The sequence below is a fragment of the Janthinobacterium sp. GW823-FHT06H09 genome (genome assembly GCF_058794735.1).
On record NZ_JBXAHC010000005.1, the window covers coordinates 225283 to 282353 of the forward strand.

The following is a 57071-nucleotide window of genomic DNA, read 5'->3' on the forward strand; positions in this document are numbered from 1 at the left end:
GGCAAACCGCGCACGCCCACCTGGCGCGCATGAAACAATCCGCCGGCCAGCGGTTCGCCCGCCAGCTGGGCCGGGGTCAAGCTTTCCTGCGCCGTGGTGACGAACAATTCATCGTAGTGCGGGCCGCCCAGGCTCACGCAGCTGGGCTGCGAGACGGGCAAGGCTATCGCCCGCTCGACGCTGCCGTCCGGCGCGAAGCGCAAGACCCTGCCGGCGCCCCACTGCGCGCTCCACAAGTGGTCATCCGCATCGATGGTGGCGCCGTCGGCGGCGCCCGGCCCCGGATCGAGCACGGCAAACACACGCACCCGGCTGGCGTCGCCGCCCAGGTAATCATCCCAGCGGTAGATCGCCTTCTTCATCGAATCGCAGAAATACATGGCCGTGCCATCGACGCTGAAGCAGATGCTGTTCGAGATGGCGATCTGCGGCAGCGGCAGCCGTTCCAGGCTCAAGTCCAGGTTGAGGCGGTAGAAGCTGGCGATCGCATCGCGGCACGGGCGTTCATCCAGCGTGCCGAAGACAAAGCGTCCCTGGCGGTCGCAGCGGCCATCGTTCAGACGCGTCATGGGCAGGTCGCCCTCCACCGTGTGCAAGGGTGTGACGGCCCCGCTGCGCGCGTCGAACCACGCCAGGCGCGAGGCCAGGCCCAGCAGCAGCACGTCGTCGCGGTCCGTCAGCGTGAAACAGGCCAGGCGCTCGGGCATGTCCCAGCGCTGGCGCTCCCCCGTGGCCAGCACCAGCGCATGCAGTTGGCAGCCTTCGATATTCGTCCAGAAAACGCGGCCGCTGCGTTCGCACCAGCGCACACCCTCGCCCAGGAAGTTCTGCGCATCGATCAGTAATTGGGCCTGTGTCCCCATCATTTTTTTTCCTTTAACTCTGTATAACGCATGATAAAACCGTCGCGAGCGGAAGTCAGTTGTGGCCGAGACGCGCAGCAGGTTTGATCGTGCGTTATCAATGTGACTCGCGCGGAACGGCCGAACCACGGCAGCCGACGAGGAAATCGAGGTCCGCGCCTTCGTCGGCCTGCGTCACGTGCTTGATGTACATGGACTGGTAGCCGCCCTTCATGACCGGTTCGGGGGCGCGCCATTCTGCGCGCCGGCGCGCCAGCTCGGCCTCGTCGACGTCGAGGTGCAAGCGCCGTCCCGCCACGTCCAGTTCGATCATGTCGCCGTCGCGCACCAGGGCCAGCGGCCCGCCCACGGCCGCTTCCGGCGCCACGTGCAGCACCACCGTGCCGTAGGCCGTGCCGCTCATGCGCGCGTCCGAGATGCGCACCATGTCGCGCACGCCCTGCTCCAGCAGTTTTTTCGGCAACCCCATATTGCCCACCTCGGCCATGCCAGGGTAGCCCTGCGGGCCGCAATTTTGCAGCACCATCACGCAGCTGGCATCGATGTCGAGCGCGGGATCGTCGACGCGCTTTTTGTAATGCTCGATGCTGTTGAAGACGACGGCGCGGCCACGGTGCTGCATCAGCTCGGGCGACGCGGCCGAGGGCTTGATGACGGCGCCGCGCGGGGCCAGGTTGCCCTGCAGGACGGCGATGCCGCCTTCGTCCTTGAATGGCTGCGCCAGCGGGGTGATCACTTCGGGATTGAAATTTTCCGCTTCGGCCACGTTGACGGCCATGGTCGCGCCCGTGACGGTGAGCGCCCCGCCATGCAATTTGCCCAGCAAGTCGCGGATGATCACGGGCAGGCCGCCCGCATAGTAAAAATCTTCCATCAGGTACTGGCCCGACGGCATCAGGTTGAGCAAACAGGGAATGTCGCGGCCCAGGCGGTCCCAGTCGCCCAGGCGCATGTCCACGCCGATACGCCCGGCAATGGCCAGCAGGTGGATCACGGCATTGGTCGAGCCGCCGATGGCGCCGTTGACCATGATGGCGTTTTCAAACGCGTCGCGCGTGAGGATCTGCGACAGTTTCAGGTCTTCATGCACCATGTCGACGATGCGCCGGCCCGTCAGCTGCGCCTGCAGCTTGCGGCGCGCATCGACGGCGGGAATGGCCGCGTTGCCGGGCAAGGTCACGCCCAGCGCCTCGACCATGCTGGCCATGGTCGATGCCGTGCCCATGGTCATGCAGTGGCCGGCGGAGCGCGACATGCACGATTCGGCCTGCTTGAATTCGTTTGAGGTCATGCGCCCGGCGCGCACGTCTTCGGAAAACTTCCACACGTCCGTGCCCGAGCCGATCGGCTTGCCCCGGTAGTTCCCGTTCAGCATGGGGCCGCCCGACAGCACGATGGTGGGCAAGTCCACGCTGGCCGCGCCCATCAGCAGGGCCGGGGTGGTCTTGTCGCAGCCCGTCAGCAGCACCACGCCGTCGATCGGGTTGGCGCGGATCGATTCCTCGACGTCCATGCTGGCCAGGTTACGGAACAGCATGGCCGTCGGGCGCAGATTCGTCTCGCCCAGCGACATGACGGGAAATTCGACGGGAAAGCCGCCCGCTTCGAGCACGCCGCGCTTGACCATCTCGGCCAGGTCGCGGAAATGGCCATTGCAGGGCGTTAGCTCGGACCAGGTATTGCAGATGCCGATGACGGGACGGCCATCGAAAGCATCGCCGGGATAGCCCTGGTTCTTCATCCAGCTGCGGTGAATAAAACTGTCCTTGTCGTCGCCGCCAAACCACGCTTGCGAACGCAAGGGACGCTTGTTCTTGTTGCTGCTCATACTGTCTCCTGCGGGGAAATCAAGCCGCGCGCGGCGGCGATCAGCAGCGCACCGTGACCGGCCAGATAGTCTTGCTGCTGGTCGTCGACGATGATGCGCTTGCCATAAAAAAATCCGTGTTCTTCGATCAGCAAGCCGAGCGCCTGGCGCAGCATGGGCTTGCCCGTAATGACGAGCGGCGTATCGGGCCGCATCTGGATGGCGGTGCTGTTGCGCAGCGCCAGCAGGTCGCCGCTGAGGACGGCGCCCATCAGGAAATTGGCCCGCTCATTGCATTCGATGGCGCTGAACTGGCCCAGGGTGCGCACGCTGAAACAGGCGCGCGCCAGCCCTGTTTTTTGCGCCGCGGCCGCGCCGGCCAGCAGCATTTTCGGCACCAGGGTCTGGGCAAAACCGCCATCGACCGATTGCTTGATCAGGGTGTGCTGCGTGATCGCCTGCAGCAATTCCCCGGCGATGGTGGTGCTGCAGCCGAGGATGCGGCGCTGCTCGTCCACGCTGATCAATTTGGTATGCGAGCCGGGCATGATCAGGGTCGCCGCGCCGCGCAACTGCAGGCGCTCGAGCAGCGCGACGACTTCCGTCTCTTCGCCGCGCATCATGTCCATCGCTTCGACGTTATGCAGGCCGACGGCGCCATGCTGGTTGCGCACGCCGGGAATCAGCCACAGGGGCTGCGCCAGCACGTCGGGCAAGTCCACCACCTGCATGCCTTGCGCCAGCTGGGCCAGGCCGGCGGGCGCCGGCAAATGCGGCACTTCCCGCACGCCCATGGGCGAACTGATCATGCCCGAAGCGAGCGCCAGGTCCACAGCCGACGGCGCGATGCCGGCGCTGGCCAGCACGCTGGCGATGGTGTCGCGCAGCGCCTGTTTCAGCGCGCCGTTATGGCCATCGATGGCGGTATTGCGCACGCCCGTTTCCAGCTGCGCCTGGGCGACGACAGCGCCGCCGCGCCACAGCAAGGTACGCGTATTGGTGGTGCCGGCATCGATAGTGAGTATGTTCATGGCAGGTTGGCAGCGTCGGTAAGGGCAAAAATAAATGAGGGAAAAACTACCCCATGGTAGAACTGCCCCGCATATCTGACCAATCACTTATTTGACATCATTGATACCGGTTCGGATATGTCAAACGCATCGATATCTTGCACGCCCAAACGGTAGGCGAGCTGGAACCGCCTCACCTGTCCCGGCTGCAATTGCACGCCCTGCGCCAGCAGGGAAAAACAGCGCGCATCGGAATACAGATGACAGCTGTCCTGGGTGCTGGAAAAACGCAGGACGCGGCCGGAAGCGGGGTCGGCAACCTGCGCCGCCTCGCGCAGCTGGCCGCTGCCCGTCCAGTAAAAGTCATGCCGGAATCCCGCCGATTGCGCCAGCGCGGGCCAGGCCAGGCGCGAAGCAAGCGGCGCCGGCTGGCGGAAGTCAAACGCGCTGCCCGCCACATCGAGCGGATCGCTGCAAGAGTGGCCGCCAGGCCAGTAGCGGTCCGCCGCCAGGCGCAGCACATGGTCGCCCACGGCGGCGCGGCCGCCCTGCAGATTGAAGCGGGGCGCGGCAAGCGCAAAACGGGAAACCGTATCGGCCGTGGCGGCGCAGTCGAGGTGCAGGCTGCCATCGTCGTCAAGCCGGTAGGCCAGGCGCACCGACAGGCCGTCGTGCGCCAGGTGCAGCAGCAAGCGGTCGTCGTCCGGCGGCGCGCACTGCCAGACCGTGGACGACCGACACGCAGGGGGCGCGGCGCCCAGCACGTCGGCCAGGCGGCCATAACGGTCGGGCGCCCACCAGGCCCGCACGCTGGCATCGTGCGCGTCGATGGCCACGCGCATGCCGCGCGCATTGCGCAGCAGATGCATCATGGCGCCTGCCCGGGGGCTGGCGGTGGCCGGCTGCGCTGCTGGAATTCGCGCGGCGTGCAGCCGAGTTCGCGCTTGAAGACGGCGTGCATGTACTGCACCGTGGTAAAGCCGCAACGCACGGCCACCTCGGCCACCTGTCCCGGACCGCGCGCCAGCAGGGTCTTGGCCGCATCGAGCTTGAAATGCAGGATCTCGTCGTGCACGCTGCGCCCCAGCTCGTGACGGAAGTGCGCTTCGAGCGAGGAGCGCGACACGCCCACGTAATCGGCCACCTGCTCCGTCTTGATGCCCTGGCAGGCGTACTGGCGGATGAAGTGGCGCGCCTGCATCACCTGCGGATGCTGGAAGGGCTGGTGGCGCGTGGACGCGAGCACGTTCAGGCCCGCCGGCGGCACGAGAATGCGCGTGCCGGACAGGCGCGCGCCGTTGAGCATCTGGTGCAGCAAATGCGCGGCCGTGCGGCCCATTTCCTCGGTGCCCTGGATCACAGAGCTCAAGGGAATGCGCGTGAGCATGCGCGCCAGCGGGTCGTTGTCGATGCCGATCAGGGCCACTTGCTCCGGCACGGCGATCCCCGCATGCATGCACGCTTGCAGCAGCTGGCGCGCGCGTGCGTCGCTCACGGCGATGATGCCGACGGGTTTTTCCAGACTGTTGAGCCAGGCGATCTGCTGCTCCACCGCCTCGTCCCAAGACGGCGCGCTGGTGGCCACGCCCCGGTACACGTCGGCGCGCATGTGGTCGCGCTCCATCAGGGCGCAAAATGCCGTTTCGCGTTCCTGCGCCCAGCGGTTGACATCGGCCTCGGGCAGGCTGAAACAGGCAAAGCGGCTCAGTCCCGCTTCCACCAGGTGTTCATAGGCCAGCTTGACGATCTTGAAATTGTCGGTCGCCACGTACGGGATGCCGGCCGGGTAATCGTCCTCGCGCGCATACGAGCCGCCCACGGCCACCACGGGCAGGCGGCTGTGCGCCAGCGCCGCGCAGACGGCGGGATCGTCGAAATCGGCGATGATGCCGTCTCCCTGCCAGCGCTCGATGCCGGGCAGGCGGCAACGGAAGTCCTCTTCCAGGAACAGGTCCCACGACACGCGCGTGGTGTTCAGGTAGGCGGCGATGCCCGCGATGATGTCGCGGTCGTAGATCTTATTCCCGTTAAACAGCAGCGCGATCCGGTGCGCGGTCGGCATCTTCATGGTGTCTCCTCCCGTGCCAGATCATTTCACGGCTATCTGCGTCCGGCTCGCGTGCTGACATCGACCCACACGGCGAGGGTGAGGATACTGCCTTTCACGATCATCTGCCAGTAGGTGTCCACGTCCAGCATGGACATGCCGTTATCGAGGCTGGCCATGACCAGCGCGCCGATCAGGGCGCCGTACACGGTGCCCGAGCCGCCGCGCATCGAGGTGCCGCCGATGAAGCAGGCGGCAATGGCGTCGAGTTCGCTGAAGGTGCCGGCGGACGGCGAACCGGCCGCCAGGCGGCCCGTGTTGATCAGACCGGCGAGCGCGCACATCAGGCCCATGATGCCGAAGATCCACAGCTTGACGGCTTTGACGTTGATGCCGGACAGGCGCGTCGCTTCCATATTGCTGCCGACGGCGTAGATGCGGCGGCCGAACACGGTCTGGCTGGTGATGTAGCTGAACAGCCCCAGCAAGGCCAGCAACAGCAGCACGGGCAGCGGAATGCCTTCATAGCCGTTCAGGGTCCGCACGAAGGCATACAGCACGGCGCCGATGACGGCCAGGCGCAGGCCGTCGGCCCAGGGCGCCGTCTGCGGCAAGCCATGCTGGGCGCGGCTGGCGCGCGCGCGCCACGTCAGGAAGGCGGCCAGCAGGAACAGGCCGATGCCCAGCACGATGCCGGGCACTGCGGGCAGGTAACCCTGTCCCAGGTAGACCATCGGCTCGGAGACGGGCGCGATCGTGATGCCGCCCGTGATGCCCAGCAGGATGCCGCGATACGCGAGCATGCCGCCCAGTCCCACGATGAAGGACGGGATGCCCCGGTACGCCGTCAGGTAGCCATTGAGCAGGCCGATCACCAGGCCGCAGCCCAGCACCGCCATCAGGTTCAGCGCCAGCGGCCAGTGCTGCGTGACGTCCAGCACGGCGGCGATGCCTCCCAGTAGCCCCAGCAGGGAGCCGATCGACAGGTCGATCTCGCCGGCGATAATCACCAGCACCATGCCGCAGGCGAGGATGCCGGTGACGGACATCTGGCGCAGCAGGTTCGACAGGTTGCGCGGCGTGAGGAAACTGCCCTCCGTCTTCCACGAAAAAAAGGCCCAGATCAGCGCCACGGCGATCAGGAGGGCCAGCATCTTGTATTGGGTGAACAGCTGTTTGATACTGTGCGGTTTCATGCTGCGGGTTCCTTGTTTGCGGTGTTGGCGGCGGGCGCCGGGCGCTGGTCCAGCGCCGCCGCCAGCACGGTTTCCTGGCTCAGGCCATCGTTGATAAAATCGCCGCGCAAGCGGCCTTCGCCCATCACCAGCACGCGGTCGGACACGCCCAGCACTTCGGCCAGCTCCGACGAGACCATGATGATGGCCACGCCCTGGTCGGCCAGCGCCAGCATCAATTTGTAGATTTCATATTTGGCGCCCACGTCGACGCCGCGCGTGGGCTCGTCGAGGATCAGCACGCGCGGGCGCGTCAGCAGCATCTTGGCCAGCACGGCCTTTTGCTGATTGCCGCCCGACAGGCTCGTGATGGACAGCGACGGGCTGGCCGCCTTCAGTTCCAGCTGCGCGATTTCGCCGCGCACGGCCGTCAATTCCGCCTCGCCATCGATGCGCGTGGCGCGCGAAAATTCCTCCAGCACGGCCAGGGTGATGTTCTGCCCCACGTCAAGGTCGGGCACGATGCCGTGATGCTTGCGGTCTTCCGGCACCATGGCCAGGCCCATGGCAATCGCCTTTTGCGGAGACGAAGTGTCGATGCGGCGGCCATCGAGCCACACTTCGGCCTGGCACGGCCCCTGGTAGGCGCCGAACAGGGCAGAGACGAGCTCCGTGCGCCCCGCCCCCACCAAGCCGGCGATGCCGAGGATCTCGCCCTTTCGCAGGGTGAACGACACATCGTCGACCCGCTTGCGCTGCGGGTTGTCGGCGTCGATGCAGCTTACGTGGCGCGCCTCGAACAGCACTTCGCCGATAGGTGCCGGCTGCGCACGCTGCGGATACAGCTGGCTCATTTCGCGGCCCACCATTTGCGCGATGATGCGCTCGACGTTCATCTGCGCCATCGGCGTGGTGGCGATATGCTTGCCGTCGCGGATGACGACGATGGTGTCGCAGATGGCCGCCACCTCATCGAGCTTGTGCGAAATATAGATGCAGGTGACGCCCTTGGCCTTCAGCGCGCGCAGGATATCGAGCAGCACGGCGATTTCCGACGCCGTCAGCGACGACGACGGCTCGTCGAGGATCAGCAATCGCGCATTCTTGTTGAGCGCCTTGGCGATTTCCACCAGCTGCTGGTGGCCGCCGCCGTAATTCATCACGGGTTGCGCTACGTTCAGTTCGGGAATTTTCAGTTCGCGCAGCAGCTCGTCGGCGCGCTTGTACATGGCCGCGTAATGCATGCGCCCGCCGGGCAGGGTCAGTTCGCGGCCCATGAAGATATTCTCGGCCACGGACAGCTGCGGCACCAGCATCAGTTCCTGGTGGATGATGATGATGCCCGCGTCTTCCGTGTCGCGGATCGATTGCGCGCGCAGGGGCTGGCCATCCCACAGGATCTCGCCATCCCAGGTGCCATGCGGGTACACACCGGACAGCACCTTCATCAGGGTCGACTTGCCGGCGCCATTCTCGCCGCACAAGCCGATGCACTCGCCGGCCCGCACCTGCAGGTCGATGCCGTCAAGCGCGCGGACACCGCCAAACTGTTTGACGATGCCTTTCATTTCAAGCAGATAGTCGGACATGCTCACTCTCGTTGCGGATACGGGGGAAATGTCGGATTACGCGGCGCCCATGGCGCCGCTAATCCGACCTACGGTCGATGCGGACGGCCGACACCACCACCGGCGTTTCCGGAGCCGGCGATTGTCGGATAACGGCCGATGCGGGCAATCGTAGGTCGGCTTAGCGCGCAGCGCGTAAGCCGACAGCAAGCGGGTAATCAATTACCCAGCTGCGCCTTGGTATAGAAACCGTCGTCGACGAGAATGTTCACGTTCGCCTTGGTCAAGGGCGTGGGTTTGAGCAGCACCGTGCTGACTTTTTTCAGGCCGTTGTCATAGCTGGAGTTGTAGGCGGGCTTTTCATTGCGCGCCAGTTGCACGGCCAGCTTGGCCGCTTCGGCGGCGATGGTTTTCAGGGGTTTGTAGACGGTCATCGATTGCGTGCCGGCGATGACGCGTTTGACCGCCGCCAGATCGGCGTCCTGGCCCGAGACCGGCACCTTGCCGGCCAGTTTTTGCGCGGCCAGGGCCTGGATGGCGCCGCCGGCCGTGCCGTCGTTCGAGGCGACGATGGCGTCGATCTTGTTGCCGTTGGCCGTCAGCGCGTTTTCCACGATGGACAGCGCTTCGGTGGCGCTCCAGTCCTTCACCCACTGCTGGCCGACGATCTTGATATCGCCCTTGTCGATGAACGGTTTGAGCACCTTCATCTGGCCTTCGCGCAGCATCTTGGCATTGTTGTCGGTGGGCGAGCCGCCCAGCAAATAGTAATTGCCCTTCGGCTGCAGCTTGGTCACGCCTTCGGCCTGCATCTCTCCCACTTTCTCGTTGTCGAACGAGATATACGCATCGATATCGGCGTTCAGGATCAGGCGGTCATACGACAACACCTTGATGCCGGCCTTTTTCGCTTCCTTGACGGTGTTGTTGAGCACCGTGGCATTGAACGGCACGATCACCAGCACATCGACGCCGCGCGAGATCAGGTTTTCGATCTGCGAAATCTGGCGCTGCTCGCTGGCGTCGGCCGACTGCACGAAGACCTTGGCGCCCTGCTTTTCGGCCGCGGCGATGAAGAAATCGCGGTCGCGCGTCCAGCGTTCCACGCGCAAGTCGTCGATGGAAAAGCCGATCTTCGGGTTTTTCGCATCGGCCAGGGCGGCGCTGCTGCTCAATGCCAGCATGGCGGTCATGATGGCTGCACTGATGATCTTGTTCATTGTGTGTCTCCTTGTGGATTTTATTAACGACGTTTTTTAACTGCGGGTACTGCTGAAAAATTTTATGTCTGTGGTGGTGTCGGGTTACGCGCGCAGCGCTAACCCGACCTAACGCGACCTGCCTGCTAATGGTTGTGGCGCGGCAGGGTCTGGCCCACGGCGCGGTATTTCAGGGCCAGCTCCATGCAGGCGCCCGTTTCCAGCTGGCCCACGCTGGCGCGGTAGATTTCCTGCCACGGCGTGGCGCTGCCGTTGACGGGCGGCGGCAGTTCCTGGGCGCGGCGCGCCAGTTCAGCCGCATCGACCAGCATGTCGCACTGGCCCCCGTTCAGGTCCACGCGGATGATGTCGCCCGTGCGCAGCAGCGCCAGGCCGCCGCCCACGGCGCTTTCCGGCGACGCGTTCAGGATCGAGGGGCTGTCCGAGGTGCCCGACTGGCGCCCATCGCCCAGGGTCGGCAGGTTCAGAATGCCCGCCTTGAGCAAGGCATCGGGCGGCTGCATGTTGACCACCTCGGCCGAACCGGGCCAGCCGACAGGGCCGGCGCCGCGCATGACCAGCATGCAGCTGTCGTCGATATTGAGCGCCGGGTCGTTGATGCGCGCGTGATAGTCAGCAGAACCGTCAAAGACGATGGCGCGCGCCTCGAACACGCCCTCGCTGCCGGGGCGCGACAGGTAGCGCTCGCGGAAGGCGGGCGAGATCACGCTGGTTTTCATGATGGCAAAATCGAACAGGTTGCCCTGCAAGGCCATGAAACCGGCCTTTTCCTTCAGCGGCGCGGCAAACGGGCGGATCATCTCGCGGTCCGCGCTCTCGCGGCCTTGCAAGTTGGCCGCCATGCTCTGGCCCGTGACCGTCAACCGGTCCGCATGCAGCAGGCCCGCCTGCTGCAGCTCCCACATCACGGCCGGCACGCCGCCGGCGCGGTGGAGGCGCTCGCCCAGATACTTCCCGGCCGGCTGCATGTTCAACAGCAGCGGCACGTCGTAGCCGTGCGCCATCCAGTCGCTCGAGTGCAATGCCACACCCGCATGGCGCGCCATGGCCATCAGGTGCGGCTGGGCGTTGGTGGAGCCGCCGATGGCCGCGTTGACGATGATGGCGTCCAGGAAGGCCTCGCGCGTGAGGATGCTCGACGGGCGCACGTCGTCATGCGCCATGCCGACGATGCGGCGCCCCGTTGCATAGGCGATCTGGCCCCGTTCGCGGTACGGCGCGGGTATGGCCGAGCAGCCCGTCAGCGACATGCCCAGCGCTTCGGCCAGCGCATTCATGGTCGATGCCGTGCCCATGGTGTTGCAGTGGCCGGCCGACGGCGCCGAGGCGGCGGCGATCTGCAGGAATTTGTCGTTGTCGATCAAGCCGGCGGACAGCTGGCGGCGGCCCTTCCAGATGGCCGCGCCGGAACCGACCAGTTCGCCGTCCATCCAGCCATCAAGCATGGGGCCGCCCGACAGCACGATGGCGGGAATGTCCACCGTGGCCGCGGCCATCAATTGCGCCGGCGTGGTCTTGTCGCAGCCCGTCGTCAGCACCACGGCGTCGATCGGATAGCCATGCAGGATCTCCACCAGGCCCAGATACGCGAGGTTGCGGTCCAGCGCGGCCGTGGGACGGCGGCAGTTCTCGAAGATCGGGTGCAGCGGGAATTCCATCGGGATGCCGCCCGCGTCGCGGATGCCGTCGCGCACGCGCTGGGCCAGCTCCAGGTGGATGCGGTTGCAGGGACTGATATCGCTGCCGCTTTGCGCGATGCCGATGATGGGCCGGCCCGAACGCAGTTCCTCGGCCGTGATCCCGTAGTTCATGAAGCGCTCGAGGTACAGCGCCGTCATGTCGATGTGGTCGGGATTGTCGAACCAGTCCTGCGAGCGGAAGCGCCGCGCCTGGCGGTTGCCTGGGGTGCTCATGCGCCGTACCAGCCTGCGTCGACATAGTATTCGCGGCCCGCGCACTTGGCCGCGTTGTCGGACGCCAGGAACAGCGCCAGCGCCGCCACGTCTTCCGGCTCCACGCGCAGCTGCAGGCATTGTCCCTGCAGGATCACGGCTTCCGCTTCCGGCGTATGCCACAGCCGCTCCTGGCGCGGCGTGCGCACGGCGCCGGGAATGATGCAGTTGACGCGGATGCCGTCGGCACCCAGGTCGCGCGCCAGGCCGCGCGTCAGGCCTTCGATGCCGGCTTTCGCCGTCATGTAGATCGACAGGTTCGCCTGCGCCAGGTGCCAGGAAATCGAGCCCAGGTTGAGGATCACGCCGCTGCCCTTGGCGCGCATGGCCGGCGCCACTGCCTGGGCGCAGAAATACTGGTGGCGCAGGTTGACGGCCATGCGCTCGTCCCAGTAGGCGGGCGTGACGTCCTGCAGCTGGTGGCGGTCGTCATTGGCCGCGTTGTTGACGAGGATATCCGTGGCGCCCGCGCTGTGTGCGATCTCGGCGAAGGTGGCGGCCAGGGCGCCCAGGTCCGTCAGGTCGCAATAGCGGAAAACGGGCGGCTGCGCCAGGTGCGCCAGCTTTTCCTGCAGCGCCAGCGACGCCTCGCGGGCGATGTCGAGAAAGGTGACGTGGGCGCCCTGGCGCGCGAACGCCTCGACGATGGCCACGCCGATGCCGGTGCCGCCGCCCGTGATGACGACGCGCTTGCCGGCCAGGCTGGGGTAAGTTGCATGCTGCATGGTGTCTCTCTTTTTAAAATAATCGGATCAAAGCAAGCCGCGTTGCGCCAGGTTCTGGTACAGCGCGCGCACGCCGAACGTCCAGGGGGCAATCGCATCGCAGCGCTGCACTTCGTTGACCAGCGCACCCAGCGCGGCGCTGGCAATCGTCACGCGGTCGCCCAGGTGGTGCGTAAAGCCGCCGCCCTGCGCGCCGCGGTCCTTTACGGGCGAGAACATGGTCCCGAGGAACAGCATGAAACCGTCCGGATACTGGTGGTACTGGCCTGCCGTCTGGCGCACCAGGTCAAGCGGGTCGCGGCTGATTTCGCGCATGAAGCTGGCGCCTTCGAGCACAAAGCCGTCGTCCGCGCCTTCGATCAGCAGCGACACTTCCGCCTCGCGCACGGTGTCGAGCGTGAAGTGCTCGTCGAACAGGCGGATGAAGGGGCCGATGGCGCAGGAGCCGTTGTTATCCTTGGCCTTGCCCAGCAAGAGGGCGCTGCGCCCTTCGATGTCGCGCAGGTTGACGTCGTTGCCCAAGGTCGCCCCCAGCACCTCGCCACGGCTGTTGACGGCCAGGACGATCTCGGGCTCCGGGTTGTTCCAGGCGGACGATGGCAGCAAGCCCACCTGCGCGCCGCAGCCGACCGACGACATCGGCTGCGCCTTGGTAAACACTTCCGCATCGGGGCCGATGCCCACTTCCATGTATTGCGACCAGGCGCCGCGTTGTTGCAGCTGCTGTTTCAAGCGCTGCGCCGCCTCCGAGCCGGGTTTTAATGCGGACAAGTCGCCGCCCAGCGTCGTTTGCAGCGCGGCGCGCAAGCTTGCCGCGCGCGCCGCGTCGCCGCCCGCCTGTTCCTCGATCACCCGTTCGAGCAGGCTGACGGCGAAGGTCACGCCGCAGGCCTTGACGGCCTGCAGGTCGCACGGCGCCAGTAGCAGCGGCTCGCCGGCCGGCGCGGCCAGCGCCTGCTCCAGCAGCGCCTGCACGGGGCCGAGCGCGATGCCGGGCGCATGGCGAGCGATATCGAGCGCATCGCTGCGTTCGAACAGCTCGGCCACCGTCGCTACCGTTTGCGTGATGTCGACCACCTCGCCGCCGCGCACGGCGACGACGCAGGGGCCGTCACGCCAGATGCGGCCGATGAGGAGAGCCTGCGCCAGGTCGGCGGGCAACAGGGAGGCGGGGGAAATCGGCTGCATGGCAAGCTTTCAAAAGGTCGTGACGGGATGGCTGGTCTTCAAGTTCGGACCGATTCTGCGCGCCGCCCTGTGTCGCCGCAATTACGAAAATCACCAAATTGAATGATGATTATTGGTATTGCAGCGCACCAAAAAAAGCCGCCGCCCGGCCCCCGTTCCCGTCCTTTCCGCAGGCGGGAAAGCATGCAATGGCGCATCGCATCAATTGGCCTATCGATATCGTTTTGGATATCGGCTATGCGAAAAAAGTGATTGGTGAGGGATGGATGGACAAACTAGTATCAGCCGTGGCCCGCAATCGGCCATTCGCACGGAGCCCGCCCGCTGGACGACGGCCCTGGCACATTCAACTATCGAAGACGGTGGAGACCTGAAATGAAAACAACAATGAAAATGCTGACCGCGAGCCTGGCGCTGGCCATCTCCGGCATGGCGGTAATGCCCGTGGCAAGCGCCGCAGACAAGGGCGCGATCGGCATCTCGATGCCGACCAAGTCGTCCATGCGCTGGATCGCCGACGGCGACAACATGGTCAAGGTATTCAAGGAGCGCGGCTACAAGACGGACCTGCAGTTTGCCGACGACGATATCCCGAACCAGCTGGCGCAGGTGGAAAACATGATCACCAAGGGCGCCAAGGTGCTGGTGATCGCCGCCATCGACGGCACCACCTTGTCGAACGTGCTGCAAAAGGCGGCCGACAAGGGCATCAAGGTCATTTCGTATGACCGTCTGATCCGCGGCACGAAAAACATCGATTACTACGCCACCTTCGACAACTTCCAGGTCGGCGTGCTGCAAGCGGGCTACATCGAATCGGCGCTGAAACTCAAGGAAGGCAAGGGCCCGTTCAATATCGAACTGTTCGGCGGCTCGGCCGACGACAACAACGCGCACTTCTTCTACAACGGCGCGCTGTCGGTGCTGAAACCGTACATCGACAGCGGCAAGCTGGTGGTGCGCTCGAAGCAGATGGGCATGGAAAAGGTCGCCACCCTGCGCTGGGACGGCGCCGTGGCGCAAGCGCGCATGGACAACCTGCTCAGCGCCTACTACGGCAATGCCCGCGTCGACGCCGTGCTGTCGCCATATGACGGCTTGAGCATCGGCATCCTGTCCTCGCTCAAGGGCGTCGGCTACGGCACGCCGAAACAGCCGTTCCCCGTCGTGACGGGCCAGGATGCGGAAATCCCGTCGGTGAAATCGATCATCCGCGGCGAACAGGCATCGACCGTGTTCAAGGACACGCGCGAACTGGCCAAGGTCACGGCCAATATGGTCGACGCGATGATGAGCGGCAAGACGCCGGCCGTCAACGATACCAAGACCTATAACAACGGCGTGAAGGTCGTGCCGTCCTACCTGTTGAAACCGGTCACCGTCGACAAGGCGAACTGGAAGCAGGTGCTCGTCACCGGCAGCGGCTACTACACGGAAGCGCAAGTGAAATAAGCATCCAAGGTACTGAAGGCCCGGCACTGCCGGGCCTTTCGCTTCACGCACGATCAAGAACAAGACTGCCGCACGACCGCTGCCCACCAGCGCGGCCGTGCCAGAGAGGTTATATGACGAACACTATCCTGGAAATGCGCGGGATACGCAAAACATTCCCGGGCGTCGTTGCGCTCGACAATGTCAACCTGCGGGTACGCAGCGGCGAGATCCACGCCATCGTCGGCGAAAACGGCGCCGGCAAATCGACCCTGATGAAAGTGCTGAGCGGCGTCTACGGCCATGGCAGCTATACGGGCGACATCGATTACCTGGGCCAGACGCGGCACTTCCGCGGCATCAAGGACAGCGAAGAAATCGGCATCATCATCATCCACCAGGAACTGGCGCTGGTGCCCCAGCTGTCGATCGCCGAGAATATCTTCCTCGGCAACGAGCCGGCCCGCATGGGCGTCATCGACTGGGAATACGCGCAAGCGAAGACGCGCGAACTGCTGCACAAAGTCGGCCTGAAGGAGTCTCCGGACACCCTGATCACCAACCTGGGCGTGGGCAAGCAGCAGCTGATCGAGATCGCCAAGGCGCTGTGCAAGGACGTCAAGCTGCTGATCCTCGACGAACCGACGGCCAGCCTGAACGAAAGCGACAGCGCGGCCCTGCTCGACCTGCTGCTGGGCCTGAAAGCCCAGGGCATCGCCTCGATCCTGATTTCGCACAAGCTCAATGAAATTTCACGGGTCGCCGACGCCATCACGGTGCTGCGCGACGGGAACACGGTCGACAGCTTCGACTGCCGCACGGAGCCCGTCAGCGAAGACCGCATCATCGAAAAAATGGTCGGGCGCGAAATGGCCGACCGCTATCCGCCGCGCACGCCCACCATCGGCGAGACCATTTTCGAGGTGCGCGACTGGCGCGTCTTCCATCCCGAGCATGCCGACCGCCCCGTCATCAAGGGCATCAATATGCACGCGAAAAAGGGCGAGATCATCGGCATCGCCGGCCTGATGGGCTCCGGGCGCACGGAACTGGCGATGAGCATTTTCGGGCGCGCCTACGGCCAGCGCATCAGCGGCACGGTGCTCAAGCATGGCCAGGAGATCGACGTCAGCACCATCGGCAAGGCGATCGCGCACGGCCTCGCGTATGTCACGGAAGACCGCAAGGGCCTGGGCCTGATCCTCGAGGAAGACATCCAGAAGAACACCAGCCTGGCCAACCTGGACGCGATTTCGCAGCACATGGTGATCGACGAGCAGCGTGAATTCGGCGTGGCCGAGGAGTTCCGCCGCAAGCTCAAGACCCGTTGCTCGAGCGTGGCGCAGAAGGTGGTCAACCTGTCCGGCGGCAACCAGCAGAAAGTGGTGCTGGCGAAGTGGCTGTTTTCGCGCCCCGACGTGCTGATCCTCGATGAACCGAGCCGCGGCATCGACGTGGGCGCCAAGTACGAGATCTACAGCATCATCAGCGAGCTGGCCGCCGAAGGCAAATGCATCATCATGATTTCCTCGGAAATGCCGGAACTGCTGGGCATGTGCGACCGGATCTATGTCATGAACGAAGGCCGCTTCGCGGCAGAACTGAGCGCGGCAGAAGCATCGCAGGAACGCATCATGCGCGCGATCGTTACACACGGAGAAAACAATGGACAATAAATTGACAGCAGGCGCGCCGGCAGCAGCAGCGCCAGCGGCCGCGCCGCAAGCGAAAAGCTATGCCGGCTTCCTGAAAAACAATATGCGCGACTACGGCATGCTGCTCTCGCTGATCGTCATCATGGGCTTCTTCCAGTACATGACGGACGGCACCCTGATGCAGCCGCTGAACCTGACGAACCTGGTGCTGCAGAACAGCTACATCGTCATCATGGCGCTGGGCATGCTGATGGTCATCGTGGCCGGCCATATCGATTTATCCGTCGGCTCGGTGGTCGGCTTCGTCGGCGCGCTGGCCGCCGTCCTGATCGTCAACTACCACATGCATTTTGTCGCCGCCAGCATCCTCTGCCTGCTGGCCGGCGCCGTCATCGGCGGCGCGCAAGGCTATTTCGTCGCCTTCTTTAAAATCCCGTCCTTCATCGTCACCCTGGCCGGCATGCTGGTGTTCAAGGGCCTGACCCTGGCGCTGCTGGCAGGCCAGTCGGTCGGTCCCTTCCCGGAAGGCTTCCAGATGCTCAGCTCCGGCTTCCTGCCCGACCCGTTCGGCGGCGAGAACCTGCGCGGCCTGTCGCTGCTGCTGGGCGTGATCGCCGCCGCGGCGCTGATCGTCACCTCGCTGCGCAGCCGCGCCAAGCAACTGAAACACGGCATGGAAAACGAGCCGCGCGCCTTCTTCCTGCTGAAAAACGCCATCTTCGCGGCCGTGATGGTGTATTTCAGCTACCTGCTGGCGTCGTACCGCGGCTTTCCCAACGTGCTGGCCGTGATGTCGCTGCTCATCGTCGCCTACACCTTCATCACCAACCGCACCGTGCTGGGCCGCCGCGTGTACGCCGTGGGCGGCAACGAAAAGGCGGCGCGCCTGTCGGGCATCAAGACGGAGCGGGTCAGCTTCTACACCTTCGTCAACATGGGCATGCTGGCCGCGCTGGCCGGCCTGATCTTCGCCGCGCGCCTGAACACGGCCACGCCGAAGGCGGGCACGGGCTTCGAGCTGGACGTGATCGCCGCCTGCTTCATCGGCGGCGCCTCCGCCTCGGGAGGCGTGGGCAAGGTGATGGGAGCCGTCATCGGCGCCTTCATCATGGGCGTGATGAACAACGGCATGTCCATCATGGGCATCGGCATCGATTACCAGCAGGTGATCAAGGGCCTGGTGCTGCTGGCGGCCGTGTTCATTGACGTGATTAATAAAAATAAATGAGAAGAACAAGGAAGCACAGGTTCGAGCCTTAGGGGGCTCTGGCCGGCGTTCGCGCCGGCCTTTTTTATTCCATTCACATCATCAATATGATTTCAGCAAGCCACCACGAAGCTTTCGCAACGAAAGATACCCACCACTGACCACGAAAACACCTTCCTCGTTCCTGATCTCGATATTGCCCTCATCCCAGCGCAGCAAGCGCGGCAAATTCTGCCGATAGATAACGATGCCAGTATGGCGCGCTTCCTCGACATAATGCATTTTTAACAGACGCACTTCTATTTCCCCAAGCATGCCAAGTCCATTATCCCGTACCTTGAATGCGGCCGGAAGGACGGCTATCAGCGAGAACAACGATCCTATCCCCGCCCCCAGCAATACCACCTCAAGTGGCGCCTTCGATTCACGATCCAGAGAAAAAAGATAAGTGATGGCTACCATGCATATCAGCAGGGTAACGATCCAGGAAGTTGCCTGGGCCTTGGATTGAAACAGCACAAAGTAGCGCCACTTTGCTAGCGGAAAGAAAATAGACGTGACACTACGGCGTATTTTTTCCATCCTGCCGTCCTCAAACCGATGCTTTGTCTGCTTCATTTTCGCTCCATTGTTAACACAAAAAGAAAGCTGTCCGCACAAGCGGTACAGCTATTTATTATGTTTTGGAAAAAAATGAAGAGGTTGACAGAAATCATCTAAGGCGACTTTTGCATCGCGTCAGACAGCCGCCAGCCGCGCCGCCCTATCCCCCCACCATGCCGCTTCCTCGAACACGGAAAAGCCCGACAAATCCGCATGCGCGAACAGGATGGCGCCGTCGTGTTCGCGCAAGGCCTTCAAGCCCGCGTTGCTGCGAAATCCCGGCAAGGGCGCCGCCATGGCGTGGCCGCGCACGGTGATGTCGACGCGCTCGACGCAGCTGGCAAAATCGCGTCCATACGCCGTCTTTAAATCGACGCTGGCCAGCGCCAGCAGTTCTTCGGGGCTGGCCACATCTAACCATTTGCGCGCTTGCTGCGGCGTGCGGTCGGACAGGGCCACGTAAGCGCTGAAGACGGTCTTCTCGGGCGGGCGCACGCGGATGTCCTGGTGGGTCGAGACAACGTAGCCGAGGCCCGGTTCCTGGTACACCACGTTGTCCCAGCACAGGGGCGCATGCGGCAGTTCGTCGGGAAAGCGTTTCAGTAGAAAATTCGCCACCAGCCACGGCGCATACGCGGGCGTATCGCGTTTCGCGTCGAAGCCATAGTCGGCGATGTTCTTCACCACGCGCGCCGCCACGTACAGCGGCATGGCGCAGATGGCCTTGCGCGCCTTGACCAGGTAGGTGCGCGGCTGGCCGTCGACCAGTTCCAGGCACAGCGCTTCCACGCCGTTGGCCGTCGTCGTGAGGGAAACCACCGTGCCCGCGTGGCGCCGGACCTTGGACGCCTGTTCCATGGCCGTGGCGACCGGTTGCATGCCGCCCGGCCAGGTCAGCCAGGCGCCATTGCCCGCATTGGCGGCCTGGCCCCAGCGGCTGCAGTAGTAATGCAGGCCGGCCCAGGCCGAGACCTGGTCGTAGCGCGTGCCGTAATCGTCGCGGCAGCAGTAATTCAGATACCAGTGCAGGGTGGGCGAGGTATAGCCTTCGCGCTCCATCCACTGCTTCAAGGTGATGGTGTCGAGCGCCTGCCAGGCCGGATCTTGCGACGACTCCACGGTAGGAAAGACAAACACGCGCTTGCCATCGTTGCCATGCGCCTGGCGCAAACGCCGCACCTCGGCAAAGAAGCGTTCATGCTGCGCCAGTTCCGCAGGCGACACGCCTTCGGTGGGAATGAAGCCGTCCTGCCAGTGGCCGTTGAACAGCAATCGCTCTTCCGGCGCGTGCAGGATGTAGCGCTCGTCGTAATATGGCTTTTCCGCCTGCGGATCGCGCTCGATGATGCCCAGGTCGAACAAAATCTCTCGCACATGGGTCGATTCGGGCGAAGGCAATGGCAGATAGTGGCCGCCGGTCGGATAGGCCAGGTCGCCGAAGTGGCCGCCGGCCGCGTTGCCATACGGCTGCGGGCCATCGATCATGAGAAAGTCCCCGTGCCCCAGCTTGTTCAGGCGCCAGGCGGCCGTCAGGCCCGCGATGCCGGAGCCGAGGATGGCCACGTCGGTCGTCAAGGTGCGTGCAGGCGGCGGCAGCGCCGTGCCCTCGCGCAGCAGCTTGCGCAAATAATGCCCCTCGCTGCGGCCCGGGTACAGCACCTTGGGCGTGATTTCCTGCCAGCGCAGATACGCGGCGATGCTGCCGATGCCAGCGGCTGCCGCCGCGGCGCCGCCGGCGGCCCACAGCATGAAGGAGCGGCGCTGCATCAGCGGATCACCCGGTTCCAGTCCTGCTCGAATTCATGCACGAGCGACTGGGTATTCAAGCGGTTCGGCGCCATGGGCAGCGGCTGCATGTCGGGCGGGAAGATGAACATCTCGCGCGTGGTGTCCGCATTCAGGTAGCGCATCGGCAGGCGGTATTGCGTCGGCGGTGCGTAGTCGAGCTGGGGCGAAGCAAGGATAAAACCCCATTCACCGAACGAGGGCACGTAGGCGTGGTAGGGCCAGGTGCGCATGCCCACTTCGCGCAGGGTCGAATTGATGGTCCAGTAGGCGTGCGGGGCAAAGAACGGCGACGTCGATTGCACCACCATCAAGCCCTTGGCCGCCAGGTGCTTTTTCACCAGGTCGTAGAACGGCACCGAATACAGTTTGCCGAGCGCGAAGCTGGACGGATCGGGGAAATCGACGATGGCCGCGTCGAACATGTCGCCGTTGTTGCGCAGCCAGACGGCGGCATCGGCATTGACGACGGTGACGCGCTTGTCCGAGAACGAGTTGTTATTTAACTTTGCCAGTTCCGGGCGCGTGGTAAACGCGGCCGTCATGGCAGGATCGAGGTCGACCACGGTGACGTGTTCGATCTGTGGATAACGGAGGATTTCGCGCAGCGCCAGGCCATCGCCGCCGCCCAGCACCAGCACGCGGCGCGCCCACGGCAGCGCTTCGAGCACGGGGTGCACGAGCGCCTCGTGGTAGCGGTACTCGTCGCGCGAGGAAAACTGCAGGTTGCCGTTGATGTAGAGCCGCGTATCGTCCTTCCAGCGCGTGATCACCAGGCGCTGGTAGGGCGTGGTGGTGGAATACACGATCTGGTCGCCGAACAGGCCGTGCTCGCCCCAGGCCACCATGCGGTCGGACATGGCAAAGCCGGCGACCAGCACCAGCATCACGGCGCAGGCGCGCAGGAAGCGCCCCGTGAGGTTCTTCAGCTCCGCGCGGAACACGTAAATCGTCCACAGGCCCACGCCCACATTGAGCATGCCGAACAAAAAGCCCGTGCGCACCAGGCCCAGGTAGGGCGACAGCACCAGCGGGAACAGCAGGGAGACGGCCAGCGCACCCAGGTAATCGAAGGTGAGCACGCGGCTGACCAGTTCGGAAAACTCCGTCTGGCGCGAATTCAGGGCGCGCATCACCAGCGGCACTTCCATGCCGACCAGTGCGCCGATCAGGAACACCATCACATACAATAAGGTGCGAAATGGCGCGGCCATCCACGAGAACGTCATGAACAGGATGGCGGCCGACAAGCCGCCGATCAGGCCCACGGCCAGCTCGATGTCGACGAAGCGCGAGAGCACGTCGTCGTCCCGCACATACTTGGAAAAGTGGGCGCCCACCCCCATGGCAAACAGATAGCAGCCGATGATGGTCGAAAACTGCAGGATGGAATCGCCGAGCAGGTAGCTGGACATGGCGCCGGCGATCAGTTCATACGCGAGGCCGCAGGAGGCGACCACGAAGACGGACAAAATCAGAATCTTTTTGTTCATTGGACTTTTTTTTGTTCTAATATGCGTTGACGTTATCAAATACTCATTGCGAGGAAAGCCGTGCCCGCCATCCTAAACTATCTGATCCATCTTATACTGGCCGCCGCGCTGCTGATTGCCTTTTTTATCATCTACACGCGCGTCACGCCGTATAACGAAGTGCTGCTGATCCGACAGGGCAACCAGGCGGCGGCCCTGTCGCTGGGCGGCGCGCTGCTGGGCTTTTCCGCCACCATCGCCTCGTCCCTGATGCACACGGCCGACTACCAGCAATTCTTCGCCTGGGCCTTTGGCGCCATGGTGGTGCAATTGCTCGCCTATGTGGTCACCACGCGCCTGCTGCGCATGTCGAAGGATCAGATCGAATCGAACAACAGCGCCTTCGGCGGCCTGCTGGGCGCCATTTCGCTGTCGATCGGCGCCATCAACGCCGCCTGCATTTCCTGACACCGCTTTATCTTATTCAAGGACATCCATCATGAGCCTCGGCAGCTTTATCAAGAAGCAGTTTATCGACGTACTGCAGTGGAACGAAGAGACGGAAGGCGTGCTGGCCTGGCGCTTCCCCATGCAGGATTTCGAGATCCAGAACGGCGCCATCCTGAATGTGCGCGAATCGCAGGTCGCCGTCTTCGTCAATGAAGGCAAGATCGCCGACGTCTTCGGTCCCGGCACGCACAAGCTGACGACGCAAACGTTACCGTTGCTGACCAACCTGAAAAACTGGGACAAGCTGTTCGATTCGCCGTTCAAGTCGGACGTGTATTACTTCAGCACGCGCGTGCAGACCGGCCGCAAGTGGGGCACGCCGCAGCCGATCACCATCCGCGACAAGGATTTCGACATGATCCGCGTGCGCGCCTTCGGCATGTATTCGTACCGCATCGCCGACGCCCGCACCTTCTTCACCGAGATCAGCGGCACGCGCGAAGTCTATACGCGCGACGAGGTGGAAGATCAGTTGCGCGGCATTCTGATGTCGAGCATGGCCAGCTCGCTGGGCGGCGCGAATGTTCCCTTCCTCGACATGGCGGCCAACCAGGCGCTGATGGCGCAAGAGGTCAAGGATGGCCTGACGCAGGCGTTTGCCCGCTACGGCGTGGGCCTCGATGAATTCAACGTAGCCAGCATCAGCCTGCCCGAGGAATTGCAGGCGGCGCTCGACGAGCGTATTTCCGCCGGCATGAAGGGCGGCCTGGGCGCCGACAAGATGAGCGGCTACACCAAATTCCAGGTAGCCAACGCGATCCCGCTGACGGCGCAGAACGAGGGCGGCATGGCCGGCATCGGCGCGGGCATCGGCGCCGGGCTGTCGATCGGCCAGGTGATGGCGCAAAGCATGGGCGGTGCGCTGCAGCAGCCCACTCCGGCGGCGCCACCCGCACCCGCGGAAGAACCGGTTGAGGCGCGCCTGGAAAAACTCAAGGGTTTACTGGACAAGGGACTCATTTCGCCCGCCGACTACGATGGCGCCAAGGCTGAACTGCTGAAAAAACTGATCGGCTGATTAGGGCGAAATACGACTGCATGCAAACTGTTTCCTGTCCCAGCTGCGGCGCGGAAGTGCATTTCCGCTCGCACGCTTCCGTGCTCGCCGTGTGCGAGTACTGCCACAGCACCATCCTCAAGGACGCCGATGCCGTCAGGGACGTGGGCAAGATGTCGGCCGTCCTGGAAGACTATTCACCAATCCAGATCGGCACGGCCGGCGTGCACGACGGCGTGCACTTCACCGTCGTCGGGCGCATCCAGCAGCGCTACAGCGCCGGCACGTGGAACGAGTGGTATCTGCTGTTCGACGACGCCAGCACCGCGTGGCTGGGCGACTCGTCCGGCCTGTACACGCTGACGCGCGAGCGCGGCACGCAGGATGCCCTGCCCGCCTTTGGCGAGCTGGCGCCGGGCAGGCGCTACACGATCTGCGGCGAACCGTACACGGCCGCCGAGATCCGCAGCGCCGAATGCATCGCCGGCCAGGGCGAGCTGCCCTTCAAGGTGGGCGCCGGCTGGCGCATCCAGGTGGCGGACTTCCGCAACTACGCGAGCTTCGTCACGCTCGACTACACGGATGGCCCGCAACCGGTCGTCTACCAGGGCGTCGCCGTCACCCTGGACAGTTTGCAATGCCAGCTGCTGCGCGACGACGAGGCCATCGCCAAAAGCGCCGGCAAGTACCGCGGCAAGCTCGATGCGCTCGACTGCCCCTCCTGCGGCAGCGGCATCCAGTACGTCCCTGGCGCCGCGGCGCAGCTCGTGTGTCCCGCCTGCCACGCGCAGCTCGACGCCAGCGGCCCGGAAGCGCAGGTGCTGGCCATCGGCAAGCAGGTGCACGACAACGCCGACATCACGCTGGAACTGGGCGCCAGCGCGAAGATCAGCAATGTGGATTTCACGGTGATCGGCATGATGCGCCGCGCCGACGACGAGGGCAGCGAGTGGAACGAATACCTGCTGTACAACGCGCGCGCCGGCTTCTTCTGGCTGGTGGAAACGGACGAGGGCTGGTCGCGCTCGAACGTGCTGCCGAACTGGCCCAGCTGGGCCTCGCTGGACGCCGCCAGCTGCACGCTCGATGGCGCCACCTACCGCAAACTGTATGACTACGGCTCGCAGGTCGTGTATGCGGCCGGCGCCTTCAACTGGAAGGTGGCCGTCGGCGACAGCACGCGCGTCTATGAATTCGAGCAGGGACAGACCAAGCTGGCGGCGGAACTCACGGGCGAGGAAATGACCTGGTCGCGCTCCGTGCCCGTCGCCTATGACCAGATGGCCGCCTGGTTCGGCGCCGCCTTCCATGGCACCATCAAAACGGCGAATATCCAGCTCAGTCACCGCGGCATCGCCAAGGTCTTCATCGTCATCGTGCTGGTCTTGAATGCGATCCCCATGTTCGTGTCGTTCTCCAGCACCTTGATGTGGAGTTTGCTGGGCTGCCTGGCGCTGTTCCTGCCCGCCGTTTTCCTCGACAAGAATGCAAAGAATCCCCCATGAGTAAATACGTGATCTACGCCCTGATGGTGACCTTCAGTGTCACGGCCGCCAACTGGGTGCGCATGTTCAAGGTGGCCGGCAGCGGCAGCAGCGGCGGCAGCAGCTGGAGTTCGCGCACGGGCAGCGGCGGCGGCAGCTATGGCGGCGGCTCCAGCGGCGGCAGCCACAAATAAGCATGGCGTCCGCACCGCATCTGCCCCTGGGCATCCATCTGCTGGCCGACCTGTCGGGCATCGCCCCGGAACGCCTGCGCGATTGCGCCGCGCTCGAAGGCCTGCTGCGCGAGGCGGCCGTCGCGGCCGGTGCGCAGGTACTGCACGGCCATTTCCACAGCTTTGGCCCGGGCCAGGGCGTCACGGGAGTGCTGCTGCTGGCCGAGTCGCACATCTCGCTGCATACCTGGCCCGAAGTGGGCTTTGCTGCCGTCGACATCTTCATGTGCGGCGCGGCCCGGCCGCAGCTGGCGCTGGACATCATCCAGGCGGCGCTGCAACCGGCGCATTGCCAGCTGCAGTCCGTGCGGCGCGCCCCGCCCGGGTAGGCCTGGCGTCGCTGGTGGATCGCGCGGGGATCGCTTACACTGTCGGCTGATCCCCCAACCGTGACTCCCATGCGCCGTTCCGCCCTCCTTGCCCTGCCCCTGCTGCTGCTGGTTTCCGCCTGCGATGACTACACGGCGCCCAGCCTGTACCAGGCCACCACGCCCGAGTGCAAGACGTGGACGGATGGCTCGCGTTTCGAACTGCCGCGCGGTATCAGCATCTACGCCACGCCGCCTGTCACCTTGAAGGAAGGCGGCACGGAGCTGGCGCTGATTTTTACCTTGCCCGTCGGCACCCAAGCCAGTTTTACGCGCCTGTCCTTCCTGCTGGAAGAACCGAAAAAGCCGCCTTTCGCGGAAGCCAAGATACTCACCATTTACCAGCGCGGCATGAACCAGAAGGCGGAGATCGTCGACGTCATCGAGCAGTTGCCCATCATGTTTGCCGCCGTCGGCAACAGCAAGGAAACCCAGTGGCGCTTGCGCCTGCAACTGCCGCGCCAGCTGCCGCAGCGCTTTGATCTGTCCATGCCCGACATGCTCGTCGGCGGCAAGCGCTACCCGGTACGCACGTTTACGTACCGCTATTTCCCCGAGCGTCAGGCTTACGGCATGTGCAGCTGAGCCACACCGTCCATTGACGGCAGTGCGTGCCGCTGGCACACTGGCGTTTTCCATCACACAACAGGAGTAGACAACATGCGCCATTCGGATACTGCCGTGCTGTCGGCTGCCTGATCACTGTATTTCCCGGCTAAGCCCCTTAGCCCGCAATTCCCCATACGCGTGATCGCGTAGCCGACTTCCCCTTCTTTCGTGCCAGTCATCGCGACTGGCGGTGCCTGCACGCGCAGGCTATACGTCCGCACGCGGACGACAGAATTTGGAATCACGCTACCATGATCGCATTCGATTTTGCGCAACTACGCCTTATCGGGCTGCAGCAGGCTATCGCCGGCGCGGCCACCCAACTCAACTTATCTTCCACCACCGCGCAGCTGATGCGCGTGAGCGCCGTGCACCGCGACAGCATCGGCGTGCACGACGGCAGCCTGGAACAGCCGGCGCAGATCCTGCCACGCCTGCTGCACGCGCTGCTGGAACACGACACCATCCTTGCTGTCGGCGACTGGATCGCCGCCGAACCCGATCTTCACGGCACGCTGTGGATAACGGCGTACTTATCCCCAGTCACGCAGATCGCGCGGCGCGGCAATGACGGCCGGCGCCAGGTGCTGGCCAGCAATGTCGACACGGCCCTGCTGGTGATGGGACTCGATGAGGATTTTAATCCGCGCCGCCTGGAGCGTTACCTGACCATCGTGCTGGCGGCCCAGGTCAGCCCCGTGGTGGTGCTGAGCAAGGCCGACGTGGCCGACGACGTGCCGGGCAAGCTGGCGCTGCTGAAACAGCGCCTGCCGCCCCACGTGCCGCTGTTCGCCATCGATACGCGCCACGCGTATGACGTGGCCATCCTGGAACCCTGGCTGGGTGCCGGCCAGACCCTGGTACTGCTCGGCTCATCGGGCGCGGGAAAGTCCAGCCTGACCAATACCTTGTGCGCGGCGGATCAAGCGACCAACGGCGTGCGCCACGGCGACGGCCGCGGCCGGCACACGACAACGGCCCGCTCGCTGCACCTGTGTGCGGATGGCGCCTGCATCATCGACACGCCGGGCTTGCGCAGCTGGCGCGCCGACGCCGATGCGCAGACCCTGGCGGCCACGTTCGACGACATCGCGGCGCTTGCCGCAACGTGCCAGTTCCGCGATTGCCAGCATGCCAGCGAACCCGGTTGCCAGGTGCGTGGCGCCGTCGACGGGGACCGCCTGCGCAACTATCACAAGCTGCTGCGCGACGCGCGCCGCAGCGAGGAGACGCCGCTCGAGCGCATTGCCGCGCGCGCCAAGTGGAAAGTGACGATGAAGGCCTTCAGGCAACGTGACAAGGATGGAATGGCGTGAACAGCCGAGCCGCAGCCAGGATGCTGGAATATATCAAAGTTGCAATTGAGAAATATGCAAGGTATAGTCAAATGCACTACCAACAGAGATGCCCCGCACGCAATGCGCGCGGTCCGCCAACCATGACATGAGGATGCACTGTGTTCAAGGGAAAAACCGTTTTACTACTGAGTACATTGTCAGCTTGCCTGTTCGCCAGCAGCTCGCTGTTCGCGCAGAAGCTGATCGTGCCGCAAGAGATTCACCATGCCGACAAAGTCTACACGCTGGTGTTTACCGCGCCGCAGGGTCGCAACAGCAAACGGGCCTTGTATGAATATACGACGAATGGCGAAGCGGTGGAAAAATGGAGCAGCCTGATTACCATACTCTACGAAGGCCATTCCAAGACCGATCCCTTGGACTTCTCGGCCGCCCTGCTCAAGTCGCTGGCAGCCACCAAGCCGGAACCCATTTCCTCCGTCACTGTCGAGAACGGCCACGTGCTGATGCGGTCGGTATATGAACCGGATGCGGCCAACCCCGTGTATGAATCGAACGTCAGCAAGAGCTTTCATGGCGCTGCCGCCTGTGGTGGCCTGCTGCAGTTTCAATATGCGGTAAAGACACCGGCGGGCGCGGACCAGTCAGCGGCGGGCAGGCAGGCTAGCCTGAAGCTGGTCAATGAGGGCAATGCCAGCCTGGCTGCCCAGTTGCGCGATAGCGCCTGGCAGCCAAGCTGCGAATAAGCCAAGCGGCTGAAGCATAAAAAGGCAGCCCGCAGGCTGCCTTTTTGTATTACTGCGTGCGAGCAAATTAATGCTTGCGCAGCTTCTGGATCGCTGCCAGCTGCGCAATCGCGCTGGCCAGCTCGGCTTGCGCTTGCGCGTAGTCGATGCCCGAATCCTTGTTGTGGATATTTTCTTCCGCCAACTTCTTCGCTTCCAGCGCTTTCGCTTCGTCGAGGTCGTGACCGCGGATCGCGGTATCGGCCAGGACGGTCACGGTATCCGGTTGCACTTCCAGCAGGCCGCCGGCAACGAAGACGAACTCTTCTTCAGCCTGGCCGACTACCTTGATGCGGACCGCGCCCGGACGGATGCGGGTAATCAAAGGCGTGTGGCGTGGGTAGATACCCAGCTCGCCCTGTTCACCCGGCAACGCGACGAATTCTGCTTCGCCTGAAAAAATCAGTTCTTCAGCGGAAACCACGTCAACGTGAATTGTGTGTGCCATGTGTGTCCTATCGGGTTGAAGAACCCCGCCGTCTAACGGGCGGGGTTAGGCCCAGACTTAACTTAGTTAAGTTTCTTGGCTTTTTCGATTGCTTCTTCGATCGTGCCGACCATGTAGAACGCTTGTTCCGGCAGGTGATCGAGTTCGCCCGAAGCGATCATTTTGAAGCCCTTGATCGTGTCTTTGAGCGAAACGTATTTACCAGGCGCGCCGGTAAAGACTTCAGCGACGTGGAAAGGCTGCGACAGGAAACGCTGCATCTTACGTGCACGGGCAACCAGCAGTTTGTCTTCCGGTGCCAGCTCGTCCATACCCAGAATCGCGATAATGTCGCGCAATTCCTTGTAGCGTTGCAGGGTCGTTTGCACGGCACGCGCGGTGTCATAGTGCTCTTGACCAACGATCAACGGATCGAGCTGACGCGAGGTCGAATCCAGCGGGTCCACGGCTGGGTAGATACCCAGGGAAGCGATGTCACGCGACAGCGCAACGGTCGAATCCAAGTGAGCAAACGTGGTAGCAGGCGACGGATCGGTGTAATCATCGGCTGGAACGTAGACGGCCTGGATCGAGGTGATCGAACCGGTCTTGGTCGACGTAATACGCTCTTGCAGACGGCCCATTTCTTCCGCCAGGGTCGGTTGGTAACCCACAGCCGACGGCATACGGCCCAGCAGTGCCGACACTTCGGTACCGGCCAGCGTAAAGCGGTAGATGTTGTCGACGAAGAACAACACGTCCTTGCCTTCATCACGGAACGATTCAGCGATCGTCAGGCCGGTCAGCGCGACGCGCAGACGGTTACCTGGCGGTTCATTCATCTGACCGTAGACCATCGCCACTTTGGAGTTCTCTGGGTTTTCCAGATCGACCACTTTCGCGTCAGCCATCTCGTGGTAGAAGTCGTTACCTTCACGGGTACGCTCACCGACGCCGGCGAACACGGACACGCCGCTGTGCGCCTTGGCGATGTTGTTAATCAGTTCCATCATGTTCACGGTCTTGCCTACGCCAGCGCCGCCGAACAGACCAACTTTACCGCCTTTTGCAAACGGGCACACCAGGTCGATCACCTTGATGCCGGTTTCCAGCAGTTCTTGCGATGGCGACAATTCGTCGTATGCAGGAGCGGTGCGGTGGATCGACGCGATCTGCTCGTGCGACACGGGGCCGCATTCGTCGATCGGGTTGCCCAGCACGTCCATGATGCGACCCAGGGTTGCTTTACCGACTGGCACCATGATAGGTTTGCCGGTATTTTGAATCATCATGCCGCGACGCAGGCCATCGGACGAGCCGAGTGCAATGGTACGGACAATGCCGTCGCCCAACTGCTGTTGTACTTCCAGGGTCAGTTCCGAGCCTGCCATCTTCAAGGCATCAAATACCTTAGGCATCGCGTTGCGGGGAAACTCAACGTCCACCACAGCGCCGATACACTGAACGATTTTGCCATCAGCCATGTTCGTTCCTTCAATATAGTTAAATTCGTTTAAACCGCAGCCGCACCGGCGACGATTTCGGAGAGTTCTTTGGTAATCGCAGCTTGGCGGGTCTTGTTGTAGATCAGCTTCAATTCGCCGATCACACTACCCGCGTTGTCGCTTGCAGCTTTCATCGCGACCATCCGTGCCGATTGCTCGGACGCCAGATTCTCCGCGACTGCCTGGTACACCAGCGCTTCTACATAGCGCTCCAGCAATTCGTCGATGATGCTTTGTGCATCCGGCTCGTAGATGTAATCCCACGAGTGTGCGCTCTTGTCGGCGACCATTTTGTCAGCCGTCAACGGCAGCAACTGTTCGACCACTGGTTCCTGCTTCATCGTGTTGATGAATTTGGTGTAGCACAGGTACACTGCGTCGAGCTTGCCAGCCTGGAATTCTTCGAGCATGACCTTGACAGGTCCGATCAATTTATCCAGGTGCGGCGTATCACCGGTTTGAATGGCAGAGGCGACGATCTTGACGCCGATGCGATTCAAAAAACCCAAACCCTTGTTACCGATGGCAACTGCTTCAATCCGGTTGCCAGCTGCTTCCAGCTCGCGCGACTTCGACGTCACCTGGCGCAGGATGTTGGTGTTCATGCCGCCGCACAGACCTTTGTCGGTCGTGACAACGATGAAACCCACTGCCTTCGCTTGCGTACCCTGGGCAACTGCCAGGAACGGGTGCGTGTATTCCGGATTGGCGTTCGCCAGATTGGCGGCGATATTCCGAATCTTGTCACTGTAGGGACGAGCGGCCCGCATCCGGTCTTGCGCCTTGCGCATTTTGGACGCGGCGACCATTTCCATCGCCTTGGTGATCTTCTTCGTATTCTCTACGCTCTTGATCTTGCCTCGTATCTCTTTGCTTGATGCCATGAGTCCTTACTCCTTCTGCGCGTAGGGCGGCGCCTCACTCGAGGCGGGCGCCGCCTGGCCGCTTAATATGCGCCGGATTTCTTGAAATCAGCAATGGCCGCCGACAGAGTTGCTTCGCTGTCTTTGTCGAGTTGCTTGGTTTCTTCGATCTTGGCCAGCAGAGCAGCTTGCTTGGTCTTCATGTAAGCGTGGACACCAGCTTCGAACGACAGCACTTGCTTGACTGGCACGTCGTCCATGAAGCCTTTGTTCACCGAGAACAGCGATACGGCCATCAGCGAGATCGACAGTGGCGAGTATTGGGCTTGCTTGAGCAATTCCGTTACGCGGGCACCACGGTCCAGCTGCTTGCGGGTCGATTCATCCAGGTCCGAAGCGAACTGCGCAAACGCGGCCAGTTCACGGTACTGCGCCAAGTCGGTACGGATACCGCCGGACAGGTTTTTGATGACCTTGGTCTGGGCGGCGCCACCGACGCGCGATACGGAAATACCGGCGTTAATCGCAGGACGGATACCGGCGTTGAACAGCGAGGTTTCCAGGAAGATCTGACCGTCGGTAATCGAAATGACGTTGGTTGGAACGAATGCGGACACGTCGCCAGCTTGCGTTTCAATGATCGGCAGTGCCGTCAGGGAACCGGTCTTGCCTTTGACGGCGCCGTCGGTGAACTTCTCGACGTAGTCGGCGTTCACGCGTGCTGCGCGTTCCAGCAGGCGGCTGTGCAGGTAGAACACGTCGCCTGGGTACGCTTCGCGACCTGGTGGACGGCGCAGCAGCAGCGAGATTTGACGGTATGCAACAGCTTGTTTGGACAGATCATCGTAGACGATCAGTGCATCTTCACCGCGGTCACGGAAGTATTCGCCCATGGCGCAACCGGAGTACGGCGAGATGTATTGCATGGCGGCCGATTCCGAAGCGGAAGCGGCGACAACGATGGTGTATTCCATCGCGCCGTGCTGTTCCAGCGAGCGCACGATGTTCTTGATCGACGAGGCTTTTTGGCCAATCGCGACGTAGATACATTTCATGCCCTGGCCTTTTTGATTGATGATCGCATCAATCGCCACGGCCGACTTGCCGGTTTGACGGTCGCCGATGATCAGTTCGCGCTGGCCGCGGCCAACGGGAACCATCGCATCGATCGACTTCAGGCCGGTTTGCATTGGTTGCGAAACGGATTCACGGGCGATCACGCCCGGAGCGATTTTTTCAATCGCGGCCGTCAGTTTGGTCTCGATGGCGCCTTTGCCGTCGATCGGCTGGCCCAGCGCGTTGACTACGCGGCCGAGCAGCTCAGGACCGACTGGCACTTCCAGAATGCGGCCGGTGCATTTCACCGTGTCGCCTTCGGAGATGTGCTCGTAGGCACCCAGAATCACGGAACCGACGGAGTCGCGTTCCAGATTCATTGCCAGGCCAAACGTGTTGCCTGGGAATTCCAGCATCTCGCCTTGCATCACGTCCGACAAACCGTGGATGCGGCAGATACCGTCGGCGACGGAAATAACCGTGCCTTGATTACGCACTTCAGCGCCGCCGTCAAGACCTTGGATCCGGCTCTTGATCAACTCGCTGATTTCAGATGGGTTGAGTTGCATACTAACTCCTAAAAGTGTTTCTCTCAGCTTGCGCGAGGGGTAAGGGTCTGTCTAAGCTGGCCTGCCGAAGCGCGTGTCTTACGACACCAGTGCAGCGTGCAGTTGCTGCAGCTTGGCGCGCACCGAGGTATCGAGCACTTGGTCGCCAACAACCACGCGCACGCCGCCGAGCAGCGATGGATCCACTGTGACGGCAGGGTTGAGCTTACGACTGAATTTCTTTTCCAGCGTTGCGACCAGCTCGGCCGTTTGGCCTTCGCTCAGATCGAAAGCGCTCGTGATCTCGGCGTCAGCCGCACCTTCCAGGCCATTTTTCAAGGCATGGAATTGCGCGCCGATTTCCGGCAGCAGGCTGATGCGGCCATTTTCGATCAACATCGTGACGAAGTTTTTCACTTCCTCATTGAGCGGCGATTTCAACAACGACAGGATGGTGGCGGCGACGTCGCTTTCCGAAACCTTCGGATTGCGCGCGTACGCCTGTACCTCGGGGTGGCTACCGATCTGTGCCAGTTCGGACACCAGCTCGGACCACGCCGCGAGGTTGCTTGACTCCTTACCAGCTTGGGCTACGCGGAACAAAGCTTCCGCGTAGGGACGGGCGACGGTTGCGAGTTCTGCCATGATTACAGCTCGACAGCAAGACGCTGCAACATTTCGGCGTGAGCCGTAGCGTTGACTTCACGCTTCAGGATCTGCTCGGCACCCTTGACAGCCAGGTCAGCCACCTGAGCGCGCAATTGTTCGCGTGCTTTCGACAGTTGCTGTTCGGCGTCCGACTGGGCTTGCGCAATGATACGCGCAGCTTCAGCTTGTGCATTTTGCTTGATCTCTTCAGCAACCAGCTGCGCGCGCTTTTCAGCGTCCGCAACGCGTTGCGACGCTTCTTCACGTGCACTGTTCAATGCCTCTTGCGCACGCTTTTCAGCGACTGCCATCGAAGCCTGACCTTGATCGGCCGCAGCCAATCCATCCGCGATTCGTTTGGCACGCTCATCCAGCGCGTTGTTCAGCGCTGGAAATACGAACTTCATCGAGAACCAGACCAACACCGCGAAGGTGATCATCTGGCCGATGAGCGACATATTGATGTCCATACCTTTGCTCCTAACTAAAAGTTTCTCCTAGGGTTGGAGCGAATTACTGAGCAACAGCCGTCAGAGCGGACAGGAACGGGTTAGCGAACGTGTACAGCAGAGCAACACCAACGCCGATCATCGAGATAGCATCCAGCAGACCAGCGATAACGAACAGTTTGGTTTGCAGTTGTGGCATCAGTTCTGGTTGACGTGCCGAAGCTTCCAGGAATTTGCCACCCAAGATAGCGAAGCCCAGAGCGGTGCCGATTGCGGCCAGGCCGATGATGATTGCTGCTGCCAGAACGGTCATGCTTTGTACTTGTGCGATCAGAGCTTGCATAAAATTCTCCTAAATTTAAAAACGAAAGATACTAAAAAAACAAAATATAAAGTTAATGATTAATGTTTCTCAACCGCAAGGCTCAGATACACAACCGTCAACGCCATAAACACAAAAGCTTGCAAAGTTACAATCAAGATATGGAAAATTGCCCATGGACCACCCAACGCCCACTGTGCCCACCAAGGCAACAACGCGATCAAGATGAAAATCAGTTCGCCGGCATACATATTGCCGAACAGTCGCAGCGACAGGGAGATCAGTTTTGCAACCAGCTCAACCATTTGCAGCAAGAAATTGACAGGTGCCAGGGCGATCGTGCCGATCAGGCCGCTCGCATGGAACGGTGCCGTGAACAGTTCCTTGATCCAGCCGCCCAGGCCCTTGGCCTTGATCGAGAAGGCGATCACGCACAGCACGACGGACAGCGACATGGCGAAGGTATGGTTGACGTCGGCGGTCGGCACGGCGCGCAGTTTATGCACGCCAAACCAGCTCAGGATCTTCGGCAACAGGTCAACCGGCAGGAAGTCCATCGCGTTCAACAACCAGACCCACACAAAAATAGTGATGGCCAGCGGCGCGATGACCTTGCTTTTCGCGTGGAAGGCCCCATTAATAGTGTCATTGACGATTTCCATGACCATTTCGACGAAGTTTTGCAACTTGCCAGGGACACCAGCCGTCGCGCGGCGCGACGCCATATAGAAAACAGCCAGGAAAACAAAGCCCAGAATGGCCGAAATCCAGAACGTATCCAGATTGATCATGCCGTCGGCACTTCTCAGGTGGGCCAGATGGTGACTGATGTATTCTGTGGCGTTGGCCGGGGCAGCATGGCCCGCTTCAATAGCGTGTTCTGTGGTCATAATGAATTTAGATTTGTCGTTTCAGAGCTCAACAGGCCCCAAAACCAATGATTAAACAGCGAGCAATGAAAACCAGTATGCTAAGGTTGCCACCGCGAAACCCAAGATCAGCCATAACCAGGCGGCCGACTGAAACAACACCAGTGCCAATATAAACAGCACCGCTGTGATAAATATTTTCACCACTTCTGCGCGCAAATGCGCCCGGAATGCCTTGTTGGCGTCGCTAGAACCGCGAACCACCAACAGGGCATACACCAGGCTACCGATGACTGCGATAGCGCCGCCGTATGCGGCGGACCAGCCTCTGACACTGCCACCGAAAAACAGGGTGACCGTGGCAAAACTGATAGCGATTGCTAGCTGCAATGCAACTACTTTGTAGACTGGCTTGGCAATACTTTGTTGTGAATCACTCAATTGCCAAGTTCCCAGAAAAATCTACACACGCAAAGACACGGGATTATAGTTGGCTTTGATCTATAGAGTCAAACGTTGGTGCACCGCAGCAGGGCAATTGCTGCGTGAAACTGACGCTTTACCGACTATTCGCCGCCATTTGCACCACTATATGGCAAAGTCGCTTGTCTGGCCGCTTCCAGCCGTGTTATCAAGGAATCACGTGGTGCATCTGGAAAGCATGGCCGGATCGGCCACACCCGCATGGCCCCTGTCTTTGCAGCTTGCTATTTAACCACGCAAACGTGTCAACAAGCCATCGAGCACGTCAAGATCGGCAAAATCGATGACCAATTGGCCACGGCCTTTGTTGCCCATCTTGAACACCACGGGCGTGGCCAGCGCATCGGACAGCTCTTCTTCCAGGCGCGCGATATCGCCCGACTTTTCCTTTTGCCGCGGCTCGACCGGGTTGGCCGCTTCCTCGAGCGTGCGGGTGACGAGCTTTTCCGTTTCGCGCACCGACAGGCGCTTGGCCACGACCTGGTTCGCCAAGGTGATCTGGCTGGCCGCATCGACGGCCAGCAGCGCGCGCGCATGGCCCATGTCGATATCGCCGGCCATCAGCATGGTTTGCACGGGACTGGCCAGGTTCATCAAGCGCAACAGGTTCGACACGGCGCTGCGCGAGCGTCCCAGCGCAGTGGCCGCTTGCTCATGCGTAAAACTGAAGTCGGCGATCAGGCGGTGGATGCCCTGCGCCTCTTCCAAAGGATTGAGGTCTTCGCGCTGGATGTTCTCGATCAGCGCCATGGCGGCGGCGGCCAGGTCGTCTACATCGCGCACCAGCACCGGCACTTCCGTCAAACCGGCCAGCTGCGAGGCGCGGAAACGGCGTTCGCCCGCGATGATTTCATATTTGACAAGTCCGCTCAGGGTGTCCTGCCCGATCGGGCGCACCAGAATCGGCTGCATCAGCCCTTGCGCCTTGATCGAGGCGGCCAGTTCATTCAAGGCGCCCTCGTCCATGCGCGTGCGCGGCTGGTACTTGCCGGCTTGCATTTGTGATACGGGCAAGTTCGACGGTTGTGTCGTGTCCGGACTGGCAAAATCGCCGCCGCCGCCCAACAGGGCGTCGAGTCCGCGACCCAGTCCTTTTAATTTTTTCGTAGCCATGCTGTCCTAATCGTGTTTTCAGAGTAAGCGCTTACATCAAACCGTGCAGGCGCCCGCCTCTTGTTTACATATGTTTGATGCGCTCGACCATCTCGGCGCCGAAGGCGATATACGCCTGGGCACCTTTCGAGCTGGGGTCGAAGGTCACGCCGGGCAAGCCGTACGACGGCGCTTCGGCCAGGCGCACGTTGCGCGGGATGATGGTATTGAAGACCTTGTCGCCGAAGTGCTGTTCCAGCTGCGCCGACACTTGTTGCGATAATGTCATGCGCGGATCGAACATCACGCGCAGCAAGCCGATGATCTTCAAATCCGGGTTCAGGTTCGCATGCACCTTCTTGATGGTGTTGACCAGGTCGGACAAGCCTTCCAGCGCGTAGTACTCGCACTGCATCGGGATGATCACGCCATGCGCGGCGCACAGGCCATTCAGGGTCAGCATCGACAATGCCGGTGGGCAATCCACCAGGATGAAATCGTATTCGCCGTCCACTTCGGCCAGCGCATCCTTCAGGCGGCGTTCGCGGTTGTCGAGTTCGACCATCTCCACTTCGGCGCCGGCCAGTTCGCGGTTCGACGGCAAGACATCGAAGCGCCCCGCTTCCGAACGCTGGCGTGCCGTCTTGACATCGGACTCGCCCAGCATCACTTCATAGGTCGACGCCTTCAGGCCGGCCTTGTTGATGCCGGCGCCCATGGTCGCATTGCCCTGCGGGTCGAGGTCGACCAGCAGCACGCGCTGGTTCAACTTGGCCAGACCGGCGGAGAGGTTGACGCTCGTTGTGGTTTTACCAACACCACCCTTTTGATTTGCTACACAAAAAATTTTGGCCATGTATCTTCTAGTTGTAAAGAGATGCAAACTTCATCGTGCGCCCCGGCATCTGGCCGAAACGATTTATACTGTTTATTTTATTTATACGATATAAATCGTTTATATGGTTTATATCATTCATACCGTATAAACTATTTATATGATTTATACCGTTTAATTCCGCGGCCTTTAAATTCTTGCTATAAAGACCAGATGACGCTCTGCATTTAGCCCTGGCACCTGGATCGCCCGTAATTCCGTCACTTTCCAGTCTGCCGGCAGTCGCTCTCTCTCGTCTGGCGGCGCCACCCCTTTCAAGGCGATGAATTGCCCGCCCTCGGCCAGCACGTGGTGCGACCAGTTGACGAAGTCGGACAGGTCGGCAAAGGCACGCGAGGTGATCACGTCGAATTTCTGCGCCACTTCCAGCTGTTCCACGCGTTTCGTGTACACGGTGACGTTGGCCAGGCCCAGTTCCGCCTTCACTTGCGTCAGAAAAGCCGTCTTTTTATGCACCGTGTCGATCATCGACACCTTCACATCGGGCCGCGCGATGGCCAGGACCATGCCCGGCAAGCCGCCGCCGGCGCCCACGTCGAGCACATGCTTTGCGTCCGCGAACGCCGGCACGGCGGCCAGCGAATCGAGCACGTGCAAGGTCAGCATCTGCATCGGATCGCGCACCGACGTCAGGTTGTACACGCTGTTCCATTTGGCCAGCAAGGCCAGGTAATCGAGCAGTTTTTCCGTCTGATCCGCGCTCAGGTCGAGCCCCAGCGCGGCGATGCCTTCATTCAAAATCTGGGCCAATGCGGCCCGGTCAAACTGCTTCATTCAACAACCTCGTCCTTTAAAGTGGTGGTCTGTATTTCGGCTTGCCCTGCGCCAAAACCGCGCTTTTTCAGATGCACCAGCAGCAGCGAAATCGCCGCCGGCGTCACGCCCGATATGCGCGATGCCTGGCCCAGGGTTTCAGGGCGCTGCTTGTCGAGTTTTTGCCGCACTTCGACCGACAGCGCGCCGATATCGAGGTAATTGAAACCTTCCGGCAAGGCCAGGTTTTCATAGTGTTCATGGCGCTCGATTTCCTTGCTCTGGCGCTCGATGTAGCCCGCATATTTGAGCTGGATTTCCACCTGCTCGCGCACGGCGGGGTCTTCCACGCCGGGGCCGGCCAGGGCCTGGCCTTCCATGCCCGTCATGCTCATCAGGGTGTCGTAGGCCACGTTCGGGCGGCACAGCAGGTCCGCCAGCGAGTACTCGCGCTCGATGGCCTGGCCGACGATGCGTTCCGATTCGGCGGCCGCCAGGATGCGCGGATTGACCCACGTGGAACGCAGGCGTTCGAGCTCGCGCGCCACCGCTTCGCGCTTGGTCTCGAACGCTTGCCATTGGGCGTCGCCCACGCAGCCCAGCGCGCGGCCGATTTCCGTCAGGCGCATGTCGGCATTGTCTTCGCGCAGGCTCAAACGGTACTCGGCGCGGCTGGTGAACATGCGGTACGGCTCCTGCACGCCCTGGGTGATCAGATCGTCGACCAGCACGCCCAGATAGGCCTCGGAGCGGCCCGGTACCCAGGCTTCCTTGTCCTGCGTCAGCAAGGCCGCATTCAGGCCCGCCAGCATGCCTTGCGCGGCCGCTTCCTCGTAGCCCGTGGTGCCGTTGATCTGGCCGGCGAAGAACAGGCCCGCGACGGCCTTCGTTTCCAGCGAGGCCTTCAAGCCGCGCGGGTCGAAATAATCGTATTCGATGGCATAGCCGGGGCGCAGGATATGGGCGTTTTCCATGCCCTTCATCGACTGCACCAGGGCGATCTGCACGTCGAACGGCAGGCTCGTGGAGATGCCGTTCGGATAGAACTCGTGCGTCGTCAAACCTTCCGGCTCGAGGAAGATCTGGTGCGATTCCTTGCCCGAGAAACGGTGGATCTTGTCTTCGATCGAGGGGCAGTAACGCGGGCCCACGCCTTCGATGACGCCCGTGTACATGGGGCTGCGGTCCAGGCCGGCGCGGATGATGTCGTGCGTCTGGCTATTCGTGTGCGTGACCCAGCATGGCACCTGGCGCGGGTGCATGGCCGTGTTGCCCATCACGGAAAACACGGGTACGGGATCGAGGTCGCCCGCCTGTTCTTGCATCACGGAAAAGTCTATCGTGCGGCCATCGATGCGCGGCGGCGTGCCCGTTTTCAAACGGCCTTGCGGCAGTTTCAGCTCTTTCAAGCGGGCCGACAGCGAGATGGCGGGCGGATCGCCGGCGCGGCCGGCCGAATAGTTATTCAAGCCCACGTGGATCTTGCCGTCGAGGAAAGTGCCGGCCGTCAGCACGACGGCGCGCGCGAGGAACTTCAGGCCGATCTGCGTCACGGCGCCGACGACCCGGTCGCCTTCGACGATCAAGTCGTCGACCGCTTGCTGGAACAGCCACAGGTTAGGCTGGTTTTCCAGGCGCGTGCGGATGGCGGCCTTGTACAAAATACGGTCGGCCTGGGCGCGCGTGGCGCGCACTGCCGGGCCTTTCGAGGAATTCAGGATGCGGAACTGGATGCCGGACTCGTCGGTGGCAATCGCCATCGCGCCGCCCATGGCATCGACCTCCTTGACCAGGTGGCCCTTGCCGATGCCACCGATGGAGGGGTTGCACGACATCTGGCCCAGTGTCTCAATATTATGCGTGAGCAATAGCGTCTTCTGCCCCATGCGGGCGGAAGCGAGGGCCGCCTCGGTACCGGCGTGACCACCACCGACAACGATGACGTCGAATTCTGTAGGAAATAACATGATAAATAGGTAACAGTGCAAGTAAAAATGCGGGAAGAGAGCTCCGATTATAGAGTCTTTTTGCGAACGCAACCTTCCACGGGCCAATTTTTGCTTAATTTTTACTCAGCGAGGGCAAGTCGACAGCGATTTTTGTTTCACGTGGAACACGCCCAGGCGCCAGGACAGGCCCGCGCCGCGCTGCGGGGTCCGGCAATGTTTGCTACAATTGCCGCATCGTTCGCCCCATGTTCACGCCAGTGGCCATCGCGACGATCATCCAGGAGGACGGCCTCCCCCATCATGGGAACACACCGGGACGGCCCGCTCTGTATAGGAGCCGCCATGGCCTGGATACTTTTAATAATTGCCGGCATGCTTGAAGTCGTGTGGGCATACTCGATGAAACTCTCCGAGGGTTTCACCAGACTCACTCCCTCCGTTGTCACCGTCGTCATGATGATCGCCAGCTTCGGCTTGCTGTCGCTGGCCATGCGCACCCTGCCCCTGGGTACGGCCTACACCATCTGGACGGGCATCGGTGCCGTCGGCGCCTTTATCGTTGGCATCGTCTTTCTGGGCGAGCAAGTCAATACCATGCGCGTGTTCGCCGCCGTCCTCATCGTGTGCGGTATCGTGCTGATGAAACTGTCATCGAGCCACTGAGAGGAATCCCCATGCTCCTCGAACACTATTTTCCCGTCCTGCTGTTCATTCTGATCGGCATCCTGGTCGGCATCGTGCCCATGCTGCTGGGACGCGTACTGGGGCCGCACAAGCCCGATGCGCAAAAACTGTCACCGTACGAATGCGGCTTCGAGGCGTTCGGCGATGCGCGCATGAAGTTCGACATCCGCTTCTACCTGGTCGCCATCCTGTTCATCCTGTTCGATATCGAGGTGATCTTCCTGATGCCGTGGGCGGCCAACGTCAACGAGCTGGGCTTGCCCGGCTTCTGGGCCGTCATGGGCTTTCTCGGCGTGCTGGCCATTGGCCTGGCCTATGAATGGAAACGCGGCGCGCTCGAGTGGGAGTAAGCTCCGCTTTTGGTTCCACGTGAAACAGGCACGTGGCAGGAAAGCGGAGTATGCTGGACTTCTGTCCTTACTGTCAGGAGCATGCATGTCCGCCTTCCAGTTCCGTACCGTGCCGCATCTGATCGTTGATCCGGGCGCCGCTGCCCAACTGGGCGCCCATCTCGCCCACCACTTCCCCGCCGTGCGCCGCGCCCTGCTCGTCACCGACGCGGGCTTTTTGCGCACGGGTCTGGCCGATGCACCGTTGCGCAGCTTGCAAGCGGCCGGCATCGAGGTGCATGTCTTTTCCGACGTGCAAGCCGATCCGCCCGAAGCCGTCGTGCTGGCTGGTGTGGCCCAGGCCCAGATGTTTCACGTGGAACTGATTATCGGCCTTGGAGGCGGCAGCTCACTGGACGTGGCCAAGCTGATCGCCGTGCTGGCGCCCGGCCACCAGGAACTGACCCAGCTGTACGGCATCGGCAACGTGCACGGTCAGCGCCTGCCGCTGGTGCAATTGCCGACGACGGCCGGCACGGGCTCGGAAGTCACGCACATCGCCATCGTCACCACGGGCGCCACCAGCAAGATGGGCGTCGTCGCGCCGCAACTGTATGCGGACCTGGCCATCCTCGACGCCAGCCTGACCCTGGGTTTGCCGCCCGCAGTGACGGCCGCCACCGGCATCGATGCCATGGTGCATGCGATCGAAGCGTACACCAGCCGCCTGCTGAAAAATCCCTTGTCCGACATGCTGGCCACCCAGGCGCTGTCGCTGCTCTCCAGCAACTTGCTCGCAGCCTGCCGCGATGGCAGCAACTTGCCGGCGCGGCAAGCCATGCTGCTGGGCGCCATGCTGGCCGGCCAGGCGTTTGCCAACGCACCCGTGGCTGCCGTACATGCGCTCGCCTATCCCATCGGCGGCCTGTTCCACGTGCCGCATGGCCTGTCGAACGCGCTGGTGTTGCCGCACGTGCTGCGTTTTAATCTATCCCATGCGGCGCCCCTGTATGCGCAACTGGCGACCGTATTGCAACCCGGCATCACGGGCAGCGAGGAAGCGCGGGCCGAGGCCCTGATCGACGCCATGCAGGACATTGCCGTCGCTACCGGTATCGCGCGCACCTTGCGCGAAGTGGGCATCACGTCCGGCGACCTGGACCGCCTGGCCGATGAAGCCATGCTGCAAACGCGCTTGCTGGGCAACAATCCCCGTCCCCTCATGCGCGCCGATGCGCGCGCCATCTATGCGGCCGCACTGTGAACCAGCAGACGGAATCTGCCAACCCGCCCAGCTACACTGACGCCATGACGCCTCCCGACATCCCCATTCATCCCGACAGCACCCACTTTCCGTACGGTGCCTGTGCCGGCTGCCATGACAGCGCGCCGCTGCCGTTTGCCTTCGAGTATGCCTATCAGCCCATCGTCGACCTGGCCACGCGCAGCATCTATGCGCACGAGGCGCTGGTGCGCGGCCCGAACGGCGAAAGCGCGGCCAGTGTGCTGGCGCAAGTCAACGACGCCAACCGCTACCGCTTCGACCAGGCGTGCCGCGTCAAGGCCGTGGCCGGCGCAGCGCGCCTCGGCATGCAGGGCTTCCTGTCGATCAATTTTTTGCCCAACGCCGTCTACCGCCCGGAAGTGTGCATCCGCAGCACCCTGGAAGCGGCCAGGCTGCACCGCTTCCCTACCGACAAGATCATCTTTGAAGTGACGGAAGGCGAACGGGTGCAAGACCGTCCCCACCTGGTCGAGATCTTCCGCGCCTACCGGCGCTTCGGTTTCCAGACGGCCATCGATGATTTCGGCGCCGGCTATGCGGGCTTGAACCTGCTGGCCGAATATCAGCCCGACATCATCAAGATCGACATGGACCTGGTGCGCGGCATCGATACGCAGGCGCCGCGCCAGGCGATCGTGCGCGCCATCGCCAGCCTGTGCCATGAGCTTGGTATCCGCGTGCTGGCCGAAGGCATCGAGACCCGCGCCGAGCGCGACTTCCTGGCCAGCTGCGGCATTTCCCTGATGCAGGGCTACTGGTTTTCCAAGCCCGTCTTCCAGGGACTGGGGCAGATCGCCGAGTCGGCCTGGGAATAAAAAGGCCACGTGAAACGTGGCCGCAGGTTCCACCAACGATACTGGCTAGTTGGGAATATCGACGACAGTCCCCGTCACGCTGATGGCATTAGCAGGCGCCGGCGTTGCCGCGATCGCCGGCACGTTGACATTCGTGATCAGTGTCGACGCATCGGCGCGCGTCACCGTGCGCACCACCTGCGATGGCGGCAAGGCTTGCTTGGCGTTCAAGTGCGCATACATGGCGTCGAGCGCCCGGTTCAGGTACACGTGCAGCGGTACGATCAGGGTCGGCAAGGCGCTGCTGAAGGAATCGAAATGGTTGGCATTGGTCACCTCGATATAGCGCAGCTGACTATTTGCCCCTTCCACGGCGGCGTTCAGGCCAAGATAGGCGCGCGAGGCGTGATTGACGGGAATCAAGGTGTCGCTGCGGCCATGCACGATGATGGCCGGCTTGCCCTGCAACTTTCCGCTGGCCGCGACTTCGGCCATGCCGGCCCGCACGCGCACGCTCTGCCCGCCCAGGGTGCCCTGCAAGTTGGCGCCGCTGACGGCGTCGCGCCCCGTCGCCAGGCTGCGCAGGCACAGGAAGCCGTCGAGCGACTGGTCCGCCAGGCTGGTCGATGGCGACACGCCGGCCGTGTAGACTTTGGCGCCGCCCACGCTGTTCTCGTACACGACATTGCCGAGGATGCCGTTTTGCGCGGCAAAGCTGGCCGCCTTTTGCGCTGTGGTAAACGCGATCGGATTGCCGCTGCCGTCCGTCTGCGCAAACGTGAAACCGCACACTTTATCGGTCACGGAAAATTTCCCGTAGGCATACGCATACGTGACGGCCACGAGGATGTTCGTGCCCGCGTGCGAAGCCTGCAGCGGATCGGAATCGACCAGCCAGCCATACGCGCGCAAGCGCTGCTTCGCGTCCGCCTGCTGCGCAGCCAGCTCGGCGCCGTTCAATAAGCCCTTGGCAACCAGCGCCGTGCAGCGTCCCGCATTGCCGGCCACGGAAGCGATGCACGGCTGATACAGGGCCGCATAGGTGGCGTAGTCGAACAGCGCGCGGCCCGGATTGGCGACCACTGCCCCGCCCTGGCGCACGCTGTAGGCGTTAGATGCCGCCGGCTGGATTTGCGGTTCGCTGGCCGCCACGCCGCTGATCAAACCTTTCGTATCCTGTTCCGCCGCCAGCAGGGCCGAGCCGGCGCCGTTGGAAATGCTTGAGGCGATCGTGATGGTGTTCTTCGGCGTCAGGCGCACGATGCGCGAACTGCCGTCGCGGGCCAGCACGCCGTAGCGTTCATTCAAGACGTAAAACGCCATCTCGACCGCCTGCAAGGTCACCTTGCCCCAGTCCTTCTCCGGGTTTTGCTGCGAGTGCGCATGCTTGAAGGCGATGCGGTTCGGATAGGCGCCAGACCAGGCCAGCCGGTCCGCGTCGCTCAAGTCGGGCGCGAAGAGCGCGTTCTTGCCGGCGGCGACCCTGCCCGCGCGCACGCCGTTCTGCAGGTTGACGCTGTCGTCCTCGAACACATACAGGCCCGTGCCAGAACCCTTGTCCGCATACGCCACGGCGCAACCTTTTTTCAGGCCCCATTCGCCCGAGCTGCCGATGGCGCCGTAAATGCCGCGCGAGCCGCTGGACGTGCCCGTGACGATGCAGGCGCGGTCCGGGTCGAAGCTGGCCGGCACCTGCACCATCAAGGTGACGTTTTTCTTGCCCGTGCCATCATCGGCATAGGCGATGTATTCGCTGCCCGCGACCAGGCCCTCACCCGCGCCCACGTTGCCGGCCGCATCCACGTTCGGCCCGTACAGGGTGCCGTAGCCGCTGTTGGCGGCGATGTCGAGCACGGCGCGGTAATTGGCATAGATCGCATTGCGGCGCAGCTCGAGCGGCGTCGGCTGTTCCGCATTCGCATACGCGGGGGTGGCGCCCGCCAGCCCCGTCTTGCCCAGCCCTGCCGTCAGCAGATCGTTCGTCTTGCCGTCGTAGTCGGCGCGCGCAATCGTCCCCAGGTAGCTGGGCATCTGGTTCAGTTCTTCCGGCGCATGGTTGCTGCCGCAGGCTGCCAACGCCAGCAGGGTGCACAGGCTCGTGCCAACAGTGCCCGCGCGCGTGATCGTCATTTGCATGGTGGTTCTCTCCGTTGAAGTAACAGTGGACGCACAATGAAAAACGCCGGACGAATCGTCCGGCGTTGCTTGAAAATCAGACAGCGGCTTTGGCCGCCCTGCCGCCGAAACGCGCGATGGCTTCGCCGACGATGCCGCGCCGGAACAGCAGCACGCAGATGACGAAGATCACGCCCGTGACCATGCCCACCGATTCACCCAGGGTGCCGAACCACTCGATGCCCGTGTGCGTGGCCAGGTAGGTGCCGACATCGCCCAGCTTGTTTTCCAGCGCGATGATCAATACGGCGCCGAGGATGGGACCGGACAAAGTGCCCATGCCGCCCACCAGGGTCATCAGCACGACCAGGCCCGACATGCCCCAGTACACGTCGGTCAAGGTCTCAAAGCCCAGCACCAGCGTCTTGGTGGCGCCGGCCAGCGCGGCCAGCGACGCCGACAGAACGATGGCCATTAGCTTGTACTTGTTGACGTCGTAGCCGAGCGAGATGGCGCGCGGTTCGTTTTCCTTGATCGCCTTGAGCACTTGTCCGAACGGCGAATGGATGGTGCGCACGATCAGGGCGAAGCCGGCGACAAAAATGGCCAGCACGACGTAGTACAACACCGTGTCGTTGGCCAGGTCTATCGTGCCCAGCAAGGTTCCACGTGGAACACCCTGCAAGCCATCCTCGCCGCCCGTGAACGGCAGGCGCAAGGCCAGGAAGTACACCATCTGCGCCAGCGCCAGGGTGATCATCGTAAAGTAGATGCCCTGGCGGCGGATCGCCAGGCCGCCGATCACGAGGCCCAGCAAGGCGCCCGTGGCGACGCCGGCCAGCAAGCCCAGTTCCGTCGGCCAGCCCCAGGTGCGCAGCGCGTAACCGGTGACATAGCCGGCGCCGCCGAAGAAGGCCGCGTGGCCGAACGACAGCAAACCCGTGTAGCCGATCAACAAGTTGAACGCGCAGGCAAACAGGGCAAAGCACAGCAACTTCATCAGGAAGACGGGGTAGCCGTAAAACGGGGCCGCCAACGCCAGCAGCAGGGCAATGGCGTAGCCTACATTCTTATTCATCGTGGTAGCTCCAATACATGACTGATGAGGATTACTTTTCTTTGCCGAACAGGCCGGCGGGACGCAGCAGCAGCACGATGACCATCACCACGAACACCACGGTGGCCGAGCCTTCCGGGTAGAACACGCGGGTCAGGCCCTCGATCACGCCCAGGCCCAGGCCCGTCAGGATGGAACCCATGATGGAACCCATGCCGCCGATCACCACCACGGCAAACACGACGATGATCAGGTTCGAGCCCATCAGCGGCGAAACCTGGATGATCGGCGCGGCCAGCACGCCGGCGAAACCGGCCAGCGCCACACCGAAGCCGAAGGTCAAGGTCACCATCAGCGGCACGTTGATGCCGAACGCTTCCACCAGTTTCGGGTTTTCCGTGCCGGCCCGCAGGTAGGCGCCGAGCTTGGTTTTCTCGATGACGAACCAGGTGGCCAGGCAAACGGAAAGCGAGGCGATCACGACCCAGGCGCGGTAGTTCGGCAAGATCATGAAGCCCAGGTCCGTCGCGCCGGCCAGCGCTTCGGGTACGGCATACGGCTGACCCGAGACGCCATAGAACGAGCGGAACACGCCCTCCATGATCAGGGTGATGCCAAAGGTCAGCAGCAAGCCATACAGGTGGTCGAGTTTGTACAGCCAGCGCAGCATGGTTTTTTCGATCAGGATGCCGAGCAGGCCGACGAGGATCGGGGCGATGACCAGCATGGCCCAGTAATTGATGTCGAAATAGCTGAGGCCCATCCAGGCCAGGAAGGCGCCCATCATGTACATGGCGCCGTGCGAGAAATTAATAACGTTGAGCAAGCCGAAGATGACGGCCAGACCGAGGGACAACATGGCATAGAACGAGCCGTTGACGAGACCCAGCAGCAGCTGGCTCATCATCGCTTGTAATGGAACGCCGAAAATTTCCATGGCATCACAGTATAAAAAGCACCGCCGGGTAGCGGTGTGGTATCAAGGGAAACGCGCCACCGCAAACGGGTGCGGCGGCGCAAGGCGAACCCTGCGAGCGAAGCGCATGCAGGACAGAGCGCCCGCGCGGCGGCGGGCGATCCACAGGGATTGCTACAGCGTTACTTCCACAGCGAACACTTCGATTCGGCCTTGGTCACATACGCCTGTGCACCGGGCACGGTGGCGACCACCTTGTAGTAATCCCATGGGTATTTCGACTCGGACGGTTTCTTGACTTCCATCAAATACATATCGTGCACCATGCGGCCATCGGGGCGTACTTCGCCATTCTGGGTGAACATGTCGTTGATCTTGGTCTTTTTCAGGTAGGCCATGACCTTGTCCGTATCATCCGTGCCGACGGCCTTGACGGCTTTCAGGTAGTTCGCCGCGGCCGAATAGTCGGCTGCCTGCAGCATCGACGGTTCCTTCTTCATTTTGGCGAAATAGCGTTTCGACCAGGCACGCGTTTCAGGATTCAAGTCCCAGTACCAGCCGTCCGTCAGGTACATGCCCTGCGTCAGGTTCAGGCCCAGCGAATGGATGTCATTGATGAAGATCAGCAAGCCGGCCAGTTTCATCGATTTCGTCAAACCGAACTCGTTGGCCGCCTTGATGCTGTTGATGGCGTCGCCACCCGCATTGGCCAGACCGAGGATCTGCGGTTTGGCTGCTTGCGCCTGCAGCAGGAAGGACGAGAAATCGGACGCGCCCAGCGGATGCTTGACGCTGCCCAGCACCTTGCCGCCGGCCGCCTTGACGACCTCGGCCGTGTCTTTTTCCAGCGAATGGCCAAACGCATAGTCGGCCGTCATGAAATACCAGTTCTTGCCGCCCTGTTTGACGATGGTGCCGCCCGTGCCGCGCGCCAGCGCCACTGTGTCGTAGGCGTAATGCACGGTGTACGGCGTGCATTCTTCATTCGTCAGGCGTGAGGAGCCGGCACCGATGGCAATGAAGATTTTTTTCTTTTCCGCCGCGACCTTGGCCATGGCCAGGCTGGCGCCGGAATTGGTGCCGCCGATCAGCATGTCGACGCCCTGTTGGTCGAACCATTCACGTGCCTTCGAGGCGGCGATGTCGGCCTTGTTTTGATGGTCGGCGGAAATGAATTCCACCTTTTTGCCGGCCAGTACCACGCCGGCATCGGCGATCGCCATCTTGATGGCTTCCGCGCCACCGAGGCCGTCGACGTCGGAATACACGCCCGACATGTCGGAAATAAAACCGATCTTGATGGTATCGCCCGATACCTGGGCGTGCGCGGCGGCGGAAAAGCCCAGGGCGCAAAGAGTGGCGGTGGCAATGGCGATAGCGTTACGTTTCATAGTGTCTCCGTTGGGATTATTGTTTGCTATTTAAACGATTGCTCGACGACGATACGGAACTACATGGGCATTACACGCCAAGCAGCTCGGTCAATACCGGCATCTTGGCTTCCAGTTCGGATGCAGCAAAAGTCTCGACGATCTGACCGTGCTCCATCACATAAAACCGGTCCGCCAGCGGCGCGGCAAACCGGAAATTCTGTTCCACCATGACGATGGTGTAGCCCTTTGCCTTCAGGGTGGTAATCATGCGCGCCAGGCCCTGCACGATGACGGGTGCCAGGCCTTCGGAAATTTCATCGAGCAGCAGCAAACGGGCGCCCGTGCGCAGGATGCGCGCCACGGCCAGCATCTGCTGCTCCCCGCCCGACAATCGCGTGCCCTGGCTGTGGCGGCGCTCCTGCAAATTCGGGAACATGGCGTAGATTTCCTCCACCGACATGCCCTTCTCGCCGCTGGCCAGGGTCGGCGGCAGCAGCAGGTTTTCCTCGGTCGACAGCGACGAGAAAATGCCCCGCTCTTCAGGACAGTAACCGATACCCAGGTGGGCGATTTTGTGCGTGGCCAAACCTATCGCTTCGCTGCCATTGACTTTGATGGAGCCCGTGCGTGCGCCCGTCAGCCCCATGATGGCGCGCAAGGTGGTCGTGCGGCCGGCGCCATTGCGGCCCAGCAAAGTCACCACTTCGCCCTGCTCCACTTTCAGATTGACGTCGTGCAGGATGTGCGATTCGCCATACCAGGTGTGCAGTTGCGAAATTTCCAGCGCGGGTGCGCCGCCATTTACTTGTGTCGCCATCAATGCGCCCCTTCCAGTTCGGCGTGGGTGGTACCCATGTAGGCTTCCATCACTTGCGGATTGCGCGACACTTCCGCGTAACTGCCTTCGGCCAGCATGGCGCCGCGCTGCAGGACGGAAATCTTGTCGCAGATGCCAGAGACCACGCTCATATTGTGTTCCACCATCAAAATCGTGCGGCCGGCCGACACCTTTTTGATCAGCTCGGTGACGCGGTGCACGTCTTCGTGGCCCATGCCTTGCGTCGGTTCGTCGAGCAGCATCATTTCCGGCTCCATCGCCAGGGTGGTGGCGATTTCCAGCGCCCGCTTGCGCCCGTAGGGCATGTCGACCGTGATGGTGTCGGCAAACTCCGTCAGGTCGACTTCGGCCAGCAAGGCCATGGCACGGTCGTTGAGCTGGTTCAAGGCGCGTTCGCTTTGCCAGAAATGGAACGAGGTACCGAGCTGGCGCTGCAAGCCGATGCGCACATTCTGCAGCACGGACAGATGGGGGAAGACGGCGGAAATCTGGAAGGAACGGATCACGCCCATGCGCGCGATCTGGGCCGGTTTGGCGGCCGTGATATCTTTCCCATTGAACAGGATCTGTCCGGATGTGGGGACCAGGAATTTGGTGAGCAAGTTGAAACACGTGGTCTTGCCGGCGCCGTTAGGACCGATCAAGGCGTGGATATGGCCCCGCTCTACCTTCAGGTTCACCTCGCTCACAGCGGTGAAACCCTTGAATTCCTTGGTCAAATTTCTTGTTTCCAAGATTACGTTTGACATCGTGTCTCCTAGTTGTACTTTTTGTACTACTTAGTCATTTTTATAATACACAACTTAAATTTAACGCACAATACAGTATAACTACGGGGATTTTTCGCCAGCCCGAATGGCGCAAACTCGCACGCTTGCCGCGCTATTTCCAGGCCGCATGTATCATTTGCGCCGCTTTTTCCGCGATCATCACGGTGGGCGAGTTCGTGTTACCAGAAGTAATGTACGGCATGATCGAGGCATCGACGACACGTAAACCATCTACGCCGATCACGCGCAAGGAGCTGTCGACCACGCTAGAGGCCTCGCTGGCCAGACCCATGCGGCAGGTGCCCACCGGGTGGAAGATGGTCGTGCCGATCTGGCTGGCCGCCTGCGCCAGCTCTTCCTGGCTCTGGAATTGCACGCCCGGCTTGTATTCTTCGGGAGCGAATTTTTTCAGGGCCGGCGCGGCGGCGATGGCCCGCGTCAGGCGCAAGGCGTTGGCCGCCACGGCGCGGTCCTGCTCGGTACTCAGGTAATTGGGCACGATCTTCGGCGCCGCATAACTGTCGGCCGACGCGATGTGCACATGGCCACGCGAAGTCGGGCGCAGATTGCAGACGCTGGCCGTAAACGCGGGAAACGCGTGCAAGGGTTCGCCGAATTTGTCCAAGGACAAGGGTTGCACGTGGTATTGCAGGTTCGGCGTGGCTTGCTGCGGATCGGACTTGGCGAACGCGCCCAGCTGCGATGGCGCCATCGACATGGGTCCGCTCTGAAACAGCGCATATTGCAAGCCGATCTGCATTTTTCCGACGATATTGCTGGCCATCACATTCAAGGTCTTGACGCCCTGCACTTTGTACACCATGCGCAGCTGCAGATGGTCTTGCAAATTGCCGCCCACGCCAGGCGAGTCCAGCACGGGCGTGATGCCGTGTTCGCGCAGCAAGGCGGCCGGGCCGATGCCGGACAGTTGCAGCAATTGGGGCGAACCGATGGCACCCGCCGTCAGCAAGGTTTCCCGTTTGGCCGTCGCCTGCCACTGCGTGCCGCCGCCCGTGAACACGATGCCCGTGCAACGGGGCCCCGACTCCGAAGCTTCAATCAATAGACGTTCCACGTGGCAGCCCGTCATGATGGTCAGGTTCGGGCGGCGCGCGGCCGGTTTCAAGAACGCTTTCGAGGTATTCCAGCGGATGCCGCGGCGCTGATTGACGTCGAAATACGCGCTGCCGCTATTGTCGCCGCCATTGAAATCGCTGGTTTTCGGGATGCCCACCTGCTGCGCCGCGTCGCGGAACGCATTCAAAATATCCCACGACAGGCGCTGTTTTTCCACGCGCCACTCGCCACCGACGCCATGGTTTTCCGAGGCGCCGCCGTAATAATCCTCGCTTTGTTTAAATAGCGGCAAGACCTTGTCCCAGCGCCAGGAGGCGTCGTCCGTCAAGTCGGCCCAGTGATCGTAATCGCCGGCCTGGCCCCGCATGTAGATCATGCCGTTGATGGACGAGCTGCCGCCCAGGACTTTGCCGCGCGGATAGATCAGGCTGCGCCCGCCCAGTCCCGCGTCCGCCTGCGTGGAATACAGCCAGTCCGTGCGGGGATTGCCGATGCAATGCAGATAGCCGACGGGGATGTGAATCCACACGTAATCGTCCTTGCCGCCCGCTTCCACGAGCAAAACGTTGGCATCCTTGTCGCGCGTGAGCCGGTTCGCCAGCACGCAACCTGCCGTGCCGCCGCCCACGATGATGTAGTCGTATTCGCCTGCCGATTCCAATGAAGCTCCTTTCGGTATGCCATCAAGCTGTCGCGCGGCGTGTCTCCCCGCCGCGTCCCTTTACCAGAGTCTGTCTTTCTTCATGCATCCATGGCTGCTGAGCCGTCTTGAGATTACCACCAGTGCCGGGCCAGGGCGACATTAATCGTGGCCAGCGATATGGGCGAGCGTCACGATAAGCTCAAAAACAAGGCCGCCAAGCTGTGGATAACCGTATGGATATCCACAGGTACGATATGTGAGTAAACGAAAATTTTTTTGGACGCTTTTTTTTATCCCAAAACCATCCCCGGCAGATACAACCCTTACTCAGCGTTTATCCGTACGCCAAGCGATTGTTTACAAGGATAAATCAGGACTTATCCACAGAAGATGTCGCCGTTAACTACTATTACTATTCTTGTATACGATCTTGTTAAGGTAAACCCGACAACGCGCGCTTTGTCTGCCCTTTCCTTCGGGAAGATTCACAAACCTGTCTTCAAAAAAAAACGGCGAGCTGCTTTGACTGACAAAAAAAAATCGCGCCAACAACTGAGCGACGAAAACCGGCACGGCCGGCATCACGCGCACTGCACTGCCAAACCGTTTTGCAAAATGGAAACGTCAACCGTCCTGGCCAGGTATTCGGCCAAGAGACGGTGCGATGTCGAAAAGAGGGGGTATTTGAGACGATTGTGGATAAGTCACTTGATATCCACAGGATGACTTGTGAGTAAACACGAACTTTTGCGCAGGTCCGCATTTTATACAATTTTGCTCCTCGCGGGATACAGCGATTATGCACGCTTTATTTTGCGCGTAAACGGTTGATCCTGTTGAAAAAAAGTGACTTATCCACAGAAAAAAACGCGTTTACTATTACTACTATTTTTATATATAGCTCTATTGTAAAACGACAAAAAAAAGCGGAAGTCCGGGGATATTTCCAAAAAGCATGCAAAAACCGTCAAAAAAAAAGCCAACGGCAACAGTGCTACCCACTGCCAAACCGTCTTCCAGGAAGTACCTGGATGCCGATGTTCGTGAAAGAAGCGCGTTCATGATCGCTCAGCTTCGATTGCCAGACAGGAGTCAGTACACACAAATCCCGTCAAACATGTCACTGCAGCAAGAAAAAACGCGATTTTTGCTTGCCGGTGTGGATAAGTGCCTGCATATCCACAGGATGAGATGTGGGAAAAGTCGATCTTTGTCCACAAACCAATTTTTATCCCAAACAAGTCCTCGCTGGATACAATGCTTGTGCGCCTACTTTTTTGTGCGCTAAGTCGATGATTTTTCGATGGTATACCGACTTATCCACAAAAAAATGGCCGTTTACTATCACTACTATTTTTATGTATACATCTTTATTTAAAACACAGAGACAAACGCGCACGGTGGAAAAGTCACCGAAACGGCTGTTTTCACCCTGTAAACCGTTTTGCAATCTCAAAAACCTGTAAAAACAGCATGAATTCACACAAAAAAATGCGTTTAGGCATCATCAGTGCCTTGCACGAAGAACAGCAGGGGCTGGTAGAAGTCATGCAAGGCCCCCAGAGGCGTTCGCACGGCATGCGTGACTACACCCTGGGGAACCTGTGGAATATCGACGCTGTGTGCGTCCTGTCGCGTCTGGGCAAGGTTGCCGCTGCCATGACAGCTTCTATCCTTGTGGAAAAGTACGGAGTTACCCACATCGTCTTCACCGGCGTGGCCGGCAGTGGGGATAAACACGTGAAAGTGGGCGACATCGTCGTGGCCGAATCGCTGCTGCAGCATGATATGGATGCCCGACCTTTATTTCCCCGCTTCGAAGTGCCGCTGACGGGCTTGCGGCGCTTCGCCACGGACCTGGAACTGAGCACGCAACTGGCCGCCGCCGCGGAAGATTTCCTGCGTGACGATGTTTCCAGCGTGCTCAAGGCGGCCGATATCGCGGCATTTGGCTTGCAGCACGCCAAAGTACACCGCGGCCTGATCGCCAGCGGCGACCAGTTCATCAGCAGCGCCGCGCATATCAACCAGCTGAAAGCGGATATCCCCGACTTGCTGGCCGTCGAAATGGAAGGCGCCGCCGTGGCGCAAGTGTGTTTTGAACTCGGTGTGCCGTTTACGGTCATGCGCACCATTTCCGACAACGCCAATGAAGACGCTGCCGTCGACTTCATGCGTTTCGTGCAATCCGTCGCCTCGCCGTATGCGTTTGCGGTGATTCAGCAGCTATGCCAGCGCCTGGCTGGCTGATGTTTCAGCTAGCGTGCATAAAAAAAGGGCAGAACCACTGGTTCTGCCCTTTTTGCGTTGATGACCTGCTTAAATATTAGACGCTGAGCATCATCAAACTCGCGTTACCACCGGCCGCCGTCGTATTCACGCACAGCGCCCGCTCAGCGACCAGGCGCCACAGGGGGATGGCACCGTCTTGCGTGGTGGCGATGGTGGCCACCAGGGCCCCTTCCCGTGCCGCCAGCAGCGGTTTGAGCTGGCCATCGAGGCTAGGCTCGATCATGGCGATCTGGAAATCCTGCTTGACCGACTCGAGGCTGCTGACGATCTGGATGCGGTCCTTCAGCGCGGCCGGCAAGTCGCCCGGGATCAGGTCCGGCGCTTGCGCCAGCACCAGGGCCTGATTGCCGGTGGCCAGGACGGCCGCCAGCTGGTTCATCAAGGTGCCGGACGTGGCCGCCGCGCACAGAATAGTGCCCCGTGCGGCAAAACTCAGGGTATTGCGCTCGCCTGTCGGGCCTGGCAAGACGGTGGTGCTGCCCAGCAAGGTGGTGCGCGCATAGTCCTGCGCCAGCTGCTGTACCTTGTCGTGGCCATGCATCTTCGCCCACACGGTCAGCGCGTCGAGCGCGGGCGGCGCTTGGCGCTGGTGCTGCGCGTCGGCCGGCGCATTGCGCTGCAGGCGTTTCAGATACAGGGGGCCACCGGCTTTCGGTCCCGTGCCCGATTTGCCTTCGCCGCCGAACGGCTGCACGCCGACGACGGCGCCGACGATGTTGCGGTTGACATAAATATTGCCCACGTGCGCGCGCTGGGTGATGAAATCGATGGTTTCATCGATGCGCGTATGGATGCCCAGGGTCAAGCCATAACCGCTGTCGTTGATCGATTGCACCAGTTGCGGCAGTTCGGCCCGCTTGTAGCGGATCACGTGCAGCACGGGGCCGAAGACTTCCTGCGTCAATTGCGCCAGCGACTTGATTTCCAGCACGGTCGGGGCAACGAACGTGCCTTTGACGGTCGGCAAATCGAGCGAATAATGGTCGATGGCCATGGTTTTCATCTTGTTGATGTGCGCCAGCAAGTTACCTTGCGCTTCCGCATCGATGACGGGACCGATATCGGTCGCCAGGCGGTCAGGATTGCCAACGCGCAATTCCTGCATGGCACCTTTCAGCATATGGATGGTCTTGTCGGCGATTTCCGTTTGCAGGAACAGCACGCGCAAGGCCGAGCAGCGCTGGCCGGCGCTGTCGAAAGCGGACGACATCACGTCCTGCACCACCTGTTCCGGCAAGGCCGACGAATCGACGATCAGCGCGTTCTGGCCGCCCGTTTCGGCGATCAGGGGAATGTCGATGCCTTCGGCCACGGCGCGCGCGGCCAAGTTGCGGTTGATCAATTGCGCCACTTCCGTCGAGCCCGTGAAAATCACGCCTTTCACGCGCGCGTCGTTGCACAGGCCGGCGCCAACCACTTCTCCGCTGCCGGGCAAGAATTGCAGTGCGCCGCGCGGCACGCCCGCCGCATGCAGCAATTGCACGGCGCGGTGGGCGATCAGCGGCGTTTGCTCGGCCGGCTTGGCCAGCACCACGTTGCCGGCGGCAAGCGCGGCCGCCAGCTGGCCCGTAAAGATGGCCAGCGGGAAGTTCCACGGGCTGATGCAGGTGACGGGACCGAGCGCCAGGGTGTTTGGCGCATGTTCCACCTGCGCCGCGTAATAGCGCAGGAAGTCGACGGCTTCGCGGATTTCCGCGATCGCGTTCGGCAGCGACTTGCCCGCTTCGCGCACGGCCAGGGCCATCAGCTCGATATGGTGTTCCTCGAACAGGTCGGCGGCGCGCAGCAACGCTTGCGCGCGGACCGACGGTTCCGTCGTTTGCCAATCCATGGCATACGCGCTGGCGCTGGCCAGGGCCGTTTCCACGTCCGCCGGACCGGCTTCCATGACCTTGCCCACGACATCGTCGTGCTGGGCCGGATTGTGGATGACTTGCATCGGCGTATTCAGGCTGACGGCGCCATCGATCAGCGGCGCCGCCTGCCATGTCTGCTGCTGCGCCAGGCCGGTGGCCAGGGTGCGCAAGGTGTCTTCATTCGACAGGTCCAGGCCGGCCGAGTTCCTGCGCTCGCTGCCAAACATGTCCAGCGGCAGCGGAATCGACGGGTGCGGCAAGCCGCCCTGCAGGCGTGCCTGTTCCAGCGGATCGCGGATCAGACTATCGATGGCCACGCTTTCGTCGACGATCTGGTTGACGAACGACGAGTTGGCGCCGTTTTCCAGCAGGCGGCGCACCAGATAGGCCAGCAGGGTTTCATGCGAGCCGACGGGCGCGTAGATGCGGCACGGCTTGTCGAGATTGTCGGGGCCGACGACCTGGTCGTACAGGGTTTCGCCCATGCCGTGCAGGCACTGGAATTCATAATCGGTGATGCCGTCGCGTTTTGCCCAGGTATAGATGGTCGACAGGGTTTGCGCGTTGTGCGTGGCAAATTGCGGGTAGATCAGGCTGCTGGCAGCCAGCAGTTTTTGCGCACACACGAGGTAAGAGACGTCCGTGTAGACCTTGCGCGTGTAGACGGGATAGCCCTCCTGGCCATCGACTTGCGCGCGCTTGACTTCCGCATCCCAGTACGCGCCCTTGACCAGGCGCACCATGAACTTGCGGCCGCTGCGGCGCGCCAGGTCGATCAGGAAATCGATGGCGAACGGGCAGCGCTTTTGATACGCCTGCACCACGTAGCCGATGCCGTCGAAGCCGGCCAGGTCCGCATCGAACGCCAGTGCTTCCATCAGGTCCAGCGACAGTTCCAGGCGGTCCGTTTCTTCCGCATCGATATTGAAGCCGATGTTGTACTGTTTGGCCAGCAACAGCAACGCTTTGACCTTCGGCAACAATTCTTCCATGACGCGGGCGCGCTGGGCGCGGCTGTAGCGCGCGTGCAGGGCCGACAGTTTCACGGAAATGCCGGGGCCGTTGCGGATGCCGCGCCCGTTCGATGCCTTGCCGATCGCGTGGATCGCCGTTTCGTACGAGGCGTAATAGTTGGCCGCGTCGGCTTGCGTCAGGGCCGCCTCGCCCAGCATGTCGTACGAGTAACGGTAG

General features: G+C 61.7%; 51 protein-coding genes (2 of these 51 only partly in view). 16 read left to right on the forward strand and 35 right to left on the reverse strand.

Going from position 1 to position 57071, the window contains the following annotated elements; translation table 11 throughout:
- From AC1Q6X_RS10185 to AC1Q6X_RS10235, 11 genes are all read right to left on the reverse strand, one after another.
- Positions 1–866 carry the 5' portion of an SMP-30/gluconolactonase/LRE family protein gene (locus tag AC1Q6X_RS10185; protein WP_492496751.1) on the reverse strand. The gene continues 31 nt to the left of window position 1, outside the view, so the window shows 866 of its 897 coding nt (coding positions 1–866); the start codon lies at positions 864–866; its stop codon lies off the left edge, out of view.
- A gap of 94 nt (positions 867–960) precedes the next feature.
- Positions 961–2691 carry an L-arabinonate dehydratase gene (gene araD / locus AC1Q6X_RS10190; RefSeq protein WP_492496753.1) on the reverse strand — a complete coding sequence of 577 codons (1731 nt, stop codon included), beginning with the start codon at positions 2689–2691 and terminating at the stop codon, positions 961–963.
- On the reverse strand, positions 2688–3701 hold the full coding sequence (locus tag AC1Q6X_RS10195) for a 2-dehydro-3-deoxygalactonokinase (RefSeq protein WP_230504310.1): 1014 nt from the start codon (positions 3699–3701) through the stop codon (positions 2688–2690). The genes araD and AC1Q6X_RS10195 overlap by 4 nt, the downstream gene beginning before the upstream one ends.
- Positions 3702–3784: 83 nt before the next feature.
- The gene (locus AC1Q6X_RS10200) at positions 3785–4552 is read right to left on the reverse strand and encodes an aldose epimerase family protein (protein ID WP_492496755.1); all 768 of its coding nucleotides are present in this window, start codon (positions 4550–4552) and stop codon (positions 3785–3787) included.
- Positions 4549–5748 (reverse strand): XylR family transcriptional regulator, encoded by a 1200-nt coding sequence (locus AC1Q6X_RS10205; RefSeq protein ID WP_070218948.1) that lies wholly within the window; start codon positions 5746–5748, stop codon positions 4549–4551. Before AC1Q6X_RS10205 ends, AC1Q6X_RS10200 begins: the two co-directional genes overlap by 4 nt.
- A gap of 32 nt (positions 5749–5780) precedes the next feature.
- On the reverse strand, positions 5781–6923 hold the full coding sequence (locus AC1Q6X_RS10210; RefSeq protein ID WP_070218947.1) for a sugar ABC transporter permease: 1143 nt from the start codon (positions 6921–6923) through the stop codon (positions 5781–5783).
- On the reverse strand, positions 6920–8491 hold the full coding sequence (gene xylG / locus AC1Q6X_RS10215) for a D-xylose ABC transporter ATP-binding protein (protein WP_492496758.1): 1572 nt from the start codon (positions 8489–8491) through the stop codon (positions 6920–6922). Before xylG ends, AC1Q6X_RS10210 begins: the two co-directional genes overlap by 4 nt.
- Before the next feature lie 197 nt (positions 8492–8688).
- Entirely contained in the window at positions 8689–9663 is a 975-nt protein-coding gene (gene xylF, locus AC1Q6X_RS10220; protein WP_099377905.1) for a D-xylose ABC transporter substrate-binding protein, read from the reverse strand.
- A gap of 152 nt (positions 9664–9815) precedes the next feature.
- Positions 9816–11603 (reverse strand): IlvD/Edd family dehydratase, encoded by a 1788-nt coding sequence (locus AC1Q6X_RS10225; protein WP_492496760.1) that lies wholly within the window; start codon positions 11601–11603, stop codon positions 9816–9818.
- A complete protein-coding gene (gene xylB, locus AC1Q6X_RS10230) occupies positions 11600–12367 on the reverse strand; it encodes a D-xylose 1-dehydrogenase (RefSeq protein ID WP_070218944.1) in 768 nt (255 codons plus the stop codon). Before xylB ends, AC1Q6X_RS10225 begins: the two co-directional genes overlap by 4 nt.
- Before the next feature lie 27 nt (positions 12368–12394).
- Positions 12395–13555, reverse strand: coding sequence for a fumarylacetoacetate hydrolase family protein (locus AC1Q6X_RS10235; RefSeq protein WP_070218943.1), 1161 nt, complete (start codon positions 13553–13555; stop codon positions 12395–12397).
- A 429-nt stretch (positions 13556–13984) separates the two neighbouring features.
- Here AC1Q6X_RS10235 and chvE point away from each other — a divergent pair, with 429 nt between their 5' ends.
- The 3 genes from chvE to mmsB all read left to right on the forward strand — a co-directional run bounded on the left by chvE (position 13985) and on the right by mmsB (position 17869).
- Positions 13985–15007 (forward strand): multiple monosaccharide ABC transporter substrate-binding protein, encoded by a 1023-nt coding sequence (chvE, locus tag AC1Q6X_RS10240; protein WP_225243237.1) that lies wholly within the window; start codon positions 13985–13987, stop codon positions 15005–15007.
- A gap of 113 nt (positions 15008–15120) precedes the next feature.
- Complete coding sequence (mmsA, locus tag AC1Q6X_RS10245; protein WP_070313117.1) at positions 15121–16662, forward strand: multiple monosaccharide ABC transporter ATP-binding protein; 1542 nt, start codon at positions 15121–15123, stop codon at positions 16660–16662.
- Positions 16652–17869, forward strand: coding sequence for a multiple monosaccharide ABC transporter permease (gene mmsB, locus AC1Q6X_RS10250; protein WP_070313118.1), 1218 nt, complete (start codon positions 16652–16654; stop codon positions 17867–17869). The genes mmsA and mmsB overlap by 11 nt, the downstream gene beginning before the upstream one ends.
- 81 nt (positions 17870–17950) lie before the next feature.
- Here mmsB and AC1Q6X_RS10255 read toward each other — a convergent pair whose 3' ends face one another.
- The 3 genes from AC1Q6X_RS10255 to AC1Q6X_RS10265 all read right to left on the reverse strand — a co-directional run bounded on the left by AC1Q6X_RS10255 (position 17951) and on the right by AC1Q6X_RS10265 (position 21729).
- Positions 17951–18466, reverse strand: coding sequence for a hypothetical protein (locus tag AC1Q6X_RS10255; protein ID WP_070218939.1), 516 nt, complete (start codon positions 18464–18466; stop codon positions 17951–17953).
- A 120-nt stretch (positions 18467–18586) separates the two neighbouring features.
- The gene (locus AC1Q6X_RS10260) at positions 18587–20218 is read right to left on the reverse strand and encodes an NAD(P)-binding protein (protein ID WP_492496763.1); all 1632 of its coding nucleotides are present in this window, start codon (positions 20216–20218) and stop codon (positions 18587–18589) included.
- Positions 20218–21729 carry a polyamine aminopropyltransferase gene (locus AC1Q6X_RS10265; RefSeq protein ID WP_436498154.1) on the reverse strand — a complete coding sequence of 504 codons (1512 nt, stop codon included), beginning with the start codon at positions 21727–21729 and terminating at the stop codon, positions 20218–20220. Before AC1Q6X_RS10265 ends, AC1Q6X_RS10260 begins: the two co-directional genes overlap by 1 nt.
- A gap of 60 nt (positions 21730–21789) precedes the next feature.
- Between AC1Q6X_RS10265 and AC1Q6X_RS10270 the strand changes: the two genes are divergently transcribed.
- The 8 genes from AC1Q6X_RS10270 to AC1Q6X_RS10305 all read left to right on the forward strand — a co-directional run bounded on the left by AC1Q6X_RS10270 (position 21790) and on the right by AC1Q6X_RS10305 (position 27953).
- Positions 21790–22176, forward strand: coding sequence for a DUF350 domain-containing protein (locus AC1Q6X_RS10270; protein ID WP_070288892.1), 387 nt, complete (start codon positions 21790–21792; stop codon positions 22174–22176).
- 31 nt (positions 22177–22207) lie between these two features.
- Positions 22208–23236: an SPFH domain-containing protein gene (locus AC1Q6X_RS10275; protein ID WP_492496766.1), complete on the forward strand. Its 1029-nt coding sequence runs from the start codon at positions 22208–22210 to the stop codon at positions 23234–23236.
- A gap of 20 nt (positions 23237–23256) precedes the next feature.
- Complete coding sequence (locus tag AC1Q6X_RS10280) at positions 23257–24720, forward strand: DUF4178 domain-containing protein (RefSeq protein WP_492496768.1); 1464 nt, start codon at positions 23257–23259, stop codon at positions 24718–24720.
- A complete protein-coding gene (locus tag AC1Q6X_RS10285; RefSeq protein ID WP_175539277.1) occupies positions 24717–24893 on the forward strand; it encodes a hypothetical protein in 177 nt (58 codons plus the stop codon). Before AC1Q6X_RS10280 ends, AC1Q6X_RS10285 begins: the two co-directional genes overlap by 4 nt.
- A gap of 2 nt (positions 24894–24895) precedes the next feature.
- A complete protein-coding gene (gene speD / locus AC1Q6X_RS10290) occupies positions 24896–25261 on the forward strand; it encodes an adenosylmethionine decarboxylase (protein ID WP_492402462.1) in 366 nt (121 codons plus the stop codon).
- A 69-nt stretch (positions 25262–25330) separates the two neighbouring features.
- Complete coding sequence (locus tag AC1Q6X_RS10295; RefSeq protein WP_070218932.1) at positions 25331–25885, forward strand: hypothetical protein; 555 nt, start codon at positions 25331–25333, stop codon at positions 25883–25885.
- A gap of 275 nt (positions 25886–26160) precedes the next feature.
- Entirely contained in the window at positions 26161–27225 is a 1065-nt protein-coding gene (rsgA, locus tag AC1Q6X_RS10300; RefSeq protein ID WP_492496770.1) for a ribosome small subunit-dependent GTPase A, read from the forward strand.
- 176 nt (positions 27226–27401) lie between these two features.
- On the forward strand, positions 27402–27953 hold the full coding sequence (locus AC1Q6X_RS10305; protein WP_492496772.1) for an HI_0983 family protein: 552 nt from the start codon (positions 27402–27404) through the stop codon (positions 27951–27953).
- A gap of 67 nt (positions 27954–28020) precedes the next feature.
- Here AC1Q6X_RS10305 and AC1Q6X_RS10310 read toward each other — a convergent pair whose 3' ends face one another.
- The 13 genes from AC1Q6X_RS10310 to mnmG all read right to left on the reverse strand — a co-directional run bounded on the left by AC1Q6X_RS10310 (position 28021) and on the right by mnmG (position 39869).
- Positions 28021–28440 (reverse strand): F0F1 ATP synthase subunit epsilon, encoded by a 420-nt coding sequence (locus AC1Q6X_RS10310; RefSeq protein ID WP_065307860.1) that lies wholly within the window; start codon positions 28438–28440, stop codon positions 28021–28023.
- Positions 28441–28502: 62 nt separating this feature from the next.
- Positions 28503–29903, reverse strand: coding sequence for a F0F1 ATP synthase subunit beta (atpD, locus tag AC1Q6X_RS10315; protein WP_034752705.1), 1401 nt, complete (start codon positions 29901–29903; stop codon positions 28503–28505).
- Between the two features lie 29 nt (positions 29904–29932).
- Positions 29933–30808 carry a F0F1 ATP synthase subunit gamma gene (atpG, locus tag AC1Q6X_RS10320; RefSeq protein ID WP_070218929.1) on the reverse strand — a complete coding sequence of 292 codons (876 nt, stop codon included), beginning with the start codon at positions 30806–30808 and terminating at the stop codon, positions 29933–29935.
- Between the two features lie 62 nt (positions 30809–30870).
- Positions 30871–32412 carry a F0F1 ATP synthase subunit alpha gene (gene atpA, locus AC1Q6X_RS10325; RefSeq protein WP_034752701.1) on the reverse strand — a complete coding sequence of 514 codons (1542 nt, stop codon included), beginning with the start codon at positions 32410–32412 and terminating at the stop codon, positions 30871–30873.
- Positions 32413–32490: 78 nt separating this feature from the next.
- Positions 32491–33036, reverse strand: a complete 546-nt coding sequence (locus tag AC1Q6X_RS10330; RefSeq protein WP_034752699.1) for a F0F1 ATP synthase subunit delta — start codon at positions 33034–33036, stop codon at positions 32491–32493.
- A 2-nt stretch (positions 33037–33038) separates the two neighbouring features.
- On the reverse strand, positions 33039–33509 hold the full coding sequence (locus AC1Q6X_RS10335; RefSeq protein WP_034752697.1) for a F0F1 ATP synthase subunit B: 471 nt from the start codon (positions 33507–33509) through the stop codon (positions 33039–33041).
- A 43-nt stretch (positions 33510–33552) separates the two neighbouring features.
- A complete protein-coding gene (atpE, locus tag AC1Q6X_RS10340) occupies positions 33553–33831 on the reverse strand; it encodes a F0F1 ATP synthase subunit C (RefSeq protein WP_034752695.1) in 279 nt (92 codons plus the stop codon).
- A gap of 59 nt (positions 33832–33890) precedes the next feature.
- Positions 33891–34700, reverse strand: coding sequence for a F0F1 ATP synthase subunit A (gene atpB / locus AC1Q6X_RS10345; protein WP_046681851.1), 810 nt, complete (start codon positions 34698–34700; stop codon positions 33891–33893).
- A 51-nt stretch (positions 34701–34751) separates the two neighbouring features.
- On the reverse strand, positions 34752–35120 hold the full coding sequence (locus AC1Q6X_RS10350; RefSeq protein WP_034752692.1) for an ATP synthase subunit I: 369 nt from the start codon (positions 35118–35120) through the stop codon (positions 34752–34754).
- 270 nt (positions 35121–35390) lie between these two features.
- On the reverse strand, positions 35391–36275 hold the full coding sequence (locus AC1Q6X_RS10355) for a ParB/RepB/Spo0J family partition protein (RefSeq protein ID WP_492418675.1): 885 nt from the start codon (positions 36273–36275) through the stop codon (positions 35391–35393).
- A 64-nt stretch (positions 36276–36339) separates the two neighbouring features.
- Positions 36340–37110 (reverse strand): ParA family protein, encoded by a 771-nt coding sequence (locus AC1Q6X_RS10360; RefSeq protein WP_034752687.1) that lies wholly within the window; start codon positions 37108–37110, stop codon positions 36340–36342.
- A 168-nt stretch (positions 37111–37278) separates the two neighbouring features.
- Positions 37279–37923 (reverse strand): 16S rRNA (guanine(527)-N(7))-methyltransferase RsmG, encoded by a 645-nt coding sequence (gene rsmG / locus AC1Q6X_RS10365; RefSeq protein WP_492496778.1) that lies wholly within the window; start codon positions 37921–37923, stop codon positions 37279–37281.
- The gene (mnmG, locus tag AC1Q6X_RS10370) at positions 37920–39869 is read right to left on the reverse strand and encodes a tRNA uridine-5-carboxymethylaminomethyl(34) synthesis enzyme MnmG (protein WP_492418678.1); all 1950 of its coding nucleotides are present in this window, start codon (positions 39867–39869) and stop codon (positions 37920–37922) included. The genes rsmG and mnmG overlap by 4 nt, the downstream gene beginning before the upstream one ends.
- Before the next feature lie 324 nt (positions 39870–40193).
- Between mnmG and sugE the strand changes: the two genes are divergently transcribed.
- The 4 genes from sugE to AC1Q6X_RS10390 all read left to right on the forward strand — a co-directional run bounded on the left by sugE (position 40194) and on the right by AC1Q6X_RS10390 (position 42964).
- Positions 40194–40514 (forward strand): quaternary ammonium compound efflux SMR transporter SugE, encoded by a 321-nt coding sequence (gene sugE, locus AC1Q6X_RS10375; protein ID WP_070218924.1) that lies wholly within the window; start codon positions 40194–40196, stop codon positions 40512–40514.
- A gap of 11 nt (positions 40515–40525) precedes the next feature.
- Positions 40526–40885: an NADH-quinone oxidoreductase subunit A gene (locus tag AC1Q6X_RS10380; RefSeq protein ID WP_099408167.1), complete on the forward strand. Its 360-nt coding sequence runs from the start codon at positions 40526–40528 to the stop codon at positions 40883–40885.
- Positions 40886–40970: 85 nt separating this feature from the next.
- Positions 40971–42128 carry an iron-containing alcohol dehydrogenase gene (locus AC1Q6X_RS10385; RefSeq protein ID WP_492496781.1) on the forward strand — a complete coding sequence of 386 codons (1158 nt, stop codon included), beginning with the start codon at positions 40971–40973 and terminating at the stop codon, positions 42126–42128.
- 44 nt (positions 42129–42172) lie between these two features.
- Entirely contained in the window at positions 42173–42964 is a 792-nt protein-coding gene (locus tag AC1Q6X_RS10390; RefSeq protein WP_230504343.1) for an EAL domain-containing protein, read from the forward strand.
- Between the two features lie 45 nt (positions 42965–43009).
- Here the strand turns inward: AC1Q6X_RS10390 and AC1Q6X_RS10395 are convergent, their stop codons facing one another.
- From AC1Q6X_RS10395 to AC1Q6X_RS10425, 7 genes are all read right to left on the reverse strand, one after another.
- Positions 43010–45073, reverse strand: coding sequence for a 3-hydroxybutyrate oligomer hydrolase family protein (locus AC1Q6X_RS10395; protein ID WP_492496949.1), 2064 nt, complete (start codon positions 45071–45073; stop codon positions 43010–43012).
- An 82-nt stretch (positions 45074–45155) separates the two neighbouring features.
- Positions 45156–46136, reverse strand: a complete 981-nt coding sequence (locus AC1Q6X_RS10400; RefSeq protein WP_070218920.1) for a branched-chain amino acid ABC transporter permease — start codon at positions 46134–46136, stop codon at positions 45156–45158.
- 31 nt (positions 46137–46167) lie between these two features.
- A complete protein-coding gene (locus AC1Q6X_RS10405) occupies positions 46168–47052 on the reverse strand; it encodes a branched-chain amino acid ABC transporter permease (protein WP_070218919.1) in 885 nt (294 codons plus the stop codon).
- Positions 47053–47213: 161 nt separating this feature from the next.
- On the reverse strand, positions 47214–48422 hold the full coding sequence (locus AC1Q6X_RS10410) for an ABC transporter substrate-binding protein (protein WP_070218918.1): 1209 nt from the start codon (positions 48420–48422) through the stop codon (positions 47214–47216).
- A 70-nt stretch (positions 48423–48492) separates the two neighbouring features.
- Entirely contained in the window at positions 48493–49221 is a 729-nt protein-coding gene (locus AC1Q6X_RS10415) for an ABC transporter ATP-binding protein (protein ID WP_230504347.1), read from the reverse strand.
- Positions 49221–49991 carry an ABC transporter ATP-binding protein gene (locus tag AC1Q6X_RS10420; RefSeq protein WP_035823437.1) on the reverse strand — a complete coding sequence of 257 codons (771 nt, stop codon included), beginning with the start codon at positions 49989–49991 and terminating at the stop codon, positions 49221–49223. Before AC1Q6X_RS10420 ends, AC1Q6X_RS10415 begins: the two co-directional genes overlap by 1 nt.
- 133 nt (positions 49992–50124) lie before the next feature.
- A complete protein-coding gene (locus AC1Q6X_RS10425; protein ID WP_230504348.1) occupies positions 50125–51750 on the reverse strand; it encodes a GMC family oxidoreductase in 1626 nt (541 codons plus the stop codon).
- 1455 nt (positions 51751–53205) lie between these two features.
- Between AC1Q6X_RS10425 and AC1Q6X_RS10430 the strand changes: the two genes are divergently transcribed.
- A complete protein-coding gene (locus tag AC1Q6X_RS10430; RefSeq protein WP_492496786.1) occupies positions 53206–53982 on the forward strand; it encodes a 5'-methylthioadenosine/adenosylhomocysteine nucleosidase in 777 nt (258 codons plus the stop codon).
- Positions 53983–54058: 76 nt separating this feature from the next.
- On the opposite strand, the gene putA is transcribed toward AC1Q6X_RS10430, so the two are convergent.
- Positions 54059–57071, reverse strand: the 3' portion of a protein-coding gene (gene putA / locus AC1Q6X_RS10435) for a trifunctional transcriptional regulator/proline dehydrogenase/L-glutamate gamma-semialdehyde dehydrogenase (protein WP_230504350.1). The gene runs 641 nt beyond the window's last position; the window shows 3013 of its 3654 coding nt (coding positions 642–3654); the start codon falls outside the window, past its right edge; the stop codon is at positions 54059–54061.

What these genes read in the sequence shown, in the direction of transcription:
- araD (WP_492496753.1), bottom strand. Translation starts at nt 2,691, where the DNA reads ATGAGCAGCAACAAGAACAAGCGTCCCTTGCGTTCGCAAGCGTGGTTT.
- AC1Q6X_RS10195 (WP_230504310.1), bottom strand. Translation starts at nt 3,701, where the DNA reads ATGAACATACTCACTATCGATGCCGGCACCACCAATACGCGTACCTTG.
- AC1Q6X_RS10200 (WP_492496755.1), bottom strand. Translation starts at nt 4,552, where the DNA reads ATGATGCATCTGCTGCGCAATGCGCGCGGCATGCGCGTGGCCATCGAC.
- AC1Q6X_RS10205 (WP_070218948.1), bottom strand. Translation starts at nt 5,748, where the DNA reads ATGAAGATGCCGACCGCGCACCGGATCGCGCTGCTGTTTAACGGGAAT.
- AC1Q6X_RS10210 (WP_070218947.1), bottom strand. Translation starts at nt 6,923, where the DNA reads ATGAAACCGCACAGTATCAAACAGCTGTTCACCCAATACAAGATGCTG.
- xylG (WP_492496758.1), bottom strand. Translation starts at nt 8,491, where the DNA reads ATGTCCGACTATCTGCTTGAAATGAAAGGCATCGTCAAACAGTTTGGC.
- xylF (WP_099377905.1), bottom strand. Translation starts at nt 9,663, where the DNA reads ATGACCGCCATGCTGGCATTGAGCAGCAGCGCCGCCCTGGCCGATGCG.
- AC1Q6X_RS10225 (WP_492496760.1), bottom strand. Translation starts at nt 11,603, where the DNA reads ATGAGCACCCCAGGCAACCGCCAGGCGCGGCGCTTCCGCTCGCAGGAC.
- xylB (WP_070218944.1), bottom strand. Translation starts at nt 12,367, where the DNA reads ATGCAGCATGCAACTTACCCCAGCCTGGCCGGCAAGCGCGTCGTCATC.
- AC1Q6X_RS10235 (WP_070218943.1), bottom strand. Translation starts at nt 13,555, where the DNA reads ATGCAGCCGATTTCCCCCGCCTCCCTGTTGCCCGCCGACCTGGCGCAG.
- chvE (WP_225243237.1), top strand. Translation starts at nt 13,985, where the DNA reads ATGGCGGTAATGCCCGTGGCAAGCGCCGCAGACAAGGGCGCGATCGGC.
- mmsA (WP_070313117.1), top strand. Translation starts at nt 15,121, where the DNA reads ATGACGAACACTATCCTGGAAATGCGCGGGATACGCAAAACATTCCCG.
- mmsB (WP_070313118.1), top strand. Translation starts at nt 16,652, where the DNA reads ATGGACAATAAATTGACAGCAGGCGCGCCGGCAGCAGCAGCGCCAGCG.
- AC1Q6X_RS10255 (WP_070218939.1), bottom strand. Translation starts at nt 18,466, where the DNA reads ATGAAGCAGACAAAGCATCGGTTTGAGGACGGCAGGATGGAAAAAATA.
- AC1Q6X_RS10260 (WP_492496763.1), bottom strand. Translation starts at nt 20,218, where the DNA reads ATGCAGCGCCGCTCCTTCATGCTGTGGGCCGCCGGCGGCGCCGCGGCG.
- AC1Q6X_RS10265 (WP_436498154.1), bottom strand. Translation starts at nt 21,729, where the DNA reads ATGAACAAAAAGATTCTGATTTTGTCCGTCTTCGTGGTCGCCTCCTGC.
- AC1Q6X_RS10275 (WP_492496766.1), top strand. Translation starts at nt 22,208, where the DNA reads ATGAGCCTCGGCAGCTTTATCAAGAAGCAGTTTATCGACGTACTGCAG.
- AC1Q6X_RS10280 (WP_492496768.1), top strand. Translation starts at nt 23,257, where the DNA reads ATGCAAACTGTTTCCTGTCCCAGCTGCGGCGCGGAAGTGCATTTCCGC.
- AC1Q6X_RS10285 (WP_175539277.1), top strand. Translation starts at nt 24,717, where the DNA reads ATGAGTAAATACGTGATCTACGCCCTGATGGTGACCTTCAGTGTCACG.
- speD (WP_492402462.1), top strand. Translation starts at nt 24,896, where the DNA reads ATGGCGTCCGCACCGCATCTGCCCCTGGGCATCCATCTGCTGGCCGAC.
- AC1Q6X_RS10295 (WP_070218932.1), top strand. Translation starts at nt 25,331, where the DNA reads ATGCGCCGTTCCGCCCTCCTTGCCCTGCCCCTGCTGCTGCTGGTTTCC.
- rsgA (WP_492496770.1), top strand. Translation starts at nt 26,161, where the DNA reads ATGATCGCATTCGATTTTGCGCAACTACGCCTTATCGGGCTGCAGCAG.
- AC1Q6X_RS10310 (WP_065307860.1), bottom strand. Translation starts at nt 28,440, where the DNA reads ATGGCACACACAATTCACGTTGACGTGGTTTCCGCTGAAGAACTGATT.
- atpD (WP_034752705.1), bottom strand. Translation starts at nt 29,903, where the DNA reads ATGGCTGATGGCAAAATCGTTCAGTGTATCGGCGCTGTGGTGGACGTT.
- atpG (WP_070218929.1), bottom strand. Translation starts at nt 30,808, where the DNA reads ATGGCATCAAGCAAAGAGATACGAGGCAAGATCAAGAGCGTAGAGAAT.
- atpA (WP_034752701.1), bottom strand. Translation starts at nt 32,412, where the DNA reads ATGCAACTCAACCCATCTGAAATCAGCGAGTTGATCAAGAGCCGGATC.
- AC1Q6X_RS10330 (WP_034752699.1), bottom strand. Translation starts at nt 33,036, where the DNA reads ATGGCAGAACTCGCAACCGTCGCCCGTCCCTACGCGGAAGCTTTGTTC.
- AC1Q6X_RS10335 (WP_034752697.1), bottom strand. Translation starts at nt 33,509, where the DNA reads ATGGACATCAATATGTCGCTCATCGGCCAGATGATCACCTTCGCGGTG.
- atpE (WP_034752695.1), bottom strand. Translation starts at nt 33,831, where the DNA reads ATGCAAGCTCTGATCGCACAAGTACAAAGCATGACCGTTCTGGCAGCA.
- atpB (WP_046681851.1), bottom strand. Translation starts at nt 34,700, where the DNA reads ATGACCACAGAACACGCTATTGAAGCGGGCCATGCTGCCCCGGCCAAC.
- AC1Q6X_RS10355 (WP_492418675.1), bottom strand. Translation starts at nt 36,275, where the DNA reads ATGGCTACGAAAAAATTAAAAGGACTGGGTCGCGGACTCGACGCCCTG.
- AC1Q6X_RS10360 (WP_034752687.1), bottom strand. Translation starts at nt 37,110, where the DNA reads ATGGCCAAAATTTTTTGTGTAGCAAATCAAAAGGGTGGTGTTGGTAAA.
- rsmG (WP_492496778.1), bottom strand. Translation starts at nt 37,923, where the DNA reads ATGAAGCAGTTTGACCGGGCCGCATTGGCCCAGATTTTGAATGAAGGC.
- mnmG (WP_492418678.1), bottom strand. Translation starts at nt 39,869, where the DNA reads ATGTTATTTCCTACAGAATTCGACGTCATCGTTGTCGGTGGTGGTCAC.
- sugE (WP_070218924.1), top strand. Translation starts at nt 40,194, where the DNA reads ATGGCCTGGATACTTTTAATAATTGCCGGCATGCTTGAAGTCGTGTGG.
- AC1Q6X_RS10380 (WP_099408167.1), top strand. Translation starts at nt 40,526, where the DNA reads ATGCTCCTCGAACACTATTTTCCCGTCCTGCTGTTCATTCTGATCGGC.
- AC1Q6X_RS10385 (WP_492496781.1), top strand. Translation starts at nt 40,971, where the DNA reads ATGTCCGCCTTCCAGTTCCGTACCGTGCCGCATCTGATCGTTGATCCG.
- AC1Q6X_RS10390 (WP_230504343.1), top strand. Translation starts at nt 42,173, where the DNA reads ATGACGCCTCCCGACATCCCCATTCATCCCGACAGCACCCACTTTCCG.
- AC1Q6X_RS10395 (WP_492496949.1), bottom strand. Translation starts at nt 45,073, where the DNA reads ATGACGATCACGCGCGCGGGCACTGTTGGCACGAGCCTGTGCACCCTG.
- AC1Q6X_RS10400 (WP_070218920.1), bottom strand. Translation starts at nt 46,136, where the DNA reads ATGAATAAGAATGTAGGCTACGCCATTGCCCTGCTGCTGGCGTTGGCG.
- AC1Q6X_RS10405 (WP_070218919.1), bottom strand. Translation starts at nt 47,052, where the DNA reads ATGGAAATTTTCGGCGTTCCATTACAAGCGATGATGAGCCAGCTGCTG.
- AC1Q6X_RS10410 (WP_070218918.1), bottom strand. Translation starts at nt 48,422, where the DNA reads ATGAAACGTAACGCTATCGCCATTGCCACCGCCACTCTTTGCGCCCTG.
- AC1Q6X_RS10415 (WP_230504347.1), bottom strand. Translation starts at nt 49,221, where the DNA reads ATGGCGACACAAGTAAATGGCGGCGCACCCGCGCTGGAAATTTCGCAA.
- AC1Q6X_RS10420 (WP_035823437.1), bottom strand. Translation starts at nt 49,991, where the DNA reads ATGTCAAACGTAATCTTGGAAACAAGAAATTTGACCAAGGAATTCAAG.
- AC1Q6X_RS10430 (WP_492496786.1), top strand. Translation starts at nt 53,206, where the DNA reads ATGAATTCACACAAAAAAATGCGTTTAGGCATCATCAGTGCCTTGCAC.